We start from the raw sequence: 57671 nt of genomic DNA on the forward strand, positions 1-57671 counted from the left end.
GCCGCCAGCGTTCGTCCTGAGCCAGGATCAAACTCTCCATAAAAGTGTTTGACTTGCTCATTTGTATTGCTGACGAGTTTAACTCGTTATATCTAACATTCTCGCTGAATGATTCAAACGATCAAGATCGTCATCCTCACTCAACATTCGCTCGTTGTTCAGTTTTCAAAGAACAATTCGTAACTCGTAAGTTACTTTCTTTTTTTCATCGCCGTTCAGCGGCGACTTAATTAATATATCACGTCTTACATATAAGGTCAAGCACTTTTTTAAAAGTTTTATTTCAGCGCCTTTCAGCACCTGCTTGTCCCTACCACCGTGTCGAATGGTGGAAAACAAATATAACACAGGTCGCACGAAACATGCAACCCTGATATCCATCCATATTATGTCTCAATCATATCTGCACTATTCATATTCCCGATAAGATTACACAATGGTCATATACGAAGCTATACTGCACAAGAATGTTGTATTATGTACAACTTTTCGAGGCAAACGACACCCTCTCCCATTGTATTGTTGTACAATATGCAACATTATCAAGACCCACAGCAACAAAACGGCCATCTCCGGTCAAATTGTTGCACACCGTACAACAATTTGGGATTTACCGCGTGTTCTAAGCGGAAATGTTGCACTCTATACAACATTTCCGCCTAGAACCAGCAAGACCCACAGCCACTAAGCTGCGGGTCTCTATCCATCAATCTTCCATCGATTCTATCTGCTTCTTCACTCGTTCCGCTTCCGTCTCCATTTCCAGCCTCTCATAAGCATTCTTCATCAGCCTCAGATCCGCCAGTGAAGGATTCTGAATACGTTCCAAGTACGTCAGCGCCTTGCGAGGCTCTCGCTCCTCGCGGCTCTTCGTCCCGAATAGATACATATTCCCCAGCACCCTCAGCGCATGAGGATTATCCAGATCCTCCTCATACACCTCCTTCGCCCGTTCGTATTCACCGCGCAGGACGTAACGATCCCCTTCGTGCAGCCCTTTACCTCCGGAATCGTCGAATACGAGCATAGGCAGATCCTTTTCCTCCACAATCGTCAACGGTCGGGAACTGCTGATCTTGTTATCATTCTGATCATACGCCTCTACCGACCATAGATACTTCGATCCAGGATACGCGTAACCTAGAATATATGAAGGGTTGATCCATTCGTTCTCGCGATCTCCGCCATAAGACGAATAGCCCCATCCCTCATGCACATACTCGCGGAGCGCAGCAATATCCAACACGATTTCAGACTCTTCATATTGATCAGGTAAAGTAAAGTACCCATTTCCCCGATTCTCCGGACCTACTTCAATCCATTGCAGTTTATAATAGGCAGCTCCAGGGTACGGTTCCCACTGCAGTCTTATCAAGTCGCCTGTAACACTCGTAATACCTTTCGGCGCTTCCACTATCATATTAGGATTGAACCGAACCACAACATCCTTGACGGGTTCGCCTGCCTTGACCATGATCCCATGCGGTGACGTACCTGAATAAGTATACGACCTCAATTCCTTTACCGAAGCGCCAACCCCAATATCATACTTGCTCTCAGGGATATCATAGAAACGGAATTCGCCATGTTCATCTGTGAGGACCATATGATGATGCTCAGGACGAGGTGGAGAATTCCAAGAAGTAGCATCTGTCTCTCTCAAATACACTTCCGCGCCACTCAGAGGTCGATCACCCACCATCACTTTCCCTGATAGCATAGGAGTCTTTCCAAGTTGCGGTTCACGCGAATGAAGCAGTTCTAGCTCTCCTTTCCTCCACTCATCATCATTCTGCTGCAACAGCTCTTCATACAGCGATATCGCTTTATCCCAACGATGCTGACGAGCATATAACTCAGCCAATCTATACTTGCTCATTTCAACAAACCCTGCATTCGGAAATGCCTGAATCAACTGTTCCAGCCGAGATACCATATCGTCCAAGCTAACGACTGGTCCATTATCTACCCCATGTGAATAAGAAGAATGGTCTCTCCCCACATAAATGAGATTATCCTCCATGGGAGTATTCATTCCGCTCAATTTCAAAGCTTCTCTCTGCGCATCCGCAACAGAATAGGTGCTAATATCTCCAAATGCAGTCTGATCATCCAACCGAGAAGCCCCCACAACGCCAGCGATAATTAGCCCTGCCATTAACACGATCGTCCACACCAGGTGCTTCACCTTCATCCGAATCATGGCTGCTCCCCCTTCACTAACAGCTGTTTGAGGATCAGCATCCCATCAATCTCCATATAGCTTTCTTCATGATATTCACTGACCGTCATAGACCTATCCCCAGCCCCTTGCTGAAACTTAACGAATAGAGGCACTACCACGATCAGGAGAGACAGTCCAATCGCAGCAACCGCAATCGGGATCGGAATGCGAACCTCACGATTCCAGAACGAAAGCTTAGCCCTGTCAACAACTCGACCTTTATGATCTTCGGAAAATGCCAACCCGCTAACCTCTTCCTTCAACACCCTGCTCCAGTCCGAATCCTTGTTCATGCATTCCACCCTCTCTCTTCCAATATAGCTTCGAGCTGTTTACGCGCACGCGACAGCTTGCTCTTGACCGTACCTTCCGCTTCACCAAGCGCATCCGCGATATTCGCTACGGACCAATCCCGGTAATAATGGAGCACGATAACCTCACGATATTTGTAAGGCAGCTCCTGCAAATAATCGTTCATATCCATTCGCATCACAGCCGCTTCTTCCCCTGTCATTTCTTCGCGCTCACCATTCTCCACTTGTTCTCTATAAAATAGCCGCCTCCAGGAGCTCCTCCGCATCCATGCTCGACAGCGATTAATCGTAATGAGCATGACCCATGCCTTCAACCGAGAAGGATCCTTCAACTGATTGATCTTGCGATATACGGTCAGGAACACTTCCTGACTGATATCCTCAGCTTGATGGCGATCTCGGAGAAGCAGCGCGGCTGTTCGCAGCACATCATCGCCATAGGCATCCATCAACGGACGAAGCCCTTCTGGCTCACCGCGCCTGAGCCTTGCAACCCACTCCTCTTCCTCCCCCATCCCTTCACCCCCATTTTTTTCTATTATATAGATGCTTGAACATATGAGATAGGTTGCATTCTGTGCAACAAAAAAAAGCAGCAGAACAACGGGCATCCATTCCCGCGTTCTGCTGCTCTTCTTCTATTAGATATCTATTGCTTCACGATGAGCGGTACGACTTCACCCGCGCGTACATCGATCAAGCCGAGGTCCGTCAACTTTAGCGACGGACTGACCGGCAGCGAGTGCGTGCTGATCGACATGATCGGGTTATAGTGCTCATACCCGATCGACTCCATTGCCGCACGAAGTTCCTTCACATCCTGGCCGAAGGCTTCAAATGGCACTTCGGACAGGATGCCGCCCACCGGCAGCGGCACATGCTTCAGCACTTGGCCGTCGGCTACGACGCAGAAGCCGCCCTGCGTGCCGATGACGGTGTTGCATGCGAGCGCCATATCCTCTGGCGAGTGCCCGACGACGAGCAGATTGTGGTTATCGTGCGAGTAAGTCGTCGCGATGGCGCCGCGCTTGATCGTGTTGCCGGTAATCAAGCCATAGGCGCGATTGCCGTTCTTGCCGTAGCGCTCGAATGTCGCGATCAGACCGTTGCCGCTCTCCTGCCATTGCAGCTCGCCGTCACGCACCGCGACTGGACGGTGCAGCTCCTTCGTATTGGTCGTGCCATTGACGACCTCCATCACCCGGCAGTTGTACTCGCCGTCCGGCAAGCCTGCCACTTCACGCTGCACGCGGAAATCCGTCGGCGATAACGCCGCAAGCTTCACGCTCTCATAGAAATGCGCTGGGAACTGCTGCCCGCCATGCGTATCCTCGCCTGCTTCCGCCGCATCGTATACCAACCGACCGCGCTTATATACCGCATCAATCGTGAACTGCTCCACATCCGTCAGCAGCACGAAGTCCGCGATGCGGTTCGGCGCGATCGCCCCGCGATCATCCAGCTGCATGCGGCGAGCCGACGTGTACGTCGCGGCATAGATCGCGCGTTCAGGCGACATGCCCATCTTGATCGCTTTGCGCACAAGATGGTTCAAGTGACCGTCCGCCGCAAATGTGTCAGCCATCACATCATCAGTCACGAAGCAGAACAACTCGGACACATCCTGCTCAATCAGCACCTTCATAATCTCAGGGCGCATCGCCTTCTCCTGAATCTCCACGAAGCAGCCGCTCCGCATCCGATCCAACATACTCTCCACTTCCTGCTCCGTATGGTCGGAATCAACGCCCGCGAACATGAAGCGCGCCAGGTCCAGATCCACCAAACTCTTCGGCGTATGACCTTCAATCACGACATTTGGATACGTCTTTCGGAAATGCTGCAGGATCTTCCCCGTCTTCCCGTCCGGATTGCGCAGCACATCGACCGAGTCCATAATCTCGCCGAGGCAGATGACGCGCTCCATCTTCATGAGCTCGTCCATCTCGGCGATGCCGATCTCTCCGCCCGTCGTTTCCAGCTTGGTCGCCGGCACCGAGCTTGGAATGGCGTAGAGAATGTCCGCAGGACAGCCTTCACTCGCTGCGATCATCGCTTGAACTCCCTCTAGGCCGAACACGTTGGCCATCTCGTGAGGCTCAGATACGACCGTTGTCACTCCATTTTTCAAGATACCATGTGAGAATGTCTTCGGTGTAATCATCGAGCTCTCAATATGCAGGTGGATATCGACCAAGCCCGGAATCATATGACGCCCTGCGCCCCGCAGCACCTCAGCAGCCTCGAACGTCTCCTCCCCGCGCTGTCCTACATAAAGGAAGCGGCCGTCCAGCACCGCAACATTGCCGTGAATAAATTGCTTCATATATACGTTATAGACGTGAACGTCTGTAATGAGCAGATCAATCTTCATGAGAGCATACTCCTTGCTGTCTATAGTCTAGAATGACAGGGGCATGAAGACGAATCCCCAGCCCCTGTTCCTTGTTATTTGTTCTTTGTTATTTTGATGTTTGAACGAGTACGATCTTCTCTTTCGCCAGCACCAGCTTAACCGCAGCTCCGTTCGCAAATGGCTGCTCCATCTCGCGGTTGACTGTAAAGTCGCCGAGCTCCGTCTGCACGACATATTGATAGCTGCGACCAAGATACGTGCTGATGCGAACTTGTCCAGGAATGATGTTCAAGCCAGCTTCGATCTCAGCAGCGGTCAAGCCGCCGACTCCATCTGTTAGCTCGCTGTCCTCGACAACGATCAGATCGTCGGGGCGAATCGCAGCTTTCATATCATCCGTGATCGGATGTCCAGAACGGTGATCCACTTGGAACTTATAGCCCTTCACGCTCTGTACCGCGACCAAAGATCCATCCGCCTGCTTGCTCTCTATATCAAGGAAGTTGTTGAATCCGATAAAGCGAGCAACGAACTCTGTCTTCGGATATTTATAAATGTTCGCAGGCGCATCCAATTGCTCGATCTCACCCTTGTTCATAATCGCGACCTTGTCCGAGATCGAGAAGCATTCCTCTTGGTCATGCGATACATATACCGTCGTGATGCCCAGTTGCTGCTGGATACGGCGAATCTCAACGCGCATATTTACACGCAGATTCGCATCCAAGTTACTAAGCGGCTCATCGAACAGGAGCAGATCCGGTTCGATCACGAGCGCGCGCGCAATCGCCACACGCTGACGCTGTCCGCCTGACAGCTCGCCTGGGAAGCGCTTCTCGAAGCCCTGCAGGCTGACGACTGCGAGCATGTCCATGACGCGCTTCTCGATGTCAGCTTTGGCTACTTTACGCAGGCGCAAGCCGTAAGCGACATTATCGAATACGGTCATGTGCGGGAAGAGCGCGTAGCTCTGGAATACGAAGCCGAAGTTGCGCTTATTCACCGGCACACGCGTGTAGTCCTGACCGTCAAACATGAACTTGCCGTCCTTCGCTTCCAAGAAGCCCGCGATCAGACGCAGCGTCGTCGTCTTGCCGCAGCCACTTGGACCGAGAAGCGAGATGAGCTCGCCCTTTTTTATATTTATGTTGAAGTTCTCAAGGATAACATTCTTGTCATAGGCAACAGATACATTTTGCAGCGATAATAATTCCACAGTCACAGTCCCTCCGTATGTCCGCTGTTAGTTTTTCGTAAAGTAAGACAGACCCATCAAGCGTTCAATCAGTATCATCAAACCGCCCGTCATCAACATGAGGAGCACCGAGATGGCTGCAATCGTTGGATCAAAATAGTTCTCTACATACGTCAACATCTGAATCGGCAAGGTGCTGACCCCTGGCCCTGTCATAAAGACCGAGATATCCACGTTGTTGAACGATTCCAGGAAGGCAAGCAGCACACCCGCGATCAATCCTGATCGAATGTTAGGCAGCACGACCGTGAAGAACGTCTTCAAACGTGACGCGCCTAAGCTCATGGACGCCTCCTCAATCGCATAGTCGAAGTTGGATAAGCTGGAGCCGATGACGCGAATGATGTATGGCAGCATCAGCACGACGTGTCCGACTAACAAGCTCGTGTAGATCGGAAGATTGAACTGAACAACTAAGTACTTCAACATCGTGAAGCCAAGTACGATACCTGGGATAAGCAATGGAGAGATGAAGATGTTGTTGAGCATCCCCTTCCCCTTGAAGTCCCCGCGGCTCAACGCATAAGCAGCCGGAACACCGATCAAGAGCGCGATTAGATTCCCTAGAAGCGCGACAACCATCGTAACTTTAAAGGTCTCCATAAACATTTCTACTTCAAATATGTTCTTATACCAGCGAAGAGAGAACCCTTCCGGCGGAAATTGCAATATAGCGCTATCCCCGAACGACGTCGTCATAATAATGACGAGCGGCCCGAGCAAAAAGAGAAACACGAGCCCTGCAAACAGGCCAAGTCCGCGATTCTGTTCCTTCATGTTCGTTACCCCTTCGGATTCAATTTGCGAGCCATCTTATTCATAAGCCCGATAATGATAAAGGTCACGACGATCAACACCGTCGCTATGATGGACGCCATCGTCCAGTCGTTCAACGTCATTGCGTTCTGGTACAGGAACGTAGACATCACTTTCTCCTTACCACCCAACAACTGCGGTGTTGTGTAGGCAGTCAAGCTGCCGACGAATACAAGAATACTGCCGACGATGAGACCAGGTACGCATAATGGAACGACAATCTTCATAAAGCCTTTGAAACGTGAAGCACCCAAGCTCTCAGAAGCGCGGAGCAGGTCTCCGTCGATATTTTCCATAACCCCTACTAATGAAATAATCATGAGCGGCAGGAACAAGTGAATCAAGCCGATGATCATCGCCGTTGGCGTGTACAAGATCTTGAGCGGCTCTTCAATAAGTCCAATGCCTGTCAGGGCGTTGTTAACGATCCCGTTCTTGCCAAGGATGACCATCCAGCTAAAGGAACGTACGATCGAGCTTGTCAGCATCGGGAACAGTGCGAGCATTAACAGAATCCCTTTTGTGCGCGCCTTTGTACGAGAAATATAATAAGCGGTCGGGAAGCCTAGCAAAATACAAGCAACTGTCGTCACTAAGCTGACTTGAAGTGTCGTGCCTAGTATCTTCAGAATATAAGGGTCGCTTAGCAATTTAACATAGCCGCTAAACGTGAATTGGCCATCTTGATAGAAAGAGGAGCCGATCGTCATCAAGATCGGAATAATCATAAATAAAGTCAGGAACAGCAGTCCCGGCAGCATCAGCAGCCATAAATACACTTTCTTCATCTTTGACCTTCTCCTGTTGTCAGAATGTCTGTCCCACCTCTGGGCAATATTGCTGCATAATTATATGCGTGATTTACTATTGACTATTAGCTTAATACTGCTAGCTTTTGGCTATAGCCTATTGACGAATCAGTCCCACAAACAGCTTCAAGAATCGTTCGTGATCTACGTCGAGGCATACCTTGACGTTTGGTGTATGTCCCAGTCGTTGCTGGATATCGCACACCGTCTGCCCATCGCACAGCGAGCTTGATGTCTCCACGTCTACGTGCAGCAGCTTCGTCTCTACTAGCGTAGGGTCTATCGCAACTCCAACCGCAAGCGGATCATGCAGCGCGCAAGCTGCAACTCCGTTTCGTTCTTCATAACGGTTCATATAGTCCTTCATACACTGACGCACCACTGGTCCAAGCTCCGTCGCATCGAGCTCTTGCAGATGTGCTTCATAGAGCAGCGCCTTGCGCGTCACATCCAGACCGACCAAGGTCAGATCGAATCCGGCCTGCAGCACGACGCGCGCCGCTTCCGGATCAACGTACATGTTATACTCCGCTGTCGGTGTCACGTTGCCGTAAGTGAGGAGCGCCCCGCCCATAACGACGACACGCTTGACCAGCCGTGGCAGCTCCGGGCAGAGCCGATACGCCAGCGCCAGATTGGTGAGCGGCGCCGTCATGATCAATTCCAGCTCACCGGCATGCAGCTTCGCCTGCTCTACGATGAACGCTGCGGCATGCTGATCTCTCGGCTCCATCGGCGGAAGCTCCAGGTCGCGAAGCGCGCCCCCGAGACCGTCGCGGCCGTGCACGTGATGCTCGAAGAAGTGCGGGCGCAGCAGCGGGCGATCGGCTCCCATCACAACCGGGATTGCGCGAGCGTATTCCGTATTCAGTGCATGAAGCACTTTGCGCGTATTCAGCGTCGCTTGTTCGAGCGACACATTGCCATTCACTGTCGTAATGCCGACCAGGTTAAACCCTTCATGCTTAACCGCCATCATAATGGCAAGAGCGTCATCCACTCCTGTGTCTACATCCATCAGCACAGGGACTCTCGATGTGTGTTCCATCTGGCGTATTCCCCCCTGATATTCATTTCCTACAACTGCCCAGCAGCCGTATGCTTCAGATCATACTATTCGTGCTGTTCGATGTATCGAACATAATGCCGAATGAAAGGGAGGGTCGCATAGTGCCGCCCTCCCGACAATCATTCATCGTATCTATAATGCTGGTAGAAGTTCTACTCCAATTCGCGGTTCCAACGATCGATCCAGCCGCTCATTTGCTGGTTTACGAAGCTCAAGTCCATCGTTTTCAGATTTTCAATTGTTTCTGCGCCGTACGTCAAGCCTTCCGCTTGTTCAGGTGTCAGCTCTACATTCTTGTTGGCTGGAGAGTCAACGCGATCAAGCGCATTAGCCTTCTGAACTTCTTCACTGAGAATCCAGTTGATGAATTCCTCTGCCAGTTCTTTGTTCTCCGAGCCCTTAACCACGTTCACTGTATTCATAAGCGCATACGCGCCTTCTTTAGGAGTAATGAATTTCGCAGTTGGAACTGCTTCTTTAATGCTGCCCAGGAACGTATCCTGCAGTGGAGCAATTTCGATCTCGCCCTGCGCAAACATGTTTGCTACATCCGCAGTCTTCGTGTAGTACTTCACAACGCCTGGATTAATATCTTTCAGCGCTTTGAATGCCGCATCCGCGTTCATATCTGTGCTGCCTTCATGCTTAGCAGCGATGTCCATCAACATCGGTCCGCTCGTGATCGTGATGTTAGGCAGCGCAATCTTGTTCTGGAATTCTGGATTCCACATATCATTCCAGGACTCAACAGGCGTCTTCACTTTGCTCTCATCTACAACTAGACCTAGTTGAGCGACAGTGAATGCTGGACCCCAATCTTCACCCAGCGGTGCTTTCGCGATATCGTATAGTTGATCCACGTTAGGAATCTTGCTGCGGTCAATCTTCTCGAACAATCCTTCTTCGATACCTTGGAGTGAGTAGTAATCGGACAAGTAGATTACATCAACCTTCGAGCTGCCTTGACGAATCTTATTAAGACGATCCGAGTTGTTGCCGATCTCCGTAACAATCTTCACGTTATGTGCTTTCTCAAATGGTTCGTACACATTCTTCTTCATAGCATCTTCCGCGAATCCCCACGTTGAGACGACTAATTCAGTCGGTTTGTCTCCCTTGCTTTCGCCGCCGCTTGAGCAAGCTGTAAGTATAGTTCCCAGAGCAAGTACTACTGCCATTACCGATGCTAGCTTTTTCATAAGAAATGATGTCCCCCTAGTTGCTGTCTTAAGTAATAAGTCGTTGTGCGTTCCAACAGTGATCACTATAGCATAGTACGAAAAATCACACAACCCTAATTACGAACATTTTTATTTTTATACTGTTTATAGTTCGCTTTTTACGATATTTTCGATATTTTTCGTCAAATTAAGTTTGAAATCTATATACAATTCCTTACATTCAAGAAACAAACAAAAAAAGCGCTGCGGCTAATAGTTCAGCCACAACGCTTCAACTTATTTCAATTCATTTCAATTAATGTCCGCCGCCCATCATGAAATAACGAGCGATTACGAGTACAAACAAGATCCACATCAACCAATGAATTTTGTATTTTTGTTCACCTTTACCAAAGGTGTTTGCAACAAATGCAAGCACAACATAAGCCAAGATACCGAATGAAATACCGTTTGCAATGCTGTAAGTGAAAGGCATGAAAGCAACTGTCAAGAATGCTGGAATACCTACTACCAGATCTTTAAAGTCGATTTCGGATACAGACTGCATCATCAACACGCCAACAACGATCAACGCCGCTGATGTTGCAGCTGTAGGGATAAGCGCTACAAGTGGAGCCAAGAACAGAGAGAGCAAGAAACATACGCCTGTTGTTACAGCCGTCAGACCTGTACGACCGCCTTCAGCGATACCTGCTGTACTCTCTACGAATGCCGTTGTTGTAGAAGTACCCAACATTGCGCCGCCGGTGACTGCGATGGAGTCAACGAGCATAGCCTTACCTACTTTTTGCTTACCTTTTTCCGGATCCTTCATGAAGCCGGCACGGTTAGCCGTACCGATCAAAGTACCGAATGTATCGAACAATTCAACGAAAGTAAACGTCAAGATGATGGAGACGATCCCCACATCCATGATGCCGGCAAAGTCGAATTCGAAGAAATTCAATTGACTCAAGTCTGGAATCCAAGGCGTCTGCGAAGTATCGCTCAAGCTATCGAACGTGACAACGCCCATGAAGACACCGATGACGGAAGTTCCCAAGATACCAAACAGGATAGCGCCAGGCACTCTCAACACCATCAAGATAGAGATAAGCGCCAATCCAATAATCGTAAGCAATACAGTCTCATTCGTAAAGCTTCCCATACCGAATATAGACTCAAATCCGCGAAGCGAAGTGAATGTATCTGCTGGAACATTATCAACAGTTTGAACTGAAACAGTAAGCAATCCGCTGTTCTTCAAACCAACGATCGCGATGAACAAGCCGATACCTACTGTAATGGCATGCTTCAAGCTGTCTGGAACAGCGTCTATAAGTTTTTGACGAACATTCGTTATCGTTAATAATAAGAAGATCAGACCTGAAATGAATACCGCTGTTAAAGCCATTTGCCAAGTAATCGGTTGATCCGTTGCCGCTGTCGAGATCACGACGGAAGCAAAGTAAGCGTTCAAGCCCATACCAGGCGCAAGAGCTACAGGGAAGTTAACGAAGAGACCCATAGCAATTGTAAACACACCTGCTGCAATAGCAGTAGCCAAAAATACCGGATACCATTCCATTCCCGTCTTGCCGAATGCAGTTAACGTATCTGGGTTCACTGCCAAGATGTAAGCCATCGTCATGAACGTCGTAATACCTGCCATAATTTCCGTTCTGATCGTTGACCCTTGCTCCTTGATTTTGAAGAAGCGATCCATGATTGTTACATCCTCCCCATGTGATTCTCTTATATGATGTATCCCATAACAACAAAAATAGCCCTGGGGCTCTTGCTCCCGGGCTACTGCAGACGATGAACGATCAAACGGCGCTATTCCCTATAAATAGGGCGCATCCTAATGCTGACATCCTGACGATAATCAGATGTCCGTCCACCCTCTCGTAGCCAGGTCATTTACGGTGACCTCGTAGAGACTCTCAGGCCGATTCCCGAGATTATACAAGAAGAATTCGTTTTTGTTGTACATCCTCATTTTAGGGTCAAGCACCGCCTTTGTCAACCCTATTCACGAATATTAATTTAATTAACTTTTAGGAATGTTCGTTATTTGCGAATAATTTACATTGTGTTTTTTCTATAACAATAGTCACATTAAACAAAAAGACCCCGGCTCATGTCAGCGGCGGGATCGTTACATAATGTTCGGCATATTAGCTTGATAACCTCATCTTTCCTTTAGGCTTCAACGAGTGGCGCATTACAATATCGGCCGCTTTGAGACGAAGCTCTGCATTATCGGAATCCAGCATTTCTTGGAGCACATGCACCGCCTTGCCTTGCAGCACTTCTAATTCATTCTTGCTCGTATCCACTTGTTTCAATGGGCTGAGGGATGCATACTTCCAATGCTCCTTCGCCTCACGGCTAATCACCTTTTGATCCATCAAAGCTAATGTTTCCAGTGCGTACCAATCCACTTGAATCGTACCCCTTCCATTATGGTCCTATTATTCCCTCGCTGTTTCCACCTCTGTTGCTGGCAGAGTATTCTCCGCCGCGCTATCGTCGCGAGATCCCGATGCGTTAGTTGTTGGTTCAGCGTCTGTGTCCGTATCATCGAACCAGGGTTCATCGATCTCAAATCCGGATGAGATCAAGTAATACCAGTTGCCCTCTGATTCCGGAGTCGAATTTTCCATTTCCAGCAATTCCTCTATTAATGCCCGATACTTCTCGTGCCATTTCGCAATCTTCTCCTCCGTCATCTTCACCTGAAGCTGTACGGTTAGCCGCGGCCAAGTCGATCTATCCGCTGACTTGATGGCGAATGCACGCTCCGGAGCCATGATCGCTCTCATACGCGCCCGTTCAAGCGTATGAATGGTCGACTCGCGCAAGTACCCTCCGAACTCATCCGCATTCGGCAGCAGGTGCGGCGCTGGTACAAACCCTCTTGCTACGGACCGGTAAAACTTTTGGATAATCCCATTCTTCACCTCGTTCTTCACGACTGCGATGAGACCATTTCTCTCTAGCTCATTCAGATGGTAATGAATCTTAGCGCGCGGAATATCCAATTCCTGCGAAAGCTGTTGCCCGGTATAGGATTTCGCAATAAGCAAGCTGACAATGCGGCAGCGTAATGGATCACTAAGTGATTTAAGTTGATCATAATGTTCAAGCGTCATGTACTGTACCTGTTTCATTTAGTTACACATCCTTGTAAAATTTACACTGTCAACTTTATTTACTCATATAATATTATCGGACGGTATAATTTGTCAATTACTTTTTAGTAAATTTTTGGATATTATTTTGAGAAGCATGTCCTTCAGCATAAAGAGGCTGGTCTGATGGTGGCCCCTATCAGTGCAGCCTCTTTATACATATGCTGTATGCTATTTACGGAACTGTTGGTTCACCCATCATCATGCGCCTTAGATCAGCACGTTTGGGGTTGAAGCGGACCGTAGAGACGCTATTTCTGCAAATAGGGGGCAATCTAGTGGGTTCGCGGACACAGGAGACGCTATTGGCAGTAAAACGAGCCAATTCAGGCGGATTATTCACAGATAGCGGATCCTTGGTCCGCTTAGTTGGCGAAATGCCCTACTTTCGGGCAAATAACGGCCTGTGTGTCCGCTACCGCAATATTAGCGCCAATGTGGTACACGGGAACGAGTTCGTGTTGGTCACGTTCACGCGTGAAGCGGACCGTAGGGTGATTAAACGTTCCTCTAGCAGCTACTCGTTTTTCTTCTTCGTAGTTTGCTCGTTCTTTCAACAACGCATTAAAACGACAAATTTCGAAGGTTTGGATGCAGTCCCGCAACGTAACCATCATTGACTTCAATGTAAAGTCGTTCAGTACTCTTTACGATAAGAGCCACGCTTAATTGCCTTACCGCCTGTTGCTGCGTTTACCTCTGGCATACCGATTCCATTTTCCACCGAAATACTCCAAGATAGGTTCATTTTTGGATTATAGCCAACCGAGAAGGTTGTCACCTTACATTCGCCATCATCGTTTTGCTTGTGACTTAGGATCTTCCGCTCCTTTAAGAGATCCACTGGATTCTCCGAAGTCTTCGTAAACGATAAAACTAATGTAATCAGTGTTTTCGCTGTATCAGGATCAACATTCAAATCCGCTACAACCGCTTGGCTTCCCTTACCTTTTTCATAGTCAATGGCAACCACTTGAATCTTCGAATAAGTTGAATGCAAATGACTTACTTGTTCTACAGGTGCAACACTCAGTTTATCGTTATATTCAACTAATGCTTTCCCTGTTTGATACTTCGTTATTTGTCTTGGATTCTCAACTTTTGCCACGTTCGAACTCATCCTTCATTATCTTGAAAGGTATCATCTAGCTAGTTCTACCGTATTAAAAGACTTTTTATGGTTTCAAGTAATTTTGAAGTCACCAATTGGCAGGATATTGAAGCAAGATAGATAAATAAACGTAAAAAAGAGCAACCATTAAAGGCTGCTCTTTGGGAATTTCCTTAGGAATGAAAAGAGTTCATTTTCTTTAGTTGCTGCAACTTCTTGATGTGCAGTCATACCGTGTATTGCCATCAATATCGCATCTAAGTTAGTTGAATATGAAGGTGCGCCTGTGTTGATTCTCTTCTGTGCTATTTATATCTTGTTCTGGTGGTGAACGGGGCTGTCCCTCGGCCATTTTCATGGCTTTGAGACGGCCCCTCTCATCAATGATCAGTGACTAATCGAACCTGTTGGGTATAATGTCGTTCCACCAATCGAAACTTTGATATTGCTGGATAATGGAACATTCGTTTCATGAATCACGGTTCTCCACCAATCCCACGCAAGACCTGTACATTCTTTGGCATAAATGTTGATGTTCTTGGAGTTCGGTGGAAGTGGAATTTCTGTCGAGAAATGCGCTGTTTTATCTCGGCCATTTCCTTCCCACGTTTTGTGTGTAATGATTTCTTGTCCATTTGCATCATACGTAAATTCATCCCAAGAAATATCAAACTGAGCTACGTACGCTCCATAATGATCAAGCGTTATTTTACCTTTTGAATATTCGGTCGTTTTCGTCTCGATATATTCTGTATTGTTGTGCACAGCTGCAAGGGCATTGTCTTTCAAGAAGACACTGGTGTATGAAATAGGGTAAGCTGGATTCTTGCTGCTAAACTGTGCATTGTCCTTAATTACATTTTGGATAACATTAAAGTCTTTCGTAACGACCTGATTATGTGTTTGCGCATCGCCGCCTAATACAACAGCCGTAAACGAACTTTCATCATAAATATCTTTGTATTGTCCGCTAGATTGAATGTTGGCATCTTTGAGCAATGCTTTAAAAGCAGCTTGGACATCATTTCTCTTCGAGGTTGTCTCCAATTTCACGTAAATGGTTCTGCCATAAGCTACGTTGGATACCATCAGCGGCGGAGCCTCATCACTTACCCCTTTACGGGTTAATTCAGCAAACGTCACACTGTCATTAAAAAGGTCCGATGGATTGTTAGGAAGCGCTGCACTTACGGTATAAAAGATTTGCTTATATGCAGCGACCATCACTTTTTTCTCGCCGCTGGCTACAGCGTTAAAGTCAATTCCAAGTGTATTGTTAAGCACTTGAGCATTCACATTCAGTGCACTAGCAATTTGATTTTTGCTATAAACCATCGATTCTGCATACTGTAATCTTGCAGGCAGAGTGTGCGTGTCCGAATATTTGTCAGTCCAAGTCGACACCAACTGATCAACGGCACCAGAAACCGTACTGAAATTTGGATTTTGAACCGTAATTGTATTTTCACTCTTCAACCCTGGTAGATCAATGCTAATATCAATTGGTTTTCTCGCGGCCATCACCAGACTAGGCTGATTATTCGCAAAATCTTCATTTGCAAGCTGGATTGCACCAGGATACGTGCGATTCGTGATCGAATCAATAATGGAAATATCTACAGGTGAGGTTGTGAGTGATTTCTTATCCCGTTCCACCACAATATACTTACCATTGGATGAGGTGCCTTCTTTGGGCACAAAACTACTGATTTGATCGCCATTGACTGCCAAAACTTCATGACGATTGTAATTCAGACCTGCGATCCCAGTATCAATATCATTTGGCGCGTACGCTTCAGCAAATGGCATACTGGAGAAAGTGAATACGCTTACACTAACTAACAGACTACATAACCATTTCGCTCTTTTAACACGTTTTTGAGTTGTCATACATAATCCCCTCCTTCTTAGTAAAGCAGTAGGATCCTACACTATATATATCGGTTTTTTTGTAGAAAAGTTGATATTATTGTAGCAAAAAATATCATGAGGGCTACATTCTGTTTCACTCTGCAACACAAAATAGGCTGTCCCTAATTGTTCACAAATAGCGGATCCTCGGTCCGCTTAACCGGCGAAATGCTGGACTTTCGGGCAAATAACGGCCTGTGGGTCCGCAACCGCTGTTAGTGCCAATGTGATGGTGGTTTACCCATCATAATGTGCCATACATCATCACGTTTGCGCCTGAAGTGGACCGTAGGGACGCTATTTCTGCGATTAGGGGGCGATCTCGAGGTTTCGCGGACACAGGAGACGCTATTTGCGGTAAAACGAGCCATTTCAGGCGGATTAGCCACAAATAGCGGATCTACGGTCCGCTTCGTCACCAAAATACCCGACTTTCGGGCAAATAACGGCCTGTGGGTCCGCTAGCGCTATTTGCAGCTGCACCTATTTCCACTAGTCCGAGTCAAACTGCTTATGCGCGCAAAAAAGGGGCTCGCCCCTCAAGTAGAACAATCTACTCAAGGGACAGCCCCCTCTATACTATCCTTCTATTCCCACTCGATTGTTGCAGGTGGCTTGGAAGTTACGTCGTACACGATGCGGTTTACGTTCTCAACTTCGTTGACAATACGCACGGAGATCTTCTCAAGGATATCCCAAGGAATGCGCGCCCAGTCCGCTGTCATGCCGTCGATCGAAGTAACGGCGCGAATACCTACTGTGTAGGAATACGTACGCGCGTCACCCATTACGCCGACGCTCTTCATATCAGGCAGCGCTGTGAAGTACTGCCAGATCTCATTATCCAAGCCAGCCTTCGCAATCTCGTCACGAAGGATCGCATCGGATTCACGCACGATCACGAGCTTGTCCTCTGTCACTTCGCCCAACACGCGAATCGCGAGACCTGGACCTGGGAACGGTTGACGCCATACGATCGCGCGCGGCAAGCCGAGCTCTTCGCCGACTTTACGCACTTCGTCCTTGAACAATGTGTTCAGCGGCTCAATCAAGCTGAACTTCATATCTTCAGGCAATCCGCCTACGTTGTGGTGCGACTTGATCGTTTGCGCTGTCGCAGTTCCGCTCTCTACGATATCCGTGTACAACGTGCCTTGCGCCAAGAAGTCGAAGTCGCCCAGCTCCGCTGATTCCTCATCGAAGCAGTAGATGAATTCGTTGCCGATAATCTTACGCTTCTTCTCTGGATCGGATACGCCTGCAAGCTTACCCAGGAAGCGTTCACGAGCATCGATCTTCACAACATGCATGTCGAACTTGCCAACGAACGTCTCCATAACGCCTTCTGCTTCATCTTTGCGGAGCAGACCGTGGTCGATAAACATACATGTCAATTGATCGCCGATTGCTTTATGAATAAGCATAGCGACTACAGAGGAGTCTACACCGCCGCTCAAAGCGCACAGCACTTTACGGTCGCCTACTGTTGCGCGAATCTCAGCGATCTTATCCTCGATAAAGGACTCCATCGTCCAGTCGCCCTGACATTTACAGACATCGAACAAGAAGTTGCTGATCATCTCATTGCCTTTAACGGAATGGCGCACTTCCGGATGGAATTGAACCGCATAGAATTGCTTCTCAGGATGGCTGATCGCAGCAATAGGAGCATGCTCTGTGCTCGCATCAATCTGGAATCCTGTCGGCAGCTCAACTACCAAGTCGCCGTGGCTCATCCATACCGTTTGGCTCGCTTCCAGACCTTTGATCAGACAGCTGTTCTCTTTAAATACAACGTCAGACTTTCCGTACTCGCGCTTGCCCGCACGTTGTACTTTGCCTTCCATTTGGTGAGACATTAACTGCATACCGTAGCAAATTCCGAAGATCGGCAAGCCAAGGTCGTAAATGGCCGGATCCACATGAGGAGCGCCCTCCTCGTACACGCTGGAAGGTCCGCCAGAGAATACGATCCCTTTTGGATTCATTTCCTTAATCTTTTCTACCGGCGTGTTATATGCGATCAGCTCGCTGTATACACCCAAATCGCGAATACGGCGTGCAATCAATTGATTGTATTGTCCACCAAAGTCGAGAACGACAATCATCTCGTGATGCTTACTCATTAGCGACGTGCCTCCTTAGGAATATTAATAAATATAAAAGAAAAACTTCGAATCGAAGTCTTACTAACGTTGGTATGTCCTCAACTCAAGGACAAAAGTGCATGAATACCTTAAAAGTTATACATTATGATATATTAATCAATTGACGGTCTGCCGTCAATGAAACAGCATGGATGAACGGGCAACTTTTGTACAGCGCCACAGCTTGTCCACATTCGGCAGCACCTTCCGCAAACACCCCAAGTGATTCATATAGTGAAAAATGAACACACTTCTTACGCTATCTACCTGCAAATGTTAAGGAGCAGGCCCGCTTTCCTCCTGAAATCGAACCTGCCTTCAAGGCTACCTATTGCTTCACAGCGTATCATCTTAACTTCTTCTATTGATATTTCAGCTGACGGAATCAAGACTTCTTCTCATCCTCATCCTTCAATTCCATATCTTCACGTTGAATGAGCTCATGAATCTGATGCTTAATCGTCTCCGATCGCGTGCCGAAGATGGCCTGCACACTGTTACCGACTTCCAATACTCCTGATGCGCCGAGATCCTTCAGCTTCTCCTTATCCACGTTGCCGGGATCGTTGACCTGCACTCGAAGTCGTGTGATGCATGCATCCAATGAACCAATATTCCCTTTCCCGCCAAGAGCATTCAATATCCCGCGTGGAAGCTCATTAGCAGACGCAGCTTGAACGACCGTATCTCCCTGGGACTTGGACACATCTTCACGACCTGGTGTCTTCAGATCAAACTTGCGAATCGCGAATCGGAATACAAAGTAATAGACAACCGCGTATCCGAGCCCTACCGGAATAACAAGCCAATAAGGAGTCCGATTCTGCAATACTCCAAATAGAAGATAGTCAATCAGACCACCCGAGAAGGTCATACCGATCTTGACGCCCAGAAGGTGCATTATCATAAAGGACGTGCCCGCGAACAGCACGTGTATAGCGAATAAAGCCGGCGCTACGAACAAGAAGGCAAATTCGATCGGTTCTGTAATACCGGTTAGGAACGATGTCAGCGCTCCGGACAACATCAAGCCACTGACCAGCGTACGATTCTCGACTCTCGCTTCATGATAAATAGCCAGTGCCGCCGCTGGCAGACCGAACATCATGAATGGATATTTACCTGTCATAAATGTACCCGCCGTGAGCTCCACACCATCTTTAAGCTGAGCGAAAAAGATCTTCTGGTCGCCTCGCACCAATTCTCCAGATTTCGTGATATATTCACCGAACTCATACCAGAAAGGCGCATAGAAGATATGGTGCAATCCGAATGGAATGAGCGCCCGTTCGCATATACCGAATATGAGCGCGCTCACCGTCAGATTCGTGTTAATCATGGATTCGGACAGCGTGTTTAAGCCGTTCTGAATCGGCGGCCAGACGAAGATAAGCGCAACACCGATCAAGAGGGAAGTTACAGCCGTAATAATCGGGACGAAACGTTTGCCAGCGAAGAAGCCAAGATAAGAAGGCATCTCGATCGTAAAGAAGCGTTTATACAGCACCGCAGCCGTAACACCGATAATGATACCGCCGAACACACCTGTTTGAAGCGTTGGAACCCCCTGCAGGATGGCATAGCTCATATCTTCCTTGACTTTTTCCGGTGTCACATCAAGGAGCGTTTTCATCGTGACGTTCATGACGAAGTATCCGACGATCGCCGCCAAACCGGCAACCCCATCTCCTCCCGCCAGACCTATTGCGACACCAACTGCAAACAGCAGAGACAGATTGTCGAACACAATTCCGCCCGCAGATTCCATGACCTTCGCAATAGTAGAAACGATGTCATTACTCAAGAACGGCAGAATAGCAACCATATCCGGATTCTGCATCGCATTGCCGATACCTAATAGCAAGCCTGCCGCTGGCAGTATCGCAATCGGAAGCATAATCGCCCTTCCGACCTTCTGCAATACACCAAATAGAGATTTAAACATAATGGAAACAACCCCTAACTACATCAGCATGTGGTGTTAACACCAAACTCATTGTTAAGGTTTCCCACACCATCCTATACTATGCAGTAATGAAACGGAGCTCATGGAATATCATCGTACATGTTCAGAATGAAAATAAGACCCTTTGGAATCGCGCACAGCGAACGAAAGGGCCTTGCTTGCTTTTATGGTTATGCAGATATAAGTCCCAGCTCTAACAGCGCTGCCTCAATTCCATCATCATCTACACTCCGCGTTACATGCTTTGCTGCCCGTTTTACCTCATCCTTAGCCTGTCCCATTGCAATCCCAAGCCCAACGCCCTGCAGCATCTCAATGTCATTCAAGCCGTCTCCAAATGCGGCACAGGATTCAACTGGGACACCGATCGCACGCAGATAGTGGCTAATCCCTACCGCCTTGTTCGATTCTCTTGGCAATACGTCTACCACATGGCGGTCAAATCGCACATACTTCAACTCCGGAACACCATCGATGTACGGCTGAATTTCTTCTTCTGTGCAGAACAGCATGCCTTGATACACATCATATTGAAGATGAAACTGCGGATTAACCGGAGGAACCTCCATGCCGTAAGCGTTAAGAATCGGACCAATTATAGGATGTGCTGCATGCATCCCTATCTGGTCTGTGCCGATCCAGCCGATGGCATGACTGTGTTCAGTTGCAATCTCATTCAGTTGCTCAATCGATTGCCGCTTCACCTTAGCCTGCAACAGAACCTCTCCTTCACGCACAACATAGTTGCCGTTCAAGCTAATGTAAGAATGAATACCCAGCTGTTCGCGAATATGACCAAAGTTAGCAGGTGTTCGACCTGTAGATATAACCGTCTCCACCCCCATTTTCTGCAAGCACCGTACTGCTCTAATGGTAGACTCAGGAATCTGCTGCTTGCTGTTTAATAAGGTGCCATCTATATCAAAAAATACAATTTTACACTTCTCTCTATCCATCTCGTATACACTCCAATTCATAACCTGCTTGCTGCAGGAACTTAGTAACGCTAGCAATGCCGCGATGCAGATCCTGTCTGCTGTCAGCCTGGTACCGTCAAGACGGCCAGCATGCTGCTATCACATCAAATTGTACTATGATACACAGACTATAAGCTAGAGGAAGAGATTAGAGTGATGCGACCTAGAAGAATCGGTTATTGTGCAGGAAGACCGCGCAGACCAAATAGCCTCCAGCGATGGGAGGCTATTCATGTATACCTGAGCTATATAGGTGGCTGCGAAAAAGTGCAGCGATATACGGCGGAAAGCGCATGGCTCGCTAGCCTTCGATCTGCCGCGTGCGGCTCCGTCCGCCCTGCGAAGCGGCGGGCGAAGCCTTGTGCTGCGGCGGCAATTGGCTGATGCGCAGCATATCGCCGCACGCGGCGATGAAGCGCTGGCGCTGCGTCCGCTCGCCATTATGCTTGGCGAACAGCAGCGCGCCGCTGTCTGCCGCAAACTGCCGCAGCCGCTCCGCCTCCTCTTCCGGCAGATGACGCGCACCTACATCGCTCGCATATTCCTCGAGCGTCATGTTCGCAGGCATCTGCCCGAAGCGGCGCTCAAGCAGCAGCCAGGCTAAGCGTCCCATGCGCGGCAATCGATCCGCTCGATAGCGCCGCTGCTGCACGCGAATCAGATGCGCAAGCTCCATGCGCGGCCATATGCGGCGTACGAAGCGCAGCATTCTTCGCAGCAGCAGCGTGGTCAAGAGCAGGAATGTCAGCAGAATGCTTGAGGCTGCAACAGGCGCGCTGCTCCACCACAGCTTGGCCTGCTCCTGAATGCGAGCTGCGGATGGAATGATGCGCTCGCCGAACCATTCACGCCAACTAGCCGCATCCGTCACGAACTCGCGTTCCTTGCGCAAGCTTTCGCCCATTTGACTAACAACTCCATTCAGCCAATTCTTGCCCGCTTCTAACTGTTCCACACCATTCGAAGTCCAGGCTCCAATTCGCTCCCATACATCATTCGGTTCAGCCGTCTTGTCCATTCGTATCTTCACCGGCACTGGAAGCAGCGCACTCGCCGCGTCGCTCGCAAGGACAGCAGATGTCTTCACATCCGCTCCCGCTAGAATAGAAGCATCCAGATTCACAGCTGCAGTTAAAGCGGTTGGCGGAGTCGCCTCATATGGAACCCAGCCCGCTTCAGGGTAGAACACCTCCACCCAAGAATGAGCGTCCGATGCACGAATCGTATACTGCCCTGCAGCCTCGGCAATTCCCGGTGTGAATCCTTTAACCCAACGCGTCGGTATCCCCTCTGCTCGCAGCAGCACAGCCATAGCCGTCGAAAAATGATTGCAATACCCCTGAAGCTGATCAAACAAAAAGTGATCCACAAAGTCCTGTCCCTTAGGCGGAGCTGTAGTTTGATCCAGGGTGTAGGCGTAATGCGACATCAGATAAGCTTGAATACGCTCCACTTTCTCCCGCTGCGATTCAGCGCCAGCCGTAATCTCATCAGCCAGCTTGAGCACCCGGTCTGGAAGTCGAGCCGGAAGCTCCGTGTACTTGGCTAAGAATTGCGCCTGCTGTGCATTGCCCGGAGCTGGAAACGGCGCATCCTTCAAGAGCTGAAGCTTGTCCACCACCTTAGTCTGATAGCTGTAGGTGACTTCGACACCAATCTTGGATGAAGTGGAACTGCCCGCTTGCTTGTAGCTGTATCGTTCCAGCGCTGGATCGTAAGTAATTGAAGGAATATCTGCACTTGCACCCGCTTCCTCTCCTGCAGCAGTCAATTCCGCTTGAGATGCGCCGCCTGATCTCCACTCCGTCAAACGCTCCGGACGACCTCCGAATACGAGCGGCAGGTCGGGAGATAACGGCGCCGCAAACGACACAGTCTGGGTAAATGGCTCCGACCACACCTTCTCCTGATGCGATTCGATCTCTGTTGTAAGTCTGCCCGATCCATCAACCAGCTCAGGCTTTAGGGCTGAAGCTTCCCATCCCTGTCCATCGTATGTACTCTTCGTCTCTACTTTCCAATAAGTAGGTTCAGGTGTAACCGCACGAAACAAGACGCGATAATCCTGCTTCACCGGGGCTCCCAGCTTCGAATCATCACTGCTGTAGCCGGTAATGGCCTGAACGCCTTCAGCATTGGCAGCGGCGGTTTCTCTGATCCACGCTTCTGTCCGTTCCCAAGCATGGGGCCGCTCCCAATCGTAGGCTTGCTGCCATAATGCGAATCCAGTAACGATCACGAAGCTAACCGCCATCGTCGCGAACCACCAGCGCAGCGGCCATGCGCGCTGCCTGTACGTTCGATCCTCGGCTGTCAATTGCTCAAGGTGCAGCCAGGAGAGCAAGGAGGCTGTCCAAGCAACCGTACGAATGATGCCTCCTGTTGTGTTCACATTGACAGCTCCTTGCAGGACGACCAGATACAGCAGCGTCGCCCCGCTGAACCATAGGATCGAATGATGCTGCAGGACAAGCGATTGTACGAGTGCTGCCACTAGAGACATACCGGTTAACAGCAGCAGCGTTCTCATTTCACCAGATGGCATTGACCATTCGCCGCCTGTTATTGCTGAATAGACCATCCCTATATCTTGCCCGATAGCATCTGCCGTCTGGACGATACCTAATAGAATCGTGTTCATTGCACCCGACCAACCCGTGGTCGAGCCAGTTTGCGATGCTCCGAATGCCCATGCCGTGATCATCACGATGACGAAGCCGCGCATAAGGTAGGAGACCGCAGGGCGCTGAATCCATAATCCAATGATTAAAGAACCCGCAATGGACAGCACCAGCGGACTGATCTGATCGAGATCAACTACGTTTCCTATATTGCGCAGAGGAACAAGCCATTCCAGCAGCATGAGAAATAAGATTACCGTATATCCTGCTTGTTTCCATAAGCGAATGATACGCTCCCCCTTGCTCAGAGCAGCAGTGAAAGCTTCCTTATCATTGTCCTTAGTCGGTGCCATCCGCTTCTCAGTTCTTTCGGCACTTATGAATCGTTCATATCTTTTCATTGCCATGACGCATCTCCCTCCTTATGTTGCGACATAGGTATCCCATGACTTTACCGTTGAGCCGATTCGATTCTTGGCGCTCTCTGAATCCGCTGCAGCTTCAGGATGATAGCGGACCGTAAGCCATGCCTGCAGCTGGCACCCTGCAGCTTCGCGATGCTGCCGTATTCGTTCAAGCGTGCCTGTATGCTCCGCGCCGCTGATTAACACCGCTGCCTTGAATGCATGACAAGCACCGGCTGAGGTGTACTGACGTTCAACTTGCCTTATCAAGCTTGCTGAAGAATAACGCGGGTTGAGACGAAGCACTAATTCGCGCGCGATATCCGCCGGCTCTGCCAGCCGCCATCCATCACGAAGCCACAGCACCTGCACCTGCACCTGCTGCTTCCATGCAGCCCATAGCCATTCACCCGCAAGAAGCATCATTTCCTCACGCAAATGGTTTGCGGCAATTGTTCCAGCAGGAATATCGTTCAGCTCATCATCGATCATCAACGTGATTGCATCGTGCTCCTCTAGTTGGCGCAGCCGTACGGCAAGTGTTCGACTCTTCATAAACTGCCGCCAATGGATGCTCCTAGCCTGATCTCCGATCCGATAAGCTCTCAATTCTGATCCTAAATATCCTTCCTCTCCAGAAATCGGAAACGGGTTCCCTCCATCGCCCGCCAGGCCTCGTGGAATCAAATGCGGACTAACTTCTGACCATCCCTTAGCTTCCGGCAGCAGGACAAGCTCCGCTTCCTGCGGCGCGAATGCCGCACGATTCGTGAACCAGCCCCATACGTCACCTGTTTCGCATGTGGTCCCCGCATGACGATATACGCCCGCGGGCCAATCAGTCGCTATTTCTGTCCAGTCGATCGAAGCTCGCTTGTGCGAAAGTGAGTGGATAACTTTAACGGTCTTATAAGTTTCATGGCTATCACCGACTTGCTCCCACTTCGTAGTTACCCGGATGAACAAGCGCGGCAGCCCATAAGGACAAGATAAGCTATGATCACATCGCATGCTTGTATGAAAAGGGGCATGGGATGGAGGCTGCAGTCTGAGCCTGTATTGACAGCCTCGCAGCGAGTACAACATGATCCAGACGCCATATCCGGTATACACTGCCAAACCGACACCGATAAACGTTTCTACAGCAAGCCTGTTCGCCGTGCCGTATATGAGGAGCGCGGCTGATACCGCAGCCGTGAGAAGCACGCGAAGCAATATGTTTGCTTGAAGCGTTCGGATCTGGCTTATCATCGGAACAGCCCCCTGAACCACGCTGTGCCATCCGTCGCGCGCTTCGCACCTCGACGGTCTGCTGCAGGCGCGTCGACCTCGGTGCCGTGAAGCTGCGCAGACTGCGCATGCTGCGAGGCTGATTGCTCGCCAGCACGCCCGTGCTGTGCGCTGTCGTGCGCGCGCGACTTGAAGTTCGGCACCTGCACTGTCTGCAGGACGCTTCGAACGACATCCTCAGCGTCCGTGCGCGCGTGCGGCGCAAGCACCAGCCGATGAGCCAGCACCGGCACAGCTACGGCCTTCACATCGTCGGGCGTCACATAGACCCGCCCGCTGAAGAGCGCCTGCGCCTGCGCGCACTGCATCCAGGCAATCGCTCCGCGCGGACTGACGCCCAGCATGACGTCCGCATGCTGGCGTGATGCCTGTGCCATATCCGCGATGTAGCGGCACAGCACGGCGTCCATATGCACCGCGCGCGTCCGCCGGATGAGCAGCGCCCACTCCGCGGTCGTGAGCACCGGCTGCACGCTTCTCGCGCTGACGCTGTGATCGCTCCGCGCTTGTTCGCGCAGCAGCATATCGGCTTCATCCTGCACAGCGGGATAGCCGAGCGACAGGCGCATCATGAAGCGATCGAGCTCCGCTTCCGGCAGCCGATAAGTGCCCTCGAACGCCAATGGATTCTGCGTGGCGATCAGCATAAACGGCTGCGGCAGCGGGCGGGTGACGCCGTCCACCGTGACGGCGCGCTCCTCCATCGCTTCGAGCAGCGCTGACTGCGTGCGCGCGGGCGCGCGGTTCAGCTCGTCGGCAAGCACGACGTGCGCTTGCAGCGGCCCTTCGCTGTAGCGCAGTTGGCCGGACGCCGGCTCGAACATCATGCTGCCGGTAATATCCGCCGGCATCGTATCCGGCGTCATCTGCACCCGGCGGAATGAGGAGTCGACGAGCCGCGCCATCGTGCGCGCCAGCAGCGTCTTGCCGACGCCCGGCACATCCTCCAGCAGCAAGTGCCCGCCCGCCAGCATCGTGAGGCAAGCGAGGCGTATCGTTTCGGGCTTGCCCACAACGACTTGATTCAAGCGGTCTATCATATGCTGCCAGCCGTACTTGACGAAGGCGGAGGTCCACGCCTCCTTGTTCGGCTGACCGCTATGCTCCTTATCTCTTAGATCCATATTTTTAATCCTCCCAATCCAACAGTTCGCTTAAACAAAAAAAAGACCCGAGGGCAATTTCCGCGTACAGATCTGCATCGCATGAATTGCTCTCGGGTCGCCCTATGAATCAGTGTCGCCCAATAGAGTAGAATATAAACCTATTAAATTAGGAAGCAGCTTTCTCAGCCGGCTTCTCCGGGATCGGAATAAGTTGATACTGCAGCAGCTGGAGTCCCGAATCCTCCAGCACGAGCCGCAGCGGAACCCAGAACATATTATCCTTCATCGCAGCCTTCCATTGCAGCTTCATAGTCGTTCCGTCATCGAGCAGCTGCTCCAGCTGACCACTCTTGCTGTCAATTGCCCACGTAGCATTATTGATAGACAGCGTGAATCTAGCATTGGCCTCATCGTACTCCACAGTACCGCCCAACTGCTCCACAAAGCTGCGAATAGGCACATAAGTTGTATTTTCATACGTTAAATGCTGACCTGGCTCAAATGCTAACTCATCGATATCAGTCGTAACGAGGAATCTCATCGGATCCGGCTTAACGATAGTCTCCTCTGATTTACCGCCTGCATCAACCGTAACGATATTAGCAGCGATCCACGCCTTCGATACATCTGAACGCTGCCAGCGTTCACGATCTGCAATTCGGAATTGCATCGGCTCCATATCCGGAGTTATCGCCTCAAAGGCATACCCTTTTGACTTGTAATAACTAATAATTTCGGGCAGCGCCTTCACAGTCTCCCCATGTCCTACCCCATCGTGCATGAGCACAATTATACTATCAGTCAGAGAAGAGGACTTTACCGTTTGCACGATTTCCTTCGCAGGAACTCCTACTCGCTTCGAGTCTCCTGTATCTACATTCCAGTCGTATACCTTGTAGCCTGCCTGATCCATTAAGGTGAAATACTGCTTATTAAAATTCAAATAAGTCCCGCCAGGAGCGCGAACGAGCGCAGGCTCGTAGCCTACAGCATCCTTGATGACTTGACCCGTTTTCCGAATCTGACTCCAGAATTCACGAAAATCAGTGTACAGCTTCTTGTAGTTATGATCGTAGGAATGATTGCCTATAGCGTGTCCCTCATCTGCAATGCGCTTCATCAGCTTGTTATGCTGCTTCACCTGTGTGCCCAGCACGAAGAAGGTTCCCTTGACCTGTTCCTTTTTCAATATATCCAATACGTCGCCTGTATGCTCACTTGGACCGTCATCGAAGGTGAGATATACCGTTTTCGTTTTCGGCTTCAGTTTCGGTTTCGGTTCTGCCGCAAGCATCTCAACCTCGCCTGCATTGACCGAGATCCCCTTCATCTGATCAGAACGTTCACTCGCCAACTGCACAGCTTGTGCTTTCGGCTTACTGTTTGATGTTGCAGCAGCTCTGACCGCATCAGGTGAGGCTTTCACTGCATTGACTTGATTCCACATCTGCTGCGAGGACGCATAAGCAACTTGATCCCACTCCGCTATCGTCCCGAATAATGCCCCAGTCCCCATACATAGCGCAAGCATACCAATAACAGCCAACAACCGTATCTCCAACCGCTTCTTCCGATTCTTCACCTTCGACGCCCTCCTCTATATCATCCGCACATTTGTATCATGAACGACACATGCAGCCCGCTGCTTGACGGTCGCATGCCTATGAACCCTATTCAGCGTGCAAGCTATTAAAGCTCAAGCTAATAGAGTATATGGACAGGCAATTCAAAACATGACACTATCACTATATTTCAAAATGAAACTCATGGAACGCAACCAAATAGTCATCGAATCATGGTCTATATGGCATACAGCACCTTATTCGGCAATTTACGTCCATATTCCTGCTCGTATGTAAATATATGCCGGTTCAGCGCGACTTGTCATAAATAACGGCGGACATCTCAGGATGCCCGCCGCAGCTTCATTCATTAGCTTTTCGCTAATTCAAGCTACTTGTAGCTTAGCCTAGTTACTCTGGGCTATCTCCACATTACTAGCGGACACACGAGCCCTTATTTGCATCAAATACCGCTATTTTGCTATACTTGCGGACCGTGGTTCCTCTATTTGTGACAAATCAGCCTATTTTCGTTAGAACAGCAGCAAATAACGGCTTCTGTGTCCGCCAAACTCTAAATATGCTTCAAATCCCCTAAATAGCGTCTCCTGTGTCCGCTTCATCTAGCGGGGTCGCTTATCCAAGTTACTTTCTCTGCTTCTAGCTGCCACTGAATGGTACCAGTCACTTTCGCTAATTCCAGCTACTCATGCTAATCCTAGTTACTCTTACCACCTCTAGTTACTTCTATCTAATCCAAGCTACTTACCTTCCTCTAGTCACTTCTATCTATTCTTAGTTACTCTTACCGCCCCTAGTTACTTCTGCCCAACCATAGCTACTCATACCACCCCTAGTTACCCTTGGCTATCTCCACATTACTAGCGGACACACGAGCCCTTATTTGCATCAAATACCTCTATTTTGCTATACTTGCGGACCGTGGTTCCTCTATTTGTGACAAATCAGCCTATTTTCGTTAGAACAGCAGCAAATAACGGCCTCTGTGTCCGCCAAACTCTAAATATGCTCCAAATTCCCTAAATAGCGTCTCCTGTGTCCGTTTCATCTAGCGGGGTGCGCTTATCCAAGTAACTTTCCTGCTCCTAGCTACTACTGACTGGTACAGTCACTTTCGCTAATTGTAGCTACTTATGCAAATCCTAGTTACTCTTACCGACTCTAGTCACTTCTTTCTAACCTTAGTTACTCATACCACCCCTAGTCACTTCTGTCTGGCCCCAGCTACTTACACCGCCCCTAGTCACTTCTTTCCAATCCCAACTACACATACCACCCTTAGTCGCCCTAGGCTATCTCCACATCGCATACCCGCAGCACTTGCTCACGCAACGCAAATGCCCTGCCGCAAGTCGAGCATGACTTAGCAGCAGGGCATCCCTTGCTTTCATATTGCGGAGCCGGGCTCCCGGTTCTTGTATTCGATCGGGCATATGCCTACCCGATTCTTGAACAATCGGCTGAAGTAATATTGGTTCGTGTAGCCCACCTTGACCGCGAGGTCGCCGATCTTGATGTTATGCATCGAGTGATCGAGTATCTCCTTCGCCTTCGAGATGCGAAGCTCCGTCAAGTACTCGAGGAACGATGAGCCTAGCTCCTGCTTCATTCGTTTGCTCAGATACGTCTGGTTCATGTGGAATAAGTCAGCGACACGGGATACTGTCATCTCCGAATCATAGTAATGGTCATCAATGTAATCCGTTACCTTGCTCAGCATGACGGAACCATCGCCTTTCCGATGACCGGTATCTATCGATTGCGGTGTCTTATCGGATACCTCCGGATCACCGTACTCCTCACGCAGCAGCTGATCCAGCTTCATGAGCAGACGCTTCAGATCGCTCTTCGGCACCGGCTTAAGCAAATAATCGTAAGCCTTCAGCTGCAGCGCTTGCCGCACGTAATCAAAATAATCATAGCCGCTAATTAATACGGTGACGATCTGCTCATGCCGGCTCTTCACGAGCCGCAGCAGATCCAGGCCGTTCATATCCGGCATATTGATGTCCAAGAACAGCACATGCGGCGGCGCCTGTTCGATCAACGCCAGCGCTTCAGCCGCATTGCGCGCCTCGCCAGCTACCGCATAAGGCAGCTGGCTGTCCGCTATGTATTGCTTTAACCCTTGTCGGATAGTGCTCTCATCGTCCACAATGATGACTTGCCACATCTTCTTCACATACCTCCAGTGGTAATCTCAGCGTCATGCTTGTCAATCCGTTTCCGCTCTTCACCGTTAATCCGTACGGCTCGCCATACGCCAGCTTCAATCGATGGTTCACGCTGTACAGCCCGAAGCCGATCGTGCCGTCCTTCCAGGTGCTGCTGAGCAGAGCTTGCTGTATAACCTTCATACGCGCTTCCGGTATATCCGCGCCGTCATTCTCCACTACGATGCACAGCTCCTGATTCTCCTCATAAGCGCGGATCGATATCTTACTCTTGCGGTCCATCAAGGGCTTGATACCATGATAGATCGCGTTCTCGACGAGCGGCTGCAGCATGAAATGAATGACGCGATGCTGCCCAATATGCTCATCATACATCAGCTCATATGATAATATCTCCGAATAACGCACGCATTGGATATGCATGTAGCTCTCGACATGGTGAAACTCCTGCTCCAGCGTGACATATTGACTTTCATTACCCAAGCCTAGCCGGAAATAGGTGCTTAATGCCTCCACCATCTCGACCACATCATCAGCACCATGCGCTTCTGCCTGCCATTGAATCGTATCTAATGTGTTGTACAGAAAATGCGGCTTGATCTGCTCTTGAATTAGACGAAGCTCCATCTCCTTCTTCTCTTGTTCATAGAGGTACAGCTTCACCATCATCTCGTTAAAGCTCCTGCCAAGATCACCGATCTCGTCGTTGCTCGCTTCATCAGCACGGATACTCCAATCTCCCGCCTCCATCTTGCTCATTAATTGCTGCAGCGATCGAATCGGCTTGACGATAGACTTAGCCAGCAATAGCAGCAGCATAAGGAAGAACAGCCCCACGACAGTGCCTACTATTACGGTTGAGCGCTGGGTCCGCTTCATCCCTAGCGACAGCTGGGATTCCGGCACTTGGAACATGAGCTTCCAGTTCGGTACTTGAGCAATTTCCGCCGTAAAAGTAGCCATGCCTTCTGAACTCATATCGCTCTGTATCTCGTCATCTCCAGACGGCTGCTGACCGACAAGCAATTTTCCCATCCCATCATATACGTTAATATCGTCCGCAATCTCCCTCATCTTTCTGATAGGCACGGCTGCCGCAATATACGCGACCTCCTCATCAACTCTCGGATGCACCCGATATAGGATGACTACGACCTCCGCTTGATGGGGCTCTCGGGATTGAATCACGTTGCTCACGACGTACGGGGAATCCGACATTTGCAGCCGTTTGTAATACTCTCGGTTGAGAATGTTGAATGGATTGTCTCTGGAAGACCAGGACCAGCCGTCGCTATCCACGACACGAATAGATTCGTACTCGTCCGGACGCATGCGCTCGAGCCTCTCTACCTCAGCAAGCATCTCGTCGCGATTCCAGCCATGCTCTGCTCCCAATGCAGCCATGAGCTCGATCTCCCCGATTCGCTGCTCGAACCAGTAGGATATTTGTTCACTGCGAGCGTTCACAATCTGCTGCGTCAAGCTGCGATTAAGCGGAACTACGTTACGCTCCATCTCCAGATATATCGCGCCCAACAGCGCTAAAAATAAGAATAGAAAACAACTGCCTGCATATAGTGTGATCTTTCGTTGTATGGAACTCATCCCCTAATTACAGCATGTTATGGGTCAGTTCACAAATGAAGTGAGTCACTAGCCCGAAATAGATAAAAAAAGGACGGTTTGTGCAAATACATTTGGGTCTATCCCTACTATAATTTAAATTGTACTTTTTTTCACGTAGTTTTATCGTATCTGCTGCAAAGCGGCTATAAAAGGAGGAATTGCAGTTCAAACCGATAGCCGCAGCCTCGATGAAAAGCACATCTGCAGGTACAACGATTATAGGCTTCATAAAAAGGTGGTGTTGAGTTATCAAAAAGTGGGATGTTCTTGTCATCGGCATCATCGCGGTGTTTGCTGTCGGTCTGTTAGGCTTCTACTCGGTATCGGCCGCTAATCCTGATTCTGACTCGGGAAGCAAAGTGCTTGAAATCTATATAGCGGATGAACTGCACAAGCGAATCCCAATTCCAGACGAGCATTACACCCAGACGTACAGCGTAGCCACTGAACGAGGCATCAATACGATTCAGATCAAGAACGGCGCTGTCAAAATGCTCGAAGCCGATTGCCCCGATCACTTATGCGAGCTCAGCCACCCGATCAGCAAGCTCGATGAGATTCTGGTCTGCATGCCTAATCGAGTTATTCTTACGCTAGTAAGTGAATGATTTCACTTAATCGCTCTGCTACATTTGGTGGAGCAATATCATTTCAAACATTTCATACATTTCAAGGAGGAACTATGCGTACACGAACTACGAAAGTATTATCACTGATCTTGGCTCTCTGTCTTGCATTCTCCATGACAGCCTGCGGTTCTAAGGAAGACACTGCGGCTAGCACCGACGGCGCTATCAAAGTAACAGGCGTCGGCAATGGTAAGCATGGGGACATCAAAGTTGAAGTTACCTTCCAGGACGATAAGATTACGAACATCGAAGTATTGGAACAGAAAGAGAATGAAGTATTGTCTGAACCCGTATATACCAAATTGAAAGACAACGTTATGAGCGCGAACAGCGCGGAGGTTGACGCGATCAGCGGTTCAACGGAAACAAGTAAAGGGTACTTGGCAGCGATCGCGGATGCTATTGCGAAATCAGGCTTAACGCTTGCGGCTGGTTCCGCAGCTGGCAGCAGCACCGCTCAAACAGAAGAAGCGGTACAGAACTTTGACGTTGTCGTTATCGGTGCTGGCGGCGCTGGCTTCAGTGCTGCGATCGAAGCGAAGAAAGCAGGCGCTAACGTAGTTATCCTGGAGAAAATGCCTACAGTAGGCGGTAACACATTGATCTCCGGCGGTGAGATGAACGCTCCTGGCAACTGGGTACAACAAACTGTCGGCATTACAGATGATTCGGTTGAACTCTTCTACGAAGATACAATGAAGGGCGGAGACAATCTCGGTAACCCTGAAATGGTTCGAATTCTAGCTGAACAGGCCACAGGCTCCGCTGAATGGCTGCGTGATGAGATTAAAGTCGAATTCCTCCCGGATCAATTGTTCCAATTCGGCGGTCACTCTCGCAAGCGTGCGCTCATTCCAGTGGGCCACACTGGCGCTGAACCAATCAAGAAGCTCAAGGCAAAGACTGACGAACTGCAAATTCCAGTGAAGACGGAAATGAAAGCGGAGAAGCTGCTTACAGATGCTAACGGCAAAGTAACAGGCGTAGAAGCAACGAGCGGCTCCGGTCAGAAGATTACATTTAACGCTAGCAAAGGCGTAGTCATTGCAACCGGCGGCTTCGGCTCCAACATTGAAATGCGCATGCAGTATAACCCTGTCTATGATGAAAACTATATGTCCACGGACACACCAGGAACTACTGGCGACGGTATCATCATGGCGCAAGCAATCAACGCTGACATCACGAATATGGAAAGTATCCAAACATACCCTGTATGTAATCCTAAGACAGGCGTAATCTCCCTCGTGGCGGATTCTCGCTTCGACGGTGCTATTCTAATTAACCAAAACGGTGATCGCTTCGTAGAAGAGCTTGAACGCCGTGACGTCATCTCTAAAGCAATCTTGGCGCAAGAAGGCGGATATGCATACCAATTGTGGAACCAAGATCTTGAAGAGATCAGCAAGACAATTGCCGCTCATCCAGACGAGTATGAGCAGCTTGTGAAGGACGATTTGCTCTACAAGGCAGATACGATTGAAGATGCAGCGAAGCACTTCAACATCGATCCAGCTAAGCTTCAAGCTACAGTTGATAAGGTAAATGGGTACGCTAAAACAGGCAAGGATCTTGATTTCAAACATCGCGGCGGTCTAGCTTCCTTGGAAAAAGGTCCTTACTATATTATGAAGGCAGTGCCATCTGTTCACCATACAATGGGCGGATTGGTTATCGATAAAGAAACACGCGTCCTGGATACAGAAGGCAAAGTCATTGAAGGTCTGTATGCAGCCGGCGAAGTAACAGGTGTTATCCACGGCTCCAACCGCCTCGGCGGCAACGCGATTGCTGATATCATCACTTTCGGCCGCATCGCAGGTCAACAAGTTGCAAAGTAAGGCAAGTTCATTATCTAACTCCATCTTCTCTGATTAAATGATAAAGGCTGCTTAGGTCGGCAAGTGCATCTTATTGCACGGCCTTCCTAGCAGCCTTTTGCTATATCAAAATCTATTTACCGAGCTTATGCTTTGTACGTAAGCTTCAATGTCTTGATCTCATACGGCTTAAATGCAAGCTTGACTTGACCTTCCACTGTCTCGATTTCCTCAATGGTATCCTCTAGCAGATTGGCCAGATATACTTTATCGATTCCATCAGGCACGCTCAAGCACGCTTGATCGCGTCCGCCGCTCGATTCGTACAAGCGAATGACAAGTCCTGTTCCATCTTCCGCATCCTTGATCGAATCCAAGATGACATGCTTGCTCTCATATGACAGCAAGGAGTGTTCGCTAGGCAGCGAGCCTGTACCAACTTGGTGTTTGACGGATTGCAGCGGATGATTCAACTCCATCGCTTCACGGACGGTGTGGGCTTGACGCCAATCCTGCTCATGTGGATACAACGAATACGTAAATTGATGCTCGCCTAGATCCGCAGTGTTGTCAGGCCATCTCGGCGCACGCAGCAGCGAGAGTCGAATCGTACTGCCCTGTACATCGTATCCGTACTTGCAGTCATTCAACAAGCTTACGCCATAACCGCTTTCTGATACGTCCACCCAGCGATGTCCGCATACTTCATACTGAGCTTGCTCCCAGCTCGTGTTGCGATGCGTAGGACGCTCCAAGGCTCCAAATGGAATCTCATATGTCGCCTTCACAGTTGCAACATCGATTGGGAAGGCAACCTTCAGCAGCTTATGAGTCTCTTGCCAATCAACCTTTGTCTTGAAATCGACCCGCTTCTGTTGATGGTAGAAGATCATATCCTGCTGAATCGTGGATGCTGCAGATTCGCCAAGCTTCCAGCTGAATCGAAGCACATCCATTGTCTTGCCGCGCAGTACGACCTTGCTGTCGACTAATTCTAAACCTTCAACCGCTTGCTGCTCATACCGGGAATCAATATCCCATGCATCCCAATAGGTTGGTCGGTCATGGAATAGCTGCAGCTCATTCGCGGCTTCACCCGCTTTAATAAGCTCTCGTCCCGTACTCTTGTCGAACCAGCTTGTTATCGCGCCATTGGAATTGAATCGAAGCTTGTAATGCTCCGTTTCCCATTCGACAAGTCGTTCTGACGCAGCCAATTCAGCTGATGCAGCTGGAGTTGAGGCTTGTCGCAGCCAAATCGTCTTGTACCCGAAGGAAGGGATATCGCTAACCCAAACATCGAACGCAACTCGATCTGCACCGTTTGAATCGCATTCTGACCAATCGCTGTCCAGACGGTTACCTTGATCGTCATAAACTTCTGCATGGCGCAGCTCTTCCCCGCCTTCGATGCGAATGACGCCGCTTCGATTCCAGCCGAGACTGTTGAACACGATGTACGGCTCACCCTCGCCTTGAGCAGCAATATGTTCCGCTAGCTGACTCATACCTGCTGCCAGCACTTGATTGCCGATATCGAATACCTGCTTATACTCTTTCGTTGACGTCTCATATGCCTCAGTAATTGCTGTTCCTGGAATAATATCATGGAACTGATTCAACAGGATCAGCTTCCAGCCTTGAGCTAGTTGATCCTTGATCGAATCCGAGCGATTCGCAAGCAACGGCGCCGCATAGTTCCAGATTTCCGCTTCGCGATAGAGTACTTCAGCCATGCGATTGCTGCGCTTATTGCGCGCATGTGTCGTATAGGTACCGCGATGCAGCTCCAGATACAAGTCGCCGTGCCATTTCGGCAGCTCAGCTTCTGAAGCTAAAATGCCTTCAAAGAATTGCTCCGCAGTACTGAACTGGCTGTTAGGTAGGTCTGTCATAAGCTCTGCGCGCTGCGCGTATTCAATCATTTCTCGCGTAACGCCGCCGCCTCCATCGCCATGACCATACAACAGCATTTGTTCAGGGTGTTTGGACTTTTCCTTAAAGGACTGCCAATGCTCTGAGATGTCCTTCGGTGTCGTGCTTTCGTTGACGCCGTGATTCTGATACGACAGCATAGCTGTACCATCGATCCCTACCCATTGGAACAGATCGTATGGGAACTGGTTAGTATCGTTCCAGCCCAGCTTAGTTGTCATAAAGGCGTTCACTCCTGCCAGCTTCAACATCTGCGGCAATGAAGCGCAATATCCGAATGTGTCCGGCAGCCATTCGATATGGGACCGCTTGCCGAATTCACGCTGGTAGAAGAGCTGACCATACAGGAGCTGGCGCGCCAGCGATTCCCCGCTCGGAATATTCAGATCCGGCTCCAACCACATGCCGCCGACTAATTCCCAACGTCCTTCTGCTACGCGTTGTTTGATCTTCTCGAAGAGCTCGGGATCATGCTCTTTCACGAACGCATAGAGCTGCGGCTGACTCTGGCTGTAGAGGTACTCAGGATATTGCTCCATCAGCGTATTTACCGTTGAGAAGGTTCGACTGCTCTTGCGTACTGTCTCACGTACAGGCCATAGCCACGCTATATCAATATGTGATTGTCCAACAAGGTGCATGTATCCTGCACCTGGACGAAGATTGACATCAGCGCGCACCTGCTCGCGAAGCTTGAGATCCAACTCATGAACCCAATTGGAGTCCACCGCGCCACGATCTCGCTCTGCTTGCATGGCATCCATGGCTGAGCGCAGCATGTCTAGCAGGCGCTGCCGCTTCAGCTCTTGCTGTGGCATCAGCCTAGCGGTATCTCGAACCACAGTTACGGTATACAGCAGGCTTTGCACAGCGGCGTTCACATGGACTAGCTGAATCTCCAAGCTGCGAACGGACGGATTCCTTACCTGCTGATTGTTCAATGGATCAATCGGTTCCGGTATTGGATCAAACAGCTCGATCTCAACATTCGGTGTATAACCTACCTTATCTACAGGCAAAGGAACAAACCAGTGATTGCGGTCGACGCCATGATAGGAGACACCGTCAATTCGAAGCAAGCCTTCGCCTCCGCCTCGAACAACAAGACCAACCTGCGAACCGTTCCACTCGGTTGGAATGTTCAACTGCTTGCGCAGCCAATACGTTGTGCCATAGGTTTCGATGATAATATCATTAGGACTGCCTACCAGTCCTTCAACATCGTAAGTGTACTCACCCGGTCGTATATACGTACCGCGCGAGAGGTTCCAATCTTCATAGCTTCTGCTCTCCAGCCAGCACTGGGCAGCAAGCTCCTCTATCCATCGATTAATCCGAATCATACTCATGCTCAACTCCTACATATAGAGATGTATACTGCACCTGTTCCGAACTATTTCCTACTATGATGACCAACCCCCAGGTTCAATCACACGCTCATTGTCGGCGTTTCATAACAACTTGCCTGACGTAGGATTCACATCTCCGAACAGCAAGTCTGCCCCTTGCAGCTCTCTTAGCCCCATATGAACAGGCGCTCCCTTGCAATCGCTTTCTGATCTGACTGAACCTGTGAAATGCTTCAGCGTTACACCGATACTGCCCTTGGTGTCTAGCTGAGCACTCACTTTTTGCTTATATGCTGTTGTACTAGCTTAATCAGAGTAAACATGCGACAAAACAGAAACCGGCTTGCAACCTACTATTAGTCGCTCACCGTCCGAATAACCTTCTTCACGCCCATCTAATTCACGGATCAGAATAGAGCGCCAATAGCCAATACGCTCCTGCTTATCTTCATCATTGACGGCATTATGAAGCTCATTCGGGTCAAGGATCAGATCAAAATACTGCTCCTCTCCGGTTTGTGAGAACCAGATGTACTTTTCCTTGCCATTGGTAATCCAGTGATTTGAAGCGTTTCCATACGAATGCTCACCGTGCAAATAAGCACGCCATTCAGGGCTGCTTGGTGTATCCGTGTTCGGCTTGTTCTTCCGCGCAAGTTTCCATATACTATCGCCATCAACTGTATCTGGGATAGCCACACCTGCCGCATCCAGCAAGGACGGCATGATGTCGCGCATCTCTACCACTTCACTTCGCACGGTTCCATTGTCCAGTCCAAGGTGATTTCCTGGATCATTGACGATAAACGGCACTCGGGCGCTGCCGTTGTAGGGAAGTACCTTGCGGAATAGATGATGGTCGCCCAGCAATTCACCATGATCGGATGCAAATAGAATAATCGTGTTCTCGCGTTCGCCGTACTCGCTCAGAACCTGCAAGAACCGTCCAATCTGGTGATCAAGATGGGTGATCAGCGCATAATAAGCAGCCATTGCCTTCTTCAGACGGCGCTTCGGTACGATGCCTTCCGCGGTTGTTGATACCAGTCCTTCATATCCTGTATAGTCGGTCTTTGCCCAATCGCCTACAACAGGGTCTGGTATATCCGCGTCCTCGTATAGATCCAAATAAGCCTGCGGCGGATCAAACGGAGGATGCGGTCGCACAAAGGACATCATTAGAAAGAAAGGCTTGCTTGGGTCGCGCCGACGCAAGAAATCAATCGATTGGGATACGGTCCAGTTCGTCGGGTGCAGCTTCTCTGGGAGATGCCAAGGACGAGCAACTGTAGACGCATTGCAATCGAGACCAAGATCCAGCATATCCGCATCCGGCACACGCTCGCGCAGCCACTGTACATAATCGTCAACCTCATCATAATGCTCCTGCACAGGAATACTGTGTTTGTTGCGGTTATGATGCAGGTACCCATCATGAAGTACAATGTTATGGAAACCAAGCAGATTACGCGCAGGATAGGCATGCATCTTGCCGACGCATTGCGTATGATACCCTGCTTTGGCCAGCTCTCCCGGAAGCGTCGTTTCATAGTTCCACGGCACCCGATCCTGATAGCCAACACGTCCCGTTTTACGCTGACTTTGTCCTGTCAGCAATGCAGCTCGAGCAGGCACACAGCTTGGTGTAGCTGAATAAGCCTGATCGAAGCGAACACCGCGTAAAGCCAGCTCATCCAGATTGGGTGTTTCAACGATCGGATGACCTGCAACGCTCAAGCAGTCATAGCGCATCTGATCAACTGTAATAAGCAGTATGTTCGGTTTCTTATGCGATTTCTCTTGCCTCACAATGCTTACTCTCCCATCATAAAAAGAATGTTTCATTCCTCTTGCTTATCAAACTAGCAATTGATGGCTAATAACAAATTATATAAACAACTATCTCTTCTGTCAAAAAAGCTGAGACCTCAAATCGCTATTCAATACAGCCCCATGCATGCGCTCATCTTCTACTTCCATCATCAATTGCTCCAGCTCTATTTTTAATGCAGCCGTACGTTCTTCATATGCCGAGTTTCCATATACGTTGTTAAGTTCATAAGGGTCCTCTCTTAGATCAAACAGCTCCCATTCTGGCGGACGTGATTCATCGCGTGAGTCTGTCGTTCCAAGCGCCTCGGCATAATAATAGATCAGCTTGTAATCATGTGTGCGAATACCATAATGTGAATACACTTCATGATCCGCATCTAGATGCATCCAATATCGATAATACATGGAGGTTCTCCAGCCTTCGGGCGTTACACCTTTCAACAAGGGACGGACGCTCTCGCCCTGCATTCGCTCATGAACCGGCAATCTAGCATAATCGAGGAAAGTAGGCGCAAAGTCTGTATTTAGCATGATATCCTTATTCACGCTGCCTGACTTAATCTCAGAGGGATAACGAATCAATAGCGGCATTCGCAAAGACTCTTCGTACATAAAGCGTTTATCGAACCAGCCGTGGTCGCCAAGGAAGAATCCCTGATCTGACGTATAAATGACAATTGTATTCTCAGTCAATCCTGCCTCATCCAAATAATCAAGCATTCTACCAACATTGTCATCAATGGATGCAATGCAACGTAAATAATCCTTCATATAGCGCTGATATTTCCAGTTACGAACTTGCTCAGGTGTTAAATGTGCAGGAGGCTTTCCCTTTGTGTCATGATCAGTTAGATCATCTATGCGCATCTTAGCTTGTACCGCCGCTTGGGAACGAGTTGCATAGTCATCGTTAAACGTTTCCGGCTCAGGTATGTCAACGTTCTCATACAGGTGCATATGCTTATCATCCGGCACCCAGTTGCGATGCGGAGCTTTATGATGGCACATCAGCATGAACGGACGTTCGGGATCGCGGTTCGCCATCCAGTCCAATGAAATATCCGTGATCAGGTCTGTTACGTAACCTTCATATTGTCTCTTTGTACCCATTTCAAAAAAATCGGGGTTAAGGTAACTCCCTTGATGAGGAAGCACATTCCAATAATCAAAACCGGTTGGATCATATATACCTCCGTGGCCAAGATGCCACTTGCCTACTATCGCCGTCTGATAGCCGGATTCCTGCAGAAGCTTAGGAAAGGTGACCTGTCTGCCATCCAGATCATCGCCAAGAGTCTTAACACCATTGATATGGTTATAGACACCGGTAAGAATCGTCGCACGGCTGGGAGCACAGATCGAATTCGTACAGAAGCAATGATCAAATCGAATGCCCTCATTCGCGATCCGATCCAGATGGGGCGTTGTATTGACCTTGCTGCCGTAGGCGCTTATAGCATGGGAAGCATGGTCATCTGACATGATAAATAAGATGTTCGGACGTCTTATCGTTGAGGCTGACATATAAACCATCCTTTCGAGATATTAATGTCCAGCTATACAAACTAAGTGTCGGGATCTTATATTATCTAATGCGGTACTTGTCAAAGTATTCTGGAATAATCTCTGTAGAAGCTCCCGGCATGTCAGGCAATAGGTAGTAACCATCCTTGACCGTTGCCGGTTCTACGAAAATATCACGAATCCACGGGATATATTCTAGCCTAATTTAGGCCGCATTCGGTAATCAACGGGAAGGTCCAGTCTGTAACCAGTCAGGTAACCTTTCAACCAAAAATATATAGTTAAATGTAACCGTTGTAGTGGATACAACCAACCTTCCGCATTCTGGTGCTTTGTTACGTCATACTGCTGAACAATTAACAAACAAACCAGTTAAATATGTAGTGAATACACATTTTCATGGAGATCATGTCAACGGCAATCAGGAATTTATGAAAAGCGAATTTATATCTACCGTTTGGACAAGAGATTTGCTATCTGATATGGGCGAAGTGAATATTGATCTCATGCAACAAAACATTCAAAAGTTAATAACTAGCTTAAATCATGTACGTTCACAGCAAAGAGATCCCCACATGCTAACCGAAATCGGCTATGATCTTTCCGTACAGCGAGCCCTGTATGATGCCACCCCTTCCCTTTGCAGGGTGATACCCACGATAACCTTTGAAGATAAACTCGTTATTCAAGGAACAAAGCGAACTATCGAAGTTTTATCTTACGGAGGCGGTCATTCTTTAAGTGATGCTGTTGTGTACGTTCCTGAAGAGCAAACTTTGATCGCTGGTGATTTAATATCGACTAAGACGATTCCGGTCATGCCATACGGTAATCCATACGCTTGGATACGCATCCTTAAACGCATTCAAAAAGACCTCAAGGTCGATACTGTCGTTCCGAGACACGGAGATGTGTCTAATTCAGATCGAATCACAGATGTCATACGCTTTTTGGAGAAAACGATCGCTTATGTTTCTAGAGCTGTAACAAGCGGGAAATCAGAGTCTTACTGGTTGGAACAAGGGGTATTAGAAGGATATGAGGATTGGCATCTGCCCCAGTATTTCAGATGGAACTTTCGCTGGCTCTTTAACAGTATGCTTGTTCAAAACAACAGATGAGACAACAAGCAACACTGTTTGTATCCCTATCGCGCTCGGTTGCATGAGCTATGTGGTATTCCTGAGCGCGGAAACAATAGCTGCCATGACCCAGACATTCTGTCCACCAGCGGAGTATAGGCCGTCGGTACAGAACTGGCGCTGTAGAAGTTGCAGGAGATTGGAATTGTTCATGTGCATTCGCTCTGTTCGATTGGAATGAAAAGAAGCTGCCTTCTAGGCACTACCGGGTCCATCGGACAGCTTCTGGAATGTAAGTTGTGCTGCGGAATCATCTGCACCAAAATTGTGAGCCGTACCATAAGTGACGGCAAGTTTTTATTGTACAACTCAAATCAAGTATGCAAAAATCGCCGGTGATATATTCAAAAGGAAAGGAGGGAGGATTTCTAAGCCTACCCGACCTATTCCGGGGATGGGATACAATGGGATTGAAGTTGGCTGTAAACAGTGTTACTCTAGCAACGGTAAACTCAAAATCTATGTTGTGCAATACACCTAATAATAGTCATGATTATATTTGTAAAGAAAGGTAATACGATGATAAAAGTTGATAACTTATCCTTCTCATTCCCGCAAAAAGAACTATATACCAACATTTCATTTACGCTTGAAGAGGCACAACATTGCGCTTTTATAGGAACAAGTGGCAATGGGAAAAGTACATTAATAGATATACTGATGGATCCCGAAAGATATCTGTTCGAGGGCAGGCTAGAAATAGACCCGACCTACAAAATTGGGCATGTAAGTCAATTCTCTCAACTAGACGCAACTAAAGTAACAACTGTTTTTGAATATATAGGGGAAGAATTTATTAAGATACAAAATGAAATAACTTCTATTTGTACTGAAATGGAAACCTCGTCGGATATTGATTCTTTATTAGAAAAGTATCAAGTAGCGTTAGACGCATTGGATTCAATCGGTGGGGATGATTTTGAGAGCAAAATTATTAAGAAACTAAATCTAGCAAACCTCATGAAGCTAAGAGATCTTAGGGTATCCGATCTAAGTGGCGGGGAATTCAAACTTATTCAAGTCATGAAGGGAATGCTTAGTAGTCCAGACTTATTGATTATGGACGAACCCGATGTATTTTTGGACTTTGAAAACCTAAATGCGCTTAAAGACCTTATTAATTCTCACAAAGGAACACTGCTAGTTGTTACGCATAACCGATATTTATTGAATCATTGTTTCAACAAAATTATACACCTTGAAAACAAGGAGATCCAAGAGTTTGATGGGCGATTTATTGATTATAACTTCTCATTACTTCAGACTAAAATTGAGTTACAAGAACTCGCAATCGCTGATGATGAAGAAGTGGAGAGAAATGAGAACATCATCAATAATCTCAGAGAAATCGCAACTAATAATGCAGATGCATCTAGAGGGAGAGCATTAAAAGCTAGAGTTAAGTTTCAAGAAAGATTGGAAGCGCGTAGAATTAAAACGCCATTTGTTGAGATTAAGCAACCGAATATTCGTTTTGATATGGATAAAGAAATGGAAGACAACATTGTTGTAAATGTCAATCATTATAGTGTTGCCTTTGATGAGTTGCTTTTAGACAATGTTAACTTTGAGATAAAATCTACGGATAAAGTAGCCATTATTGGTTCAAACGGTACCGGAAAAACGACTTTACTCCGAGATATCTTTAATAATAATCATGATTCAATTGAAATAAATGCTGATGCTAAAGTGGGCTATTTATCTCAGGTTCAAGGCGAAGTGCTAAGGGATTCTAATACAATACTAGAAGAATTCATCGATGCTGGGTTTAAAACTTATGATGAGATTAGATCGCATGTTTCAAGCTATGGCTTTGAAGGGGAAATCGTTAATCAAAAGATAGAATCTTTATCGGGTGGAGAAAAAAATGTGCTTCAATTAGCTAAAGTTTCTGCCAGTAAAGCAAACGTATTGCTTCTGGATGAACCGACAAGCCATTTAGACACCTATACACAAATCGCACTGGAGAAAGCCATTGAAGACTATAAAGGTGCGATTCTCATGATTTCTCACGATTTCTATTCTGTTGTAAATGGTATGGATTATGTGTTAATCATTGACGATAAGACGATTAGAAAAATGAGTATGCGAAAATTTAGACAGATGATTTATGCTAGTCATTTTGATCGAGATTATTTAGAAACTGAAAAAAATAAAAAATCAGTTGAAATGAAAATAGAAATGGCTTTGAAAAATACTGATTTTGAACTTGCGAAAGTATTGGTTGATGAGCTAGAAGAGCTGATCAAGTTGCTTTAAATTACAACCCTCTATACAGGTGTGACACGCAATCCGTTGCCGGATGTCTACACTTCATCAATCATGTGGCACCCGACAGGGTGCCATTTTAATTTCGCCGTTAGACCCGTTACGGGGAACCGTATCATAAGTAGGGCGAAATTTTGATTCGGTGAATGTTTTTTCAGTTAATAGAAAAGGCTCGATTAGGATGGTGAGGACTAATCGAGCTTCTATACAATTGCTCTTAGCCTAGTTTAACAATGAATTTGCAATCTTCTGCTTGCCTCTGATCTTTAATAAATGTTATTTGCTCGTAATAGGTATCGGCAATGGAGAACGATGCTATGCGCGAACGGTACATGCGGTTGTCTACTTCCTAATCGAAGACTTTTTATTTGCCATCGCTGGAAATCCATATGGCGCATCTCAATCGCCGGAGAACAGTTCGTCGTATATGAGTTCGAAAGCGAAGCCGTTGCTCGTATCCAAGGTCACGTTAAGTGTGTTACCGTTCACTGTAACCGGAATTTCCTGCACGCGCTCACCGTTCAGCGTCAACTTATAGGCTCTGTACGCGTTCGTGGGACGATTCGTGTTCAGTTGAAACTGCGCTTTTTGCCGCTTCGCGAGTGTCGGCAGCGTGCCTTTGTAATACTTTATTTCGCCTATAGGCAAAGTGACGCTCTCTTCTCCTGTTGCCGCGACATCCGTCGTATAGATCAGAAGCATCCGATGGCTTTCCTTAAGCGCCTTCCCGTCTAACGAAGAGGCGAAGAAAGTACCTTTGTTCACGTCGGCGGTTATCGCCGTATGACTGAGCGTGAACGTATGGTTATTCATCGTGCCCGCGATGGCAATCGCTTTCGGCGTATTGACAAAGTATGTATTCAGATTTAAGTCGAACACAAGCTCTCCCGTATCGGACAGCAGCTTATTGTTGTTCAGTGCGGACAGCATCGTGGTTTTCGTTTTATGGTTGCTGAGGGAATTAATGAACGTCTCCGCCACTTTGCGATCGGTCATCGCTGTCGTTATATTCAACTTGTTCGCAACCGGCAGATTGCCGCTCGCGATTTGCTCCTGTGTCAAGTCATCCGTGATCTTGTAGACGGAGAACGGCTCGCCCGGTTGATCCGCGTAGACGGATACCGTCTTGAACAGATGCGGGATATACATCATGTTCGCGATATACGCTTCTCCTTCAGCGGCAGCGCCCGTATCTCTTGCCCAAGTGCGGTCCCATACGAATACGAACTTCGGTTTGGCTTCCCCCACCGCTCCGGTGCGGAACAATAATGCTGCTTCCGCTTCAGACAAAATCGCAAAAGGATCGCTCGTGACGGAGAATTCCTCCGAGTTGCCCATCGGCAAATTCACGTATCCGTCGCGGACGTCGCGCCCGAACGAGAAGCGGTTCATCATATCCCAGCCTTGATAGGCGCCGATCGCCCCGTTAAAGATGCCGACCTCTTCGCGTCCCTTGGCCGGAAACGTATCCTGGAACTCCGTCAGCAGGAACGGCGTCGCGTTCGGTTGTCTCAGCGACAACGCAGGATAATAGCTGCCGAAGTGACGATCGGTCGCCCAATCCTTCGGATAGTTCGCTGCGGTTGCAGGATCGAACACCATACTGAGACGCGGCATCTTTAGCGGCCTATACTTGTAGCCATTACGTCCGTTCTCGCTGAATCGGTCGTTCACGAACTGATAGTAGTCGTGCGTTTCGTACACATCGGAAGCGGAACTTCTCCAGTAATTTACGTTCGGACTAACGATGAAGTTTAATCCACCGATCGGCGCATGAATGCCAAGCTGCTGCTTCAAATACGTCCGCATCGCGTTGGAGACGGTAATCGTTTTATTAGAATAATAGGCGCTCAGCCGATCAAACATCGTACCGGAGGCATTCCAGTACGACGATGTGATCGATGCAACGGGCGTCTCGCCGAGCGTTGCCAGAAAGCTGTTGAAATCCTGAAGCATATAGTCGCGAAAAGGCTGCTTCATGGAATCCAGATCCATATTTAGCAGTAGCGACTCGTTCCACGGACTGACGCCGACCAGTACCGGATCGTCTTTTAGAGCGAGACCGGTGTACGGATTGACGTGAGAGAGCCACTTGTCTGCGATCGCCTTCCACATGTCGAGCGCCTGAGGGAGAAACGGCAACAAATACGCAGAATTGTCTCCCTCCGCATATTCGCCAAGCCCAGGGATTTCCTTGAAGTCGTACAAATGGAACACATCGATCGTCACATAGATGCCCTTAGCCTTTAGCCTCGAAATGAAATATTCCAATTGGTCGAGCTTATCCTCGTCGAATTGCGGCGTCGTTGATCCATTCTGCAGGAAGATGCCCGGCGCCCAATCGGTCATCGAATCGACCGGATGAATGCGGACGACGTTGTAACCGATGCGTTCGAGCCGGTCTACGGTCAGATCTGCTTCTTCATGCGAACCGTAATACATGTTCCACGTCACATTGGCGCCGTACAATTTAACCTTCTTTTGTGGCACATGCTCGAACGTGTAATCCCCATCAACGCCTTGTTGAATAAATCCGTACCTGCCGGCCGGCGCATCGTTCAACCCTGACAAGTCTAAGGCACTACCTTGCACGATCATTGGTTCCGTATTGATCGGTAGCCAGGTCGCAATTTCGACCGCGTTCGTGGTCGGTCTGCCCCACAGTCCTACCGCTGGTGCGGCCAACACAATCGCAAGCGCGGCAATTAAGCTCGGGCGAAACCATTTCATCATCATTTTGCTCCTTTGATAGCATGACTTTCGATGAAGGCTTTCTTTTTTGCGTGCCCCCCTACTTTACTGGCAAGGTCGAAGAGAAAAAATAGCATCGTTTATGATTTGATGACTTCGTTTTGGTATATGTAAAATCGGATGCCTAATCGCAAAGGCTGTCTCAACAGGTCATTAAAATGATCTAAGAGATAGTCCTGTTTTATTAATTGGTGAAATGGAGGTATCACCCAACTACACACGAAAGGATGGATTTCTTTGTACACTCAATATACCATGGGCCAATCAGAAAGCGAAAAAAGAAGCAATCCTTCAGGCCAGTGCATGGCAGTAGGATTGCTTCATTAATTGGATGAGTAAGTAAGAACTTTTGCAAGGGCCATTTATTGCAATCCTTTCGTATTACACAAATGCAAAGTGCGAGAAATCGCCTAACGTCTTGCCTTCTGGATGGAATACAAAATAAACTGCGTGAAAATCTTGACCGGAATTTGCCCGCTCTGCTCGATGGCTTCGTAATGGATTTGCATGGTCTCACCTCTTCGAGAAATTGGCTTTCATGTTGTGACCATTATATAGTTTTTGCCTTTCGCTTAATAGATGTTACGGTGAGCCGTATCATAAATAGAGGGAAGTTTTATTTGGCCCAAAAAGGAACGAGAGGGTTTTTGCTTGCGGAGAGCAAAAGCCCCCTTTGCTGTCATAGAAGAAGGTTAACTTAGGAAGCTTACGAAAGCTATTGAAGTTATCGCAGCGTCAAGTGCTAGAATATATTTAGAGCTCGGAAAGGAGACCCAAAATGAACAGATCAGTCGCAATAAATAAGGTATCGGAACAGATGGACCTAACAAGTCGCACCTTGCGACATTGGGAATCAGAGGGTTTATTCAAGAGTGGAAGGGATAAATCCTCTGGATGGAGGGTGTATGACGAGAACGCACTTCTTTCTATCAGAATTACAGCCATACTAAGAAAAATGGATATTTCCATAAGGGATATTAAATCAGTGATTGCAAACAAATCTCTATCACAGTTGAGCACTGTTGTTGAGAATAAGATCTCTGAACTACAGTCACAGAAATCTGAATTAACTCTTTTTCAAGAACAACTAGAACAAGTTCAAAAATTTCTTCAAAAGCAAGATGCGTTTTCAAATGTTGATGAACTCCTAAAAGAGACGGAGGACTTGTTTATGCGCAGTTTAACTGAAAGTAGTATGGTGAAAATTATTACCCTTCCTCCTATGAGAGTTGCCTTTAATATTTCCATCGGTGTCTCTCCAGAAGACGAAGCAATGACACCAGTGCTTGAGTGGATTAAGACCTCGAATTTACTAAGTACAGCACGTTTTTTCGGTGGCAATGTAAAACCGATGCCAAGCAATCTCGGAAAGCCTTATGGTTATGGAATGTGTGCGACAATCCCAGATGGTGTTTCGGTTCCGATGCATCTAAAGGAGATGGTGCTACCCGGCGGTCTTTACGCTATGTTCGAGAGTAGTGAGGATATTAATTTATCTTGGAAAACTTTTATGAGGGAATTAGCAAAGGACGGGATTTACAAATCTGATCGATCAAGACTATGCCTGGAAGAGCACATTCGTAATGATAAACCAAGCGGGTGTGGAAACGAGTATCATTTGATTTTGTTGGAACCTGTAAAGGCAATTAAACACTAGGAATACAAATAGCTAAGCACAAACAGGCCATCCTTGAGGGGGGCCTAAAAACTTACCGTTAAACATAGAGCAGCTATGGCTGGTAGAGGAATGCTTGGACTTAACCATTGCCAGGTTGAAATTCGCTCCAATATTACGCTAACGGAGAACGTTAGTTTAATTGTGATGAGTACCATCAATAATGGGTATATATCGGAATTCTTATCGAACACTATTATAAAAGCCCTCGATTTACTAAAAATCAAGGGCTTCTAACATCTTAATTATCATAATTTATTAGGAAGTTACACATGATGAGCTAACGGCAAATCAAGTGGTTTCGGCACACTTCTTGTCCCACACTGCTTATATTTCATACCCGTACAAATATATATCTAGAGTATCCGCTATATCCTTTGCATGAATGCTAATCGTGGTTTCTCCTTGGCGTTCAAATCCCATATGATCATAGAAACCGTAATTGCAGTTCGAATCTGTAAACAGGTAACAATGTTGGACACCTTGCTGTTTCATATAATCGATAAGCTGTGACACAAGTGTCTTGCCGATCCCTAAGCCACGACTTTCTTCTGTGACGATAAAGAGCGTAATAGTACCGTCATAATCCTGCTTTCTGCCCTTAAACAATTGATTGTAGGCATGCAAGACTTTCTTGTAATCGTTTACTCCGGTCTTATCCTTTATGGACATCAGTGTCATCATCATGTATTGGTGCACCATAGCAAGTAGATGACGGATATTGGACCAATGCGTTCCATCATTATTGGCCTGTCCTAATATAACGCCAATAACCTTGCCACCCTTCTCGGCGACAAGGCTATATGTACTCTCGGCAAGGCAGGAATGCAGGTAGAAAGCGAGCACTCTTTTCAACACATTTGGATTGGGTATCACCTTATATAAACTAAAGCTTTGATTAATCATGCTTTTTACTTCTTCGTAATTACGTGCGGCGATGTTACGATAAGTAATCTTGCTCATGCTTATACGGCTCCCTTTTTCAATACGGTATGGAACTTCCCACCGATAAATGCCGAGACCACAATGGCTATAATGGCATTAAGCGGCGCGAACAGCATACATAAGATGGCGACGATCAACGGCTGTCCAAGCGCTGTTGCCGTAAAGGCTGCCATAAATGTAAGAACAACGAAGGTTACGTCTACTGGTAAAAAGGTAGAAAACGCAAACCCGATCGCGGTTGCGCTAAACAGGATCGGGAAGAAGTTCCCCCCGCGCCAGCCGCCCGAGATGCAGATATTAATCATGAATATTTTAATGAAGCCCGTTAAGAGCAGCATCGGTATCGCCCATGACTTCCAGTCATTAGACAGTTCAAACATTTGCGCCTCGCCGGCAAACATGGTATCAGGCAAGAACATGCCGACAGCTCCGAGAATAAATCCCGCAATGACCGCGCGCAGTACTTTTTTGTTCTCCAGCGGCGCAAAAACCACTTTTGAAAGCCATTGGCATACTAAGAACAATGCTCCGCATAATATTCCGGCCAAAACCAGAGGGATAAAGGCAAGCAATTCATTCATACTGAATTCGATGCTTGTAAACGAAGCTAACTGTATACCTTCCTTTGCAAGCAGATTTCCAACCACTCGGAACGATGCAATAGCGCCGATAGTTGCAATGATATAGATAATCCATCGATACAACTTCGATATGGAATAGCTTTGACTGTTTACCTCGATCTCTGTTCCGATGTAGGCTTGAACCGGCCTTTGCATCAATGCTCTCAGCGTTGTACGCTTCTGTTGAGAGCGATCTTCCAATACCATGGTCATGCCTGATTTATATCTATCCCTGATCCAGCTTAAAAGTGCAGCAATAATGCCAGCAAGTCCCGCTTCAGGACCGATGCTTCCGCCAAATATGAGGGGAAGTAATGCCGCCACGCAGACGATCAGCAGATTATCATAACGCAAGTGTTTTTCTTTTTTATAGGTCCCTATGAATTCTTCGAGTGTTCTTGGATAGTCGCCGTATTTCTTCTGCCACAAGCCAATCAGAACACCGCCGATCACGCATATCACAATTGGATATAGACTTAACGTCATTCCGCCAATTGACAGGGACGATGGAATTGCATTCGGCACCGTGGTCCACAAGAAATGGATGGCATGGTGCATAAACTGTAAGAAGATCGTCGTGACCGCACCGATAACGGCACCGCACAACAAGACGTATACCACAAAAGTAAGCAGACTTATAAATTTATGCTTTGGAAAATTCAATGATTCCTTATCCATAGATATTCATTCACCTGATTTCTAAGAGGTTCTCTTTTATTGTTTAGTCTTGGTCAATTCTTTGCCGGATTTCCAACATCTTCTGATCCGTTCGTGCAATAACCTCCGCACATTCACTTAACTCAGCGGCAATTTGCCCCGCATCCGCAATATCTTTCTTGTACTTCAATCGATGCTCAAGACTTGCCCAGAAATCCATCGCTACCGTACGGATTTGCAGCTCAACCCGCATCATCTGCTTGTAATCAGAGAAGAATACTGGCACCTCCACAATCATATGATAGCTCCGATACCCGTTCGGTTTTGGGTCTTTGATGTAATCCTTAATCTCAATCACCTGGATGTCGTCCTGCTTCACCAGCATTTCGGCCACCTTATAAATATCGTCCACAAAGGGACAGATGACTCGGATACCCGCAACATCGTTAAGGTTATCTACTATAGCATCAAGAGTGGCGTCCTTACGCATTCTTTTAAGCTTTTGAGCTATGCTAATCGGTTTTTTCGTGCGGGCATGGATCGATTCAATCGGACTTGTTTGATTATTTATAGAAAGTTCATCGTTTAGTATTTCAAGCTTGGTTTTTACCTCTCGGATTGCTGAGTTGTATTTCAACATCAGTTCATTGAACTGTACGACATAATCGAAGATTTCCTCCGAATTGTCCGGCAAGAAAAATTTAACAAGCTCTTTTTCTTCAATTCTCTCCATAATTGTTTATATTCTCCCTTTCATTCGTCATTCATGCTGATTAAGCTTCGTCTTCCGCTTCTCTCTCAACCATTCCATGAAGTAATATGTCTAAAAACCTCTTACAGCTTTCTTCATGATGCTCCGGAAGGGGCTCGTCACGCAAACAGTTCTTATACACCTTGTAATATTGGAAATTAAAATAGTCCTGAAAGTGGCAGAAGTTCGATACCGCTTCCTCTATGCTGATGTTCTTTCTCAGCTTGGCTTGTTTGAGCAGCTTGGTCAGGATCTCAATATTAAACGCATCAAATCTACTCTTGATTTCACCAATCGCTGCTCTAAGATGCAGCGGCGGTACAGCAACGGCATCGCGAAATATGTTGAACAGCAAAGGATGCTGGCCGAAAAAGCTCAATCTCGCATCAAAGTAGCATTGCAACGTTGTTTCCATGTCATTGCCTTCTGGCAGCTCTAAATTAGACAGATCCGCTGTCAGTGCATCAAAGCACTTCTGAACGCAAACAAGGTATAACTCGTCTTTATCCTTGAAGTAATGATATATAATCCCTTTGGATATTCCGTTTGTGGAACAGATGTTATTAAGAGATGCTTCAGCATAACTTTTCTCGCCGAATTCCGCTAATGCGCCTTCCACTATTTTTAGTCTGCTTTGCAGATTTTTCTCTTCTCTTTTCATCTGATCTTGCTCCCAAACACATTATTGACCGAGTGGTCTATAATTAGTAAAACACGAATAGACCACCCGGTCAATAATACGATTGTTAAAATATTTTTAAGATATCTAGCGGTAGCAACATGTGTAGTACTCCTCACTATACAAAAATAGCAGGCTGCAACAATCGCAACCTGCTATCTTACATCTGGAAGGCTTGACCCTTATCCAGCCTGCCAGCTGATTGATTCAGCCTTTGACTGCTTGGAGCACTGCTTCTGTATGACCCTTAACCTTTACAGCTCGCCACTCTTGAACCAGCTTGCCTTCCTCATCGATCAAGAAGGTGGAGCGCACGACGCCATAATACTCTCTGCCGAAATTCTTCTTCCATTGCCATACTCCAAACAAGTCGGCAACTTGATGCTCCTCATCAGACAGTAATAGAAACGGCAATTGATGCTTCTCTATGAACTTGGCATGTCTCTTCAACGGATCGGGGCTTATCCCGATCACAACTGCGTTATGCTTCTCGAAATCGCCGTGATAATCGCGGAAACTGCAGGACTCCTGCGTACAAGTCGGTGTCATGTCCTTCGGATAGAAGTAGATAACCACCTTCTGGCCGCGGTAATCGCTTAGGCTTACATCCTGCCCGTTGGAGCTAGGAAGCGTGAAGTTCGGAACAGCTTGTCCAATATGCAATGATTCTGTCATCCCCATGTCCTCCTTCAACCGTGCTGCGTATTTACTGATTATACCCTATTTTCACCCGGAGTCGTCCGTTCTGACGGCTGGAACTACGATCCTGCTCCGCGATACTTCTTCACTCCGACATTCCACAGCGTCAAGCCGATCGTAAAGAAAACAGCTCCTACAACTGGGGTCAGCAGCGCCATATCCCGCATTCCCTTATCCTCGATAAAGTACGCGGCCGGAATAATGCCCACAAAGGCAAACGGCAAGATCCACGTTAAGAGCACTTGAATAAAACGATTGTAGATCGTCAACGGATAACGGCCGTAGCTCTGAATGTTCCACACTAGCGGCAGGATGCCTGTCGGCGCATCCGAATAGAAGGAGATCGAAGTCAAAGCCGTGTATATGCCAAAATAAATCATGACTGCTCCCACCACAAATACGAACAGCATCAACATCTCTAATGCGCCGAAATCAATCCCCATCTGCGTACCGCTAATGACCATCAGAAGCCCCCCTACAAATGAACCGATGAGGGAGGGCGGGTCTACATTTTCCAATAGAATCTGAAATAAGTTATGCGCCGGTCGGGTGAGAATGCGGTCCATCTCCCCCTTCACGATGTAGCGCTCGCTGAAATTCCAGAGATTGAAGAAGCAGCTGAAGATCCCGTATGGAATCATAAAGAAGCCGTATACGAACACCATTTCATCAAGAGTCCAACCCGCCAAGGTTGGTGTATGCATAAATACCACGAAGATGAAGATCAGATTCGTCACTTGAAATAACAGATCCGACAATACCTCCACCCAGAAATCAGCACGGTAAGTCAGTCTCGTCTTCGCGTAATTTTTCAAATATTCCATCACCAAGCCCGCATAATACATCCTTCTCATCCTCCTTGTACGAACAGCCGGTGACGCGCGGAACGCCACAGCAGCAGAATCGGGATAATGAGGATCGCAAACCATACTAGCTGCACAGCCAGAACACCCGGAATGTCACTATCTGCAACACGTCCAGTAAATACGGAGCTCGGCAGATAGGTGATCGCTTGAAACGGCAGCCATTCATTCAACGTAATGAGCCAGCCTGGGAAGAAGGAGATCGGTATGATGACACCAGAAAATAAATCCACGATCACCCGCTTCATCCGCATCATGCCCTCGTTGTTCTCCATGAAAAAGGCGCTCAAGCCTGTAATAATGTTGATCTGCGTATTAATGAGAAAGCTCATAAACAGCATCCAAGCAAATATAAGCCACAGCTTCGGATCCGTCGGCAGCTGCACAGGAAACAGAATGCAGGCGATAATAAGCCCCGGTGTCATGAATAGGATGAGCCGGAACGCCCCTTCGCCGAATCCCTGCATCAGCTTCACGACCAAGTAGTTATAAGGCCGAATAAACTGAATCGCAACACTGCCGTCGCGAATCTCATTCGCAATCTCACGATCCAAGTTGTTAAAATAAAAGGCGCGCGCCATCCACGATACCGCGATGTAGGTGGTCATCTGATCAGCAGTGAATCCTGCAATCTCTCCTTGTCCGCCGTAGATCGCCTGCCATGTGAAGTAGTAGACGCCGATATTCAAGGTATAGATTAAGATGCCGGAATAATAATTGATGCGATAAGCCAGCATCATCAGGAAACGAATGCGTATCAACTCAACATAAGCGCTCATCGAACAAGCGCCTCTTCTTTCTCGGCCGTTTTTATGAGCGGTACTGCCTTGGCATCCGCTGATCCCGTCTTGTAGATCTCCCGCACAATCTCGTCCGTATTCGTCTCATGCAGGCTAAGATCACGAATTGCGGTTTGACCTACGACCAGCCCGATGATGTCGGATACGTTGCCGCCAGTGGCCACGAACGCGCTGGCCTCCAGCGCCGAGGCTTGCTCCCATTGGACAGGCAGGCCTGCCGTCATCGCCTGCAGCCGTGCGATCTGAACCTGCTCCGCGAATTGGAAGCGAATCTCGCGCCCCTTGCCCCAGGTCGATTTCAGATGATCTAGGCCGCCGTCATAGATGATGTTGCCGTCATCCAGCATAATAACTCGTGAGCAGAGCGCTTCAATATCCTGCAGATCGTGCGTGGTCAGCAGAATCGTTGTCCCATGCTCTCGGTTCAGTTGATGGAGAAATTCTCGAATCTCCGTCTTCACGACAATATCGAGACCAATCGTTGGCTCATCGAGAAACAGCACCTTCGGCTGATGCAGCAGAGATGCCACGAGCTCGCAGCGCATCCGCTGACCCAAGCTCAGCTTCCGCACGGGTCGATTCAACAGCTCCTGCAGCTGCATGCGCTCAACCAGCTCATCTAGTCTGCGCTTGAAGTCATTTTCCGGAACACGATATACTTTGCGCAGCAGTCGAAATGATTCAATCACGCCGATATCCCACCACAGTTGGCTGCGTTGTCCGAATACGACGCCGATATGCTTCACGAACGCCTCGCGCTCTTGGAACGGCACATATCCTTGAACCTGCAGCTTACCCGCTGTTGGAACGAGTATGCCTGTCAGCATCTTGATCGTTGTCGATTTGCCAGCGCCATTCTCGCCAATATAGCCGCATATCTCGCCTTCTGGAATCGTGAACGAGATATCTTTAACTGCCGTTACTTCGTTATATTCACGCTTGAACAGATCCTTCAGCGCGCCGCTCAGACCTTCACGATTGCGCTGTACGCGAAACGTCTTGCGCAGCTTGTCTACTTCTATAGCATTCATGATCTTGTTACTTCCCCTCTTCCTATCAGTCAAGTTCCATTGATGCGCTAATCATGCTGCATATCAGCTCATTATGGGAACAAATAAGATAGTATCACATTTTTTAACTAAATGACCTCCGTTTATCAACAACAGACCATAACTTATTTTGTCACATCTGCTTCATTTCTAAGTTTGTAGTCATGAATTGCTTCAACAAACGGTAAATTTTATAATATAGTGAGACAACTTGGATATTGCACGGACATGCTTAAGCATACTCAGGCACAAGTGAGTCGGAACGAAACACACCAAGACCACTCCCCTCTGCTCTCCGACTGCCGAAAGGACGGAAATCATAAATGAAATGGTTCATGTGGATGAGGAAAAAATGGAAGGTAATCGTGCTAACTCTCACACTTCTCGTCGTAGGCGGAGCAGGCGCCTATACTTGGTGGCTGTATGACAGTCTGAACAGCTTGAACAAAGGCGATAAATCGCCCGTGATCACCAAAGTGTATGAACGTGAAAATGTTTCTGCGACTGCACCTGCTGTACCTGAACCCCCCGAGCCGCCAAAATGGGAAGGTACGGAACGAGTCAACATCTTGCTGTTGGGTGCCGATGTACGCGGACTAAAGGCGAATGAGTCGCCGAGGACGGACACGATGATGATCGCCTCCATCGATCCGAAGACGAAGAAAGCGACACTGATGTCGATTCTTCGAGATACCTATCTAACGATTCCGGAGTACGGTAATGATCGCGCCAATGCGGCGTATTCTTATGGTGGACACAAGCTTGCAATGCAAACCCTTAGCAATTGGACTGGACTCGACATTCAATATTATGTTTACACTGACTTTCAAGGCTTTATCAAGCTGATCGACGCGCTCGGCGGCATTGAATTCGAAGTCGAGAAAGATATGCATTACACCTCGAAGGCGGACGGCAAGGAGTATGATATTAATCTGAAGAAAGGCCTTCAAAAGTTAAACGGTGAAAGCGCGCTTCAGTATGTTCGTTTTCGGTATGACGCGCTGTCAGACTACAGTCGGACGAAACGGCAACGAGACCTGCTGACCGCTGTCGCGCAAGAGATGAAATCGACATGGTCCATTATTCAGCTGCCGTATCTAATTAATCAAATATCTCCATATGTGGACACGAACCTCACAGTTGATGATATGATTAAGCTTGGCGCATTAGGTTTAGGCGTCAGCATGGGGGAGAACTTGCAGCTCCCGCCTTCCAATCTGCTGCAGGAAACTCGGGTTCATGACGCTGATGTTCTGAAGGTCAGCGATCTGGATGCGATGCAAGCCTATATTCGCGATGCGCTGGAAGCGAAGCAGGCGCCTGCCAGCATGGCAGACTCTGCTCCGACACCGTGATCTGATCACATTGTAAACAACATGAAGGAGATGGAATACCAATGACTATGCAACCACGGACACGTTCCGCTCAGCTCTATGAAGAAGCGCTGGAACATATCGTAGGAGGTGTGAACAGCCCCTCCCGTTCTTTTAAGGCAGTGGGCGGCGGAGCGCCAGTATTTATGGAGCGCGCGCAAGGAGCGCACTTCTGGGATGTGGACGGCAATAC

Annotated in this window: 42 protein-coding genes and 1 riboswitch (1 of these 43 running past the window's edge); of the genes, 7 read left to right on the top strand and 35 right to left on the bottom strand. The window is 48.1% G+C overall.

The genetic code is table 11. The annotated features are described in order from the left end of the window. Window positions 1-706: 706 nt before the first annotated feature. From AC3WTP_RS07535 to AC3WTP_RS07645, 23 genes are all read right to left on the bottom strand, one after another. A complete protein-coding gene (locus AC3WTP_RS07535) occupies window positions 707-2203 on the bottom strand; it encodes a tetratricopeptide repeat protein (RefSeq protein ID WP_492393985.1) in 1497 nt (498 codons plus the stop codon). After that, window positions 2200-2517 (bottom strand): hypothetical protein, encoded by a 318-nt coding sequence (locus AC3WTP_RS07540; protein WP_492393986.1) that lies wholly within the window; start codon window positions 2515-2517, stop codon window positions 2200-2202. Before AC3WTP_RS07540 ends, AC3WTP_RS07535 begins: the two co-directional genes overlap by 4 nt. Beyond that, on the bottom strand, window positions 2514-3053 hold the full coding sequence (locus tag AC3WTP_RS07545) for an RNA polymerase sigma factor (RefSeq protein WP_492393987.1): 540 nt from the start codon (window positions 3051-3053) through the stop codon (window positions 2514-2516). The genes AC3WTP_RS07540 and AC3WTP_RS07545 overlap by 4 nt, the downstream gene beginning before the upstream one ends. A gap of 134 nt (window positions 3054-3187) precedes the next feature. Then, entirely contained in the window at window positions 3188-4912 is a 1725-nt protein-coding gene (locus tag AC3WTP_RS07550; RefSeq protein ID WP_492393988.1) for an adenine deaminase, read from the bottom strand. 88 nt (window positions 4913-5000) lie between these two features. After that, window positions 5001-6110, bottom strand: a complete 1110-nt coding sequence (locus AC3WTP_RS07555) for an ABC transporter ATP-binding protein (protein WP_492393989.1) — start codon at window positions 6108-6110, stop codon at window positions 5001-5003. 27 nt (window positions 6111-6137) lie between these two features. Beyond that, a complete protein-coding gene (locus tag AC3WTP_RS07560; RefSeq protein ID WP_492393990.1) occupies window positions 6138-6926 on the bottom strand; it encodes an ABC transporter permease in 789 nt (262 codons plus the stop codon). 5 nt (window positions 6927-6931) lie between these two features. Further along, a complete protein-coding gene (locus tag AC3WTP_RS07565; protein WP_492393991.1) occupies window positions 6932-7753 on the bottom strand; it encodes an ABC transporter permease in 822 nt (273 codons plus the stop codon). Between the two features lie 118 nt (window positions 7754-7871). Next, window positions 7872-8822, bottom strand: a complete 951-nt coding sequence (locus AC3WTP_RS07570; RefSeq protein WP_492393992.1) for a nucleoside hydrolase — start codon at window positions 8820-8822, stop codon at window positions 7872-7874. A gap of 173 nt (window positions 8823-8995) precedes the next feature. Continuing rightward, a complete protein-coding gene (locus AC3WTP_RS07575; protein WP_492393993.1) occupies window positions 8996-10042 on the bottom strand; it encodes an ABC transporter substrate-binding protein in 1047 nt (348 codons plus the stop codon). 277 nt (window positions 10043-10319) lie between these two features. After that, entirely contained in the window at window positions 10320-11729 is a 1410-nt protein-coding gene (locus AC3WTP_RS07580; protein ID WP_492393994.1) for an NCS2 family permease, read from the bottom strand. A gap of 165 nt (window positions 11730-11894) precedes the next feature. Beyond that, a riboswitch (purine riboswitch) is annotated at window positions 11895-11995 on the bottom strand. Between the two features lie 188 nt (window positions 11996-12183). After that, on the bottom strand, window positions 12184-12450 hold the full coding sequence (locus AC3WTP_RS07585) for a hypothetical protein (protein ID WP_492393995.1): 267 nt from the start codon (window positions 12448-12450) through the stop codon (window positions 12184-12186). A 30-nt stretch (window positions 12451-12480) separates the two neighbouring features. Beyond that, complete coding sequence (locus tag AC3WTP_RS07590; RefSeq protein ID WP_492393996.1) at window positions 12481-13179, bottom strand: ArsR/SmtB family transcription factor; 699 nt, start codon at window positions 13177-13179, stop codon at window positions 12481-12483. A gap of 658 nt (window positions 13180-13837) precedes the next feature. Continuing rightward, a complete protein-coding gene (locus tag AC3WTP_RS07595; protein WP_492393997.1) occupies window positions 13838-14308 on the bottom strand; it encodes a hypothetical protein in 471 nt (156 codons plus the stop codon). Between the two features lie 390 nt (window positions 14309-14698). Then, window positions 14699-16201, bottom strand: coding sequence for a thiol-activated cytolysin family protein (locus AC3WTP_RS07600; RefSeq protein WP_492393998.1), 1503 nt, complete (start codon window positions 16199-16201; stop codon window positions 14699-14701). 608 nt (window positions 16202-16809) lie between these two features. After that, on the bottom strand, window positions 16810-18348 hold the full coding sequence (gene guaA / locus AC3WTP_RS07605; RefSeq protein ID WP_492393999.1) for a glutamine-hydrolyzing GMP synthase: 1539 nt from the start codon (window positions 18346-18348) through the stop codon (window positions 16810-16812). A gap of 406 nt (window positions 18349-18754) precedes the next feature. Further along, window positions 18755-20314: a glucose-specific PTS transporter subunit IIBC gene (gene ptsG, locus AC3WTP_RS07610; RefSeq protein WP_492394000.1), complete on the bottom strand. Its 1560-nt coding sequence runs from the start codon at window positions 20312-20314 to the stop codon at window positions 18755-18757. 191 nt (window positions 20315-20505) lie between these two features. Beyond that, window positions 20506-21291, bottom strand: a complete 786-nt coding sequence (locus AC3WTP_RS07615) for a Cof-type HAD-IIB family hydrolase (protein WP_492394001.1) — start codon at window positions 21289-21291, stop codon at window positions 20506-20508. Window positions 21292-21613: 322 nt separating this feature from the next. Further along, the gene (locus AC3WTP_RS07620) at window positions 21614-24340 is read right to left on the bottom strand and encodes a transglutaminase TgpA family protein (RefSeq protein WP_492394002.1); all 2727 of its coding nucleotides are present in this window, start codon (window positions 24338-24340) and stop codon (window positions 21614-21616) included. Between the two features lie 15 nt (window positions 24341-24355). Then, window positions 24356-25588, bottom strand: a complete 1233-nt coding sequence (locus AC3WTP_RS07625; RefSeq protein ID WP_492394003.1) for a DUF58 domain-containing protein — start codon at window positions 25586-25588, stop codon at window positions 24356-24358. Next, entirely contained in the window at window positions 25585-26751 is a 1167-nt protein-coding gene (locus tag AC3WTP_RS07630; protein WP_492394004.1) for an AAA family ATPase, read from the bottom strand. Before AC3WTP_RS07630 ends, AC3WTP_RS07625 begins: the two co-directional genes overlap by 4 nt. Window positions 26752-26899: 148 nt before the next feature. Continuing rightward, entirely contained in the window at window positions 26900-28315 is a 1416-nt protein-coding gene (locus AC3WTP_RS07635) for a polysaccharide deacetylase family protein (protein WP_492394005.1), read from the bottom strand. A gap of 1388 nt (window positions 28316-29703) precedes the next feature. Continuing rightward, on the bottom strand, window positions 29704-30489 hold the full coding sequence (locus AC3WTP_RS07640; protein WP_492394186.1) for a response regulator transcription factor: 786 nt from the start codon (window positions 30487-30489) through the stop codon (window positions 29704-29706). Beyond that, window positions 30461-32095 carry a histidine kinase gene (locus AC3WTP_RS07645; protein WP_492394006.1) on the bottom strand — a complete coding sequence of 545 codons (1635 nt, stop codon included), beginning with the start codon at window positions 32093-32095 and terminating at the stop codon, window positions 30461-30463. The genes AC3WTP_RS07640 and AC3WTP_RS07645 overlap by 29 nt, the downstream gene beginning before the upstream one ends. A gap of 308 nt (window positions 32096-32403) precedes the next feature. On the opposite strand from AC3WTP_RS07645, the gene AC3WTP_RS07650 reads away from it, so the two are divergent. Together AC3WTP_RS07650 and AC3WTP_RS07655 are read left to right on the top strand one after the other, a co-directional pair. Next, on the top strand, window positions 32404-32724 hold the full coding sequence (locus tag AC3WTP_RS07650) for a NusG domain II-containing protein (RefSeq protein ID WP_492394007.1): 321 nt from the start codon (window positions 32404-32406) through the stop codon (window positions 32722-32724). A gap of 134 nt (window positions 32725-32858) precedes the next feature. Continuing rightward, entirely contained in the window at window positions 32859-34586 is a 1728-nt protein-coding gene (locus AC3WTP_RS07655; protein WP_492394187.1) for a flavocytochrome c, read from the top strand. Window positions 34587-34711: 125 nt separating this feature from the next. On the opposite strand, the gene AC3WTP_RS07660 is transcribed toward AC3WTP_RS07655, so the two are convergent. The 3 genes from AC3WTP_RS07660 to AC3WTP_RS07670 form a co-directional block, all read right to left on the bottom strand. Continuing rightward, a complete protein-coding gene (locus AC3WTP_RS07660) occupies window positions 34712-37843 on the bottom strand; it encodes an alpha-mannosidase (protein ID WP_492394188.1) in 3132 nt (1043 codons plus the stop codon). A gap of 312 nt (window positions 37844-38155) precedes the next feature. Continuing rightward, complete coding sequence (locus tag AC3WTP_RS07665; protein WP_492394008.1) at window positions 38156-39658, bottom strand: arylsulfatase; 1503 nt, start codon at window positions 39656-39658, stop codon at window positions 38156-38158. A 102-nt stretch (window positions 39659-39760) separates the two neighbouring features. After that, window positions 39761-41206, bottom strand: a complete 1446-nt coding sequence (locus AC3WTP_RS07670; protein WP_492394009.1) for a sulfatase family protein — start codon at window positions 41204-41206, stop codon at window positions 39761-39763. 299 nt (window positions 41207-41505) lie between these two features. Between AC3WTP_RS07670 and AC3WTP_RS07675 the strand changes: the two genes are divergently transcribed. Both AC3WTP_RS07675 and AC3WTP_RS07680 read left to right on the top strand, forming a co-directional pair. Next, on the top strand, window positions 41506-42327 hold the full coding sequence (locus AC3WTP_RS07675; protein WP_492394010.1) for an MBL fold metallo-hydrolase: 822 nt from the start codon (window positions 41506-41508) through the stop codon (window positions 42325-42327). A gap of 540 nt (window positions 42328-42867) precedes the next feature. After that, window positions 42868-44607 carry an ABC-F family ATP-binding cassette domain-containing protein gene (locus tag AC3WTP_RS07680; protein WP_492394011.1) on the top strand — a complete coding sequence of 580 codons (1740 nt, stop codon included), beginning with the start codon at window positions 42868-42870 and terminating at the stop codon, window positions 44605-44607. 408 nt (window positions 44608-45015) lie between these two features. Here AC3WTP_RS07680 and AC3WTP_RS07685 read toward each other — a convergent pair whose 3' ends face one another. Further along, complete coding sequence (locus AC3WTP_RS07685; RefSeq protein ID WP_492394012.1) at window positions 45016-47349, bottom strand: hypothetical protein; 2334 nt, start codon at window positions 47347-47349, stop codon at window positions 45016-45018. 796 nt (window positions 47350-48145) lie between these two features. Between AC3WTP_RS07685 and AC3WTP_RS07690 the strand changes: the two genes are divergently transcribed. Continuing rightward, window positions 48146-49024, top strand: a complete 879-nt coding sequence (locus tag AC3WTP_RS07690) for a MerR family transcriptional regulator (RefSeq protein ID WP_492394013.1) — start codon at window positions 48146-48148, stop codon at window positions 49022-49024. 345 nt (window positions 49025-49369) lie between these two features. Here AC3WTP_RS07690 and AC3WTP_RS07695 read toward each other — a convergent pair whose 3' ends face one another. The 8 genes from AC3WTP_RS07695 to AC3WTP_RS07730 form a co-directional block, all read right to left on the bottom strand. Next, on the bottom strand, window positions 49370-50005 hold the full coding sequence (locus AC3WTP_RS07695; RefSeq protein WP_492394014.1) for a GNAT family N-acetyltransferase: 636 nt from the start codon (window positions 50003-50005) through the stop codon (window positions 49370-49372). A gap of 2 nt (window positions 50006-50007) precedes the next feature. Further along, entirely contained in the window at window positions 50008-51285 is a 1278-nt protein-coding gene (locus AC3WTP_RS07700; protein WP_492394015.1) for a chloride channel protein, read from the bottom strand. A gap of 43 nt (window positions 51286-51328) precedes the next feature. Further along, window positions 51329-51997, bottom strand: coding sequence for a GTP pyrophosphokinase (locus AC3WTP_RS07705; protein WP_492394016.1), 669 nt, complete (start codon window positions 51995-51997; stop codon window positions 51329-51331). 40 nt (window positions 51998-52037) lie between these two features. Beyond that, window positions 52038-52676: a TetR/AcrR family transcriptional regulator gene (locus AC3WTP_RS07710; protein WP_492394017.1), complete on the bottom strand. Its 639-nt coding sequence runs from the start codon at window positions 52674-52676 to the stop codon at window positions 52038-52040. A 225-nt stretch (window positions 52677-52901) separates the two neighbouring features. Next, window positions 52902-53369 (bottom strand): thioredoxin-dependent thiol peroxidase, encoded by a 468-nt coding sequence (gene bcp / locus AC3WTP_RS07715; RefSeq protein ID WP_492394018.1) that lies wholly within the window; start codon window positions 53367-53369, stop codon window positions 52902-52904. Window positions 53370-53452: 83 nt separating this feature from the next. Then, a complete protein-coding gene (locus tag AC3WTP_RS07720) occupies window positions 53453-54238 on the bottom strand; it encodes an ABC transporter permease (RefSeq protein ID WP_492394019.1) in 786 nt (261 codons plus the stop codon). A gap of 5 nt (window positions 54239-54243) precedes the next feature. After that, window positions 54244-55035 carry an ABC transporter permease gene (locus AC3WTP_RS07725; protein WP_492394020.1) on the bottom strand — a complete coding sequence of 264 codons (792 nt, stop codon included), beginning with the start codon at window positions 55033-55035 and terminating at the stop codon, window positions 54244-54246. Further along, entirely contained in the window at window positions 55032-56087 is a 1056-nt protein-coding gene (locus tag AC3WTP_RS07730; RefSeq protein WP_492394021.1) for an ABC transporter ATP-binding protein, read from the bottom strand. The genes AC3WTP_RS07725 and AC3WTP_RS07730 overlap by 4 nt, the downstream gene beginning before the upstream one ends. 341 nt (window positions 56088-56428) lie before the next feature. Between AC3WTP_RS07730 and AC3WTP_RS07735 the strand changes: the two genes are divergently transcribed. Beyond that, on the top strand, window positions 56429-57460 hold the full coding sequence (locus AC3WTP_RS07735) for an LCP family protein (RefSeq protein WP_492394022.1): 1032 nt from the start codon (window positions 56429-56431) through the stop codon (window positions 57458-57460). A 41-nt stretch (window positions 57461-57501) separates the two neighbouring features. Next, window positions 57502-57671, top strand: partial view of a glutamate-1-semialdehyde 2,1-aminomutase gene (locus AC3WTP_RS07740; RefSeq protein ID WP_492394023.1) — the 5' portion only. It continues 1156 nt past the right edge of the window; only the first 170 of its 1326 coding nucleotides appear in the window; it begins with the start codon at window positions 57502-57504; the stop codon falls past the right edge of the window.

The organism is Paenibacillus sp. EB106-04-04-XG159 (assembly GCF_058791835.1).

Bases quoted from the DNA above. Each gene is read 5' to 3' on its own strand.
- AC3WTP_RS07535 (WP_492393985.1), bottom strand. From the start codon at position 2,203: ATGATTCGGATGAAGGTGAAGCACCTGGTGTGGACGATCGTGTTAATG.
- AC3WTP_RS07540 (WP_492393986.1), bottom strand. From the start codon at position 2,517: ATGAACAAGGATTCGGACTGGAGCAGGGTGTTGAAGGAAGAGGTTAGC.
- AC3WTP_RS07545 (WP_492393987.1), bottom strand. From the start codon at position 3,053: ATGGGGGAGGAAGAGGAGTGGGTTGCAAGGCTCAGGCGCGGTGAGCCA.
- AC3WTP_RS07550 (WP_492393988.1), bottom strand. From the start codon at position 4,912: ATGAAGATTGATCTGCTCATTACAGACGTTCACGTCTATAACGTATAT.
- AC3WTP_RS07560 (WP_492393990.1), bottom strand. From the start codon at position 6,926: ATGAAGGAACAGAATCGCGGACTTGGCCTGTTTGCAGGGCTCGTGTTT.
- AC3WTP_RS07565 (WP_492393991.1), bottom strand. From the start codon at position 7,753: ATGAAGAAAGTGTATTTATGGCTGCTGATGCTGCCGGGACTGCTGTTC.
- AC3WTP_RS07570 (WP_492393992.1), bottom strand. From the start codon at position 8,822: ATGGAACACACATCGAGAGTCCCTGTGCTGATGGATGTAGACACAGGA.
- AC3WTP_RS07575 (WP_492393993.1), bottom strand. From the start codon at position 10,042: ATGAAAAAGCTAGCATCGGTAATGGCAGTAGTACTTGCTCTGGGAACT.
- AC3WTP_RS07580 (WP_492393994.1), bottom strand. From the start codon at position 11,729: ATGGATCGCTTCTTCAAAATCAAGGAGCAAGGGTCAACGATCAGAACG.
- AC3WTP_RS07590 (WP_492393996.1), bottom strand. From the start codon at position 13,179: ATGAAACAGGTACAGTACATGACGCTTGAACATTATGATCAACTTAAA.
- AC3WTP_RS07600 (WP_492393998.1), bottom strand. From the start codon at position 16,201: ATGACAACTCAAAAACGTGTTAAAAGAGCGAAATGGTTATGTAGTCTG.
- guaA (WP_492393999.1), bottom strand. From the start codon at position 18,348: ATGAGTAAGCATCACGAGATGATTGTCGTTCTCGACTTTGGTGGACAA.
- ptsG (WP_492394000.1), bottom strand. From the start codon at position 20,314: ATGTTTAAATCTCTATTTGGTGTATTGCAGAAGGTCGGAAGGGCGATT.
- AC3WTP_RS07615 (WP_492394001.1), bottom strand. From the start codon at position 21,291: ATGGATAGAGAGAAGTGTAAAATTGTATTTTTTGATATAGATGGCACC.
- AC3WTP_RS07620 (WP_492394002.1), bottom strand. From the start codon at position 24,340: ATGGCAATGAAAAGATATGAACGATTCATAAGTGCCGAAAGAACTGAG.
- AC3WTP_RS07625 (WP_492394003.1), bottom strand. From the start codon at position 25,588: ATGATAAGCCAGATCCGAACGCTTCAAGCAAACATATTGCTTCGCGTG.
- AC3WTP_RS07630 (WP_492394004.1), bottom strand. From the start codon at position 26,751: ATGGATCTAAGAGATAAGGAGCATAGCGGTCAGCCGAACAAGGAGGCG.
- AC3WTP_RS07640 (WP_492394186.1), bottom strand. From the start codon at position 30,489: ATGTGGCAAGTCATCATTGTGGACGATGAGAGCACTATCCGACAAGGG.
- AC3WTP_RS07645 (WP_492394006.1), bottom strand. From the start codon at position 32,095: ATGAGTTCCATACAACGAAAGATCACACTATATGCAGGCAGTTGTTTT.
- AC3WTP_RS07655 (WP_492394187.1), top strand. From the start codon at position 32,859: ATGACAGCCTGCGGTTCTAAGGAAGACACTGCGGCTAGCACCGACGGC.
- AC3WTP_RS07660 (WP_492394188.1), bottom strand. From the start codon at position 37,843: ATGATTCGGATTAATCGATGGATAGAGGAGCTTGCTGCCCAGTGCTGG.
- AC3WTP_RS07670 (WP_492394009.1), bottom strand. From the start codon at position 41,206: ATGTCAGCCTCAACGATAAGACGTCCGAACATCTTATTTATCATGTCA.
- AC3WTP_RS07680 (WP_492394011.1), top strand. From the start codon at position 42,868: ATGATAAAAGTTGATAACTTATCCTTCTCATTCCCGCAAAAAGAACTA.
- AC3WTP_RS07685 (WP_492394012.1), bottom strand. From the start codon at position 47,349: ATGATGAAATGGTTTCGCCCGAGCTTAATTGCCGCGCTTGCGATTGTG.
- AC3WTP_RS07690 (WP_492394013.1), top strand. From the start codon at position 48,146: ATGAACAGATCAGTCGCAATAAATAAGGTATCGGAACAGATGGACCTA.
- AC3WTP_RS07695 (WP_492394014.1), bottom strand. From the start codon at position 50,005: ATGAGCAAGATTACTTATCGTAACATCGCCGCACGTAATTACGAAGAA.
- AC3WTP_RS07700 (WP_492394015.1), bottom strand. From the start codon at position 51,285: ATGGATAAGGAATCATTGAATTTTCCAAAGCATAAATTTATAAGTCTG.
- AC3WTP_RS07705 (WP_492394016.1), bottom strand. From the start codon at position 51,997: ATGGAGAGAATTGAAGAAAAAGAGCTTGTTAAATTTTTCTTGCCGGAC.
- AC3WTP_RS07710 (WP_492394017.1), bottom strand. From the start codon at position 52,676: ATGAAAAGAGAAGAGAAAAATCTGCAAAGCAGACTAAAAATAGTGGAA.
- bcp (WP_492394018.1), bottom strand. From the start codon at position 53,369: ATGACAGAATCATTGCATATTGGACAAGCTGTTCCGAACTTCACGCTT.
- AC3WTP_RS07720 (WP_492394019.1), bottom strand. From the start codon at position 54,238: ATGTATTATGCGGGCTTGGTGATGGAATATTTGAAAAATTACGCGAAG.
- AC3WTP_RS07725 (WP_492394020.1), bottom strand. From the start codon at position 55,035: ATGAGCGCTTATGTTGAGTTGATACGCATTCGTTTCCTGATGATGCTG.
- AC3WTP_RS07730 (WP_492394021.1), bottom strand. From the start codon at position 56,087: ATGAATGCTATAGAAGTAGACAAGCTGCGCAAGACGTTTCGCGTACAG.
- AC3WTP_RS07735 (WP_492394022.1), top strand. From the start codon at position 56,429: ATGAAATGGTTCATGTGGATGAGGAAAAAATGGAAGGTAATCGTGCTA.